This is a genomic window from Williamsia herbipolensis, assembly GCF_000964005.1.
Lineage (GTDB): Bacteria > Actinomycetota > Actinomycetes > Mycobacteriales > Mycobacteriaceae > Williamsia_A > Williamsia_A herbipolensis.
Window position 1 is genome coordinate 227,114 of sequence record NZ_JXYP01000011.1, and the last position, 50,755, is coordinate 277,868.

Genomic DNA, 50,755 nt, shown 5'->3' on the forward strand with positions numbered 1-50,755 from the left:
CCATCGGCTCGAGGTCCAGGCGTCCGGTGCGCACGAGTTCGAGTGCGCGCTCGTACTGGCCGCGACCACCGTTGCCGCCGACGCCGAACACGGTGAGCGTCTTGGCCATGATCGGGATCACCGGCAGCGGCGGCAGGTCGTTGGCCCAGCCGATGTGCGCGACCTTGCCCTCCTTGCGCACCAGATCGAGCACCATCTCGCACGACGCCGGGAACCCCGACGTCTCGATGACGATGTCCGCGCCGACGCCTCCGGTGAGTTCGAGGATCCGCTCCCTCGCGTCGACCTTCGTGACGTCGAGGCAGTCGCTGGCGCCGTAGGCCCGCGACACCGCGAACGGCGCCTCCCGGGCGTCGGTCACGATGAGCCGTCCCGCGCCCGAGAGCGCGCAGAGCCGCGTCAGCGCCAGGCCGATCGGGCCCTGACCGAGCACGACGACGGTCTCGCCCAACAGGATCCGCAGCCGGTCGACGGTGTTCAGTCCCACGGCGATCGGCTCCAGCAGCGACGCCTGCCAGGCCTGCACCTCGTCGGGACGGGGGATGAGGTTGACCACCGGTACGGCGATGCGTTCGGTGAGGCACCCGTCCGACCACAGGCCGATCAGCTTCTTCTTCTTGCAGTCGAACGGCTTGTCCTGCGCACACTCGAGGCAGTCGCCGCACGGCAGCGATGGCTTCACCGCCACCGCCTGATCGATCCAGGTCGGGTCGACGCCGTCGCCGATCGCGACGACCCGGCCGGAGAAGTCGTGGCCGGGCACCCGCGGGAACGGGGTGTCGATGCGGCCGTCGTACTGGTGGGAGTCGGTGCCGCACAACGACGCCGACTCCACCTGCACCACGGCCCATCCGGGCCGGGTCTCCGGTTCGGGGCGTTCCTGCAGTTCGACCTGCTCGATGCCGACGAGCACCGCCGCCTTCACGCGACCACTCCGACGGCCAGTTCGCGGTCGCGCATGATCTCGAAGGCCTGGTCGGTGTGACCGGCGGCGTGGCCGATGATCAGCGGCGACCACTCCTCGATGGTCATCGTGCCGAGGTCGGGGATGGTGACGGTGCGCGCGAGCACCTCGGGGGCGACGGCGCCGGCGGCGGTGGCCATGGTGCGGCGCGTGCTGGCGAGCTGGCGGCGGGCCAGCTCGACGGTCGGCTGCGGGTAGCCGAGCAGGTCGTGGCCGACCTCCTCCCGGAAGATGAAGTCGAGGTCGGGGTCGTTCTCCACCCGCTTGAGGTCGCCGAGCCACAGGATCGTGCACATCGAGATGTGCGAGACCACCTGCGCCACCGTCCAGCCGCCGTCACGGTGCGCGCGGTGCAGGTCGCCGTCGCTCAGCGCGGCCAGCGCCTCGTCCAGTTGCCCGAATCTCTCGTCGGCCTCGGTCAACGCCGTGGCGATCGCCTCCGGCACCTGTTGCTCACTCATCCCTTGCGCTCCTTCGCGTGTCACATGCGTATCCCGACAGTGCTGGCCGTCGCAGCGCAGCGCTATCCCGCGGCTGCGAGGTGGTGTCCGATCCGCGCGAGGTCGTCGGACGCGGGTTCCCGGTCGGGCCGTGTCGGTCCGCCGTACGATCGGCCCATGTCGCAGATACGCGTGAACGGTTCCGATGCCCTCCACGACGGTGGGTTCTCCTACAGCGCGGTCGCAGCCCCGGGGTCGACGGTGTTCACGGCCGGGATCGCACCGCTCGACGCCGACGGCGCCACCATCGCGCCCGGCGACGTCCAGGCGCAGGCGCGTGCGTGCGTGGACAACCTGACCACCGTGTTGACCGAGGCCGGTGCGTCGCTCGCCGACGTGGCGAAGGTGACCGTCTTCGTCGCCGAGGGACTGCAGGCCGACCTCTCGGTCGCGTGGGACGCCGTCGTCGCGGCGTTCGGTGACCACAAGCCGGCCGCCTCGCTGCTCGGCGTCACCGTCCTCGCCCACGACGACCAGCTCGTCGAGATCGAGGCCGTCGCGGTCGTCGCCGCACACTGACGTCGTCGCCGATCGACCGATGAGCGCCCGGCCCCGCATCGACGACGCGCAGCGTCGCGCCCGCCTGCAGCGGCGCCACCTGCTCACCGACGATGTGCCACAGGCGTTCTCGGTGACCGATGCGGTCTCGTCGATCGTCGGGTTGCACGCCACGTGCCCGCCCACGATGTACCTGTCGCTGTGGGCCCGCCTCCCGGGTTTCGTGCGCGAGCAGCTCGACACCGCGCTCTATGACGAGCGTTCGCTGGTCAAACAGCTCGCGATGCGGCGGACCATGTTCGTCCTCGACCGCGCCGGCCTCGCCGACGCCGTCGGTGCGGTGGGTCCGCGCGTCGCCGCGTCCGAACGCACCAACATGCTGCGGGACCTCCGACGCAGCAACGACTTCGACGACCCCGAGGGGTGGATCGACACCGCGCGGGCCGCCGTCGTCGACGCGCTGGCCGATGGTTCGGTGGCGTCATCGACCGAGCTGCGCAAGCGACTGCCCGAACTCGACGGACACGTGCAGATCGCCCCCGACCGGTCGTGGGGCGGTACCGCGCCGATGGGTCCGCGCGTGCTGAACATGATGAGCGCGGCCGGCGACATCGTCCGCGGCCCCAACGCCGCGGGGTGGCATCTGTCCCGTCCGCAGTGGTCGTCGATGCAGCGTTGGCTCGGCGAGGCCCTCCCGCAGCTGTCGGTCGCAGAGGGCCACCGGGCGATGGTCGCGCGATGGCTGCGCACCTTCGGGCCGGGCACCGAGACCGACATCGTGTGGTGGCTCGGGTCGACGAAGGCGTCGGTGCGGGCCGCGCTGGCCGATCTCGCCGCCGTGGAGGTCGATCTCGACGGGGGAGGTGTCGGGTACGTACTCCCCGACGATCTCGACGATGTCGAACCCGTGGCGCCGCGCGGATTCCTGCTCCCCGAGCTCGACCCGGCGACGATGGGGTGGAAGGACCGTGGCTGGTATCTCGGCGACCACGGCGAGCACATGTTCGACCGCAACGGCAACGGGGGACAGACGATCTGGTGGGACGGCCGCATCGTCGGCGGATGGTTCCACCGACCCGACGGCAGCGTCGGACTGCACCCGCTGGAGAAGCTTCCGCGCGCCGCGACGACCCAGTTGTCGGCCCGCGCCGACGAGCTCTCCGCCTGGCTCGGCGACGCACGCCCGAAACCGGGGTACCCGGCGCCGTTCATGAAGGCCGTGCGGTGACCTCGACGCGGCGGTTCGCGTTGTTCGACACCGCACTCGGGGTGTGCGGGGTGTGCTGGGACCCCGCCGGCGCCATCGTCGCGGTGGCACTCCCGGAGGACGACCGAGCCGACATCGAGCGATATCTCGCCTCGTTCGACGCCGCGCCCGGAGACCCCGATCCCGATGTGGCCGACACGATCGAGCTGATCCGGGGATTGATGGCCGGCGACGACGTCGACCTGTCGGCGGTGGCCGTCGACATCGACGCCCTGCCCGACTTCGACCGCCGCGTCTACGCGATCACCCGCGACATCCCCCGCGGCCGGGTCCTGACCTACGGAGCGGTCGCATCCCGACTCGGTCAACCCGGCGCCGCGCAGGCGGTCGGCCGCGCACTGGGCCGCAACCCGATCCCGGTGATCATCCCGTGCCACCGCGTCGTCGGCGCCGGAACCGAGGTGGGTGGGTTCTCCGCGCCCGGCGGTGCGGCCACGAAGAGTCGTATCCTCGCGGCGGAGAGGGTGGCGGGGTTCGGCGAACCCACCCTGTTCTGACCGCTCGCGCCGTTGCGACCTGCGACGATCCCCGTCGTGAGAGGGTGGGATCGGCTCACAGGAACCTGCCAGGGTTCTGCCAGCCCCATGTCAGCGCGTACACGGAAGGTGGGCACCATGACTGATCCCGGTGCCCGCGTGCTCGTCGTCGACGACGAGCCGAACATCCTCGAACTGTTGTCGGTGTCGCTGAAGTTCCAGAACTTCGACGTCGCGACGGCCGCCAACGGTCCCGCCGCCCTCGACAAGGCACGCACCTTCCGCCCCGACGCCCTCGTGCTCGACGTGATGATGCCCGGCATGGACGGCTTCGGACTGCTGCGTCGGCTGCGCGCCGACGGGATCGAGGCCCCCGCACTGTTCCTCACCGCGCGGGATTCGATGGAGGACAAGATCAACGGGCTCACCATCGGCGGCGACGACTACGTCACCAAGCCGTTCAGCCTCGAGGAGGTCGTCGCCCGACTGCGGGTGATCCTGCGTCGTAACGGCTTCGGGGAGAAGCCCGCCGAGCCGACGCGGATCTCGTTCGCCGACATCGAACTCGACGACGACACCCACGAGGTGTGGAAGGACGGCGAGCTGGTGTCGCTGTCGCCCACCGAGTTCACCCTGCTGCGCTACTTCATGATCAACGCGGGGACCGTGCTGTCGAAGCCGCGGATCCTCGACCACGTGTGGAACTACGACTTCGGTGGTGAGGTCAACGTCGTCGAGTCCTACGTGTCGTATCTGCGTCGCAAGGTCGACACCGGCGACAAACGCCTCATCCACACCCTGCGGGGCGTCGGGTACGTGATGCGCGAACCTCGATGACCGCCCCCGCGCCGGAGGCGCCCCGTCCTACAACCCCGCCGGTCGCGCCCGAGTCGCCGATCCCGCGCCGTAAACGCGGTGTCCCGCTCCGGGTCTCGCTGGTCGGGCTGATGCTGGTGCTGGTCGCGCTCGGCCTCGTGGTGTCGGGGGTGTCGGTCACGTCGGCGTTGGAGAACCGCCTGATCGACCGCACCGACAACGGTCTGCGCGGTGCCGCCGAGGGGTGGGCCCGTCCGCGTGACGGCGACGACCGCGGGCCGTTCGGTCCCTTCGGCCAGAGCGGACAGAGCGGCAGCCCTACCACCGAACGTCGGCCGCCCTCGCCCTACTACGTGATGCTGATCCGTTCCGACGGGACGACGTTCACCGTCAACGACGTCGGCGGCAGCCCCGACCTGTCCGACCTCTCACGCTTCTCCACCGACCCGGTCACCGTCGACAGCGCGACCGGATCCGACGTGCGCTGGCGCGTGGTGAAGGTGACCGCGACCAATCCGTCGGGCGTGTCCATCACCTCGGTCGTCGCGATCAAGCTCAACGACGTCGACGACACCGTCACCCGCCTCATCTGGCTGCAACTCGGTGTCGGGCTCGGTGTGGTGGTCGTCGTGGGCGGCCTCGGGTACCTCCTGGTGCGGACCAGTCTGCGACCCCTGCGGCGCGTCGAGGAGACCGCGGAGAAGATCGCCGGCGGGGACCTCGACCAGCGCGTCCCGACGTCGCCGCCGAACACCGAGGTCGGCAGGCTCGCCACCTCACTGAACGTGATGCTGCACCAGATCCAGAACGCCTTCGCCGCCACGGCCGCGTCGGAGGAGCAGGCGCGCAGCTCCGAGGACAAGATGCGGCGCTTCATCGCCGACGCGAGCCACGAACTGCGCACCCCGCTGACCTCGATCCGCGGGTTCTCCGAGCTCTACCGCCAGGGCGCGATGACCGACACCGGGCAGTTGATGGCGCGGATCGAGACCGAGGCCGGCCGGATGGGACTGCTCGTGGAGGAGCTGTTGATGCTCGCGCGGCTCGACGCCCAGCGGCCCCTCGAGCGCGCACAGGTCGACCTGTTGTCGCTGGCGTCGGACTCGGTGCACAGCGCCCGCGCGATGGCGCCCGAGCGGGAGATCGCGCTGCAGGTACTCGACGGCCCCGGCATCCCCGCGGTTATGGGCGACGCGGCGCGGTTGTCGCAGGTGCTGAGCAACCTGATCACCAACGCGATCCGACACACCCCCGACGACGCGACGATCACCGTGCAGATCGGCACCGACGACCGCGACGCGATCATCTCCGTCGTCGACACCGGTCCCGGCCTGGCCCCGGCCGACCGCGCCCGCGTCTTCGAGCGTTTCTTCCGCGGAGACTCGTCACGACACCGGGACGGCGGCGTCGGGGGCAGTGGTCTCGGGTTGTCGATCGTGGCCGCGCTGGTCGACGCCCACGGCGGCACCGTCGGCGTCGACGACACCCCCGGCGGCGGCGCCACCTTCCGCGTCCGCATCCCCCGCGCGGAGTAGCTGCCGAGATCGTCCCCGTGACGGGTGTCCGACGGCGATCTGCCCTCGGGTGGCGCCCAGGGGGACGATCTCAGCAGCCGATGGCCGGGCCTACGATCGAGCCATGGCAACCGTGTTCAGCATGATCATCAACGGCGACATCCCCGGACGCTTCGTCTGGAAGGACGACACGGCCGTCGCGTTCCTCACCATCAACCCCGTCACCCCGGGCCACGTGCTGGTGGTGCCGCGGGAGGAGATCGACCACTGGGAGCAGGTCGATCCGAGTGTGTTCGCGCATCTCACGGCGGTGTCGCAGACCATCGGCACGGCCACCCGCGACGCGTTCGACGCCCCGCGCATGGGTCTGCTGATCGCCGGCCTCGAGGTGCCGCACCTGCACATCCATGTCTTCCCCGCGCACTCACTCGAGACCTTCGATCTCGCGCTGGCCGAGAAGGACCCCGATCCGGCCGCCCTCGACGACGCCGCGGCGAGGATCCGTGCCGCGCTGCGGTCGGCGGGGCACACCGAGCACGTCGCCGACTGACGTGGCGCACGCGGTCGACGCCAGGCGTCGCGGAGCCGGCGGCTCGGCCCCGATGTGGGCGGCCGTCGCGGCAGCGGCGGGTGTGGGTTTCGTCGTCGCCCCGAGCATCGTGGTGGGCGACCCGTATGGCGCCGGGATCACCGGTGGGCGCCGGCTCGCGGTCGCGGCGACCGGTGCTGTCGACGGGTTCCTCGGGCGCCACGCGGCGACCGTGTCCGGCCCGCTCGCGGACCTCACCGACTACTGGTCGCAGTACCACTGGGTGAAGGTCGTCTTCGCGATCGCCGCGGTTGTGGCTCTGGTGGCGCTGGGCCGCCGACTCGTCGCCACGGCCGCACCCACCTCGACCCGTGCCGCACGAGTGTGGTGGGCGGTGGTCGGCGGGGCGCTCAGCCTCGCCGTGGTCGCCGCCTCGTTGCTCGCCGTCGCCAACGTGCAGGGCGCTCTCGCACCGCTGTCCTCGGCACTGAGCCTGCTGCCCGACGAGTCGACCCGAGCCGCTGCCGGCGGTGTGATGTCGCGCGGGGCCACCGATCCCGCGGTGGCGACCCTCATCAGCGACTTCGGTCGGTACCACGCGGTTCTCGCGGTGAGCCTCGGTGTGGTGGTCGCCGCGTTCGCGGCGGTCGCCGTCGTGGCCACCCGACGCGCCCGGAGGGCCGACCGCGGCGGACGGCGGCGTCCGATGGTGGGCGCGTCGGCCGTGGTGTTCGCGGTGGCCACACTCGCACTCGGTGTGGTGGTCGCGGCCAACATCGGAACCGCGGTGGACCCCGAACCGGCGTTGCGCCTGTTCTTCACCGGCTGATCGGGAAACCCCTCGCTCACAGGAAGCTGACAGGTCGGCCGCAGAATCGAGCCAGCCGACTCGATCAGAGTCTCCTGTATGACAGCAGACACCATCGATCGGTCGGGCGACGCGACGTCTCCCGAGCCGACTCGCGCTCCCGAGATGACCGTCGTGGTCGACCGGACCCACCCGACCCCCGAGCTCGACGTGGTGGTGCCGGTCTACAACGAGGAAGCCGACCTCGAGACCTGCATCGTGCGGCTCGCCGAGCACCTGCGGACCCGGGTGCCGTACTCCGCGCGGATCACGATCGCCGACAACGCCAGCACCGACTCGACCCTGGCCGTCGGTGTGGAGCTCGCGCAGACGATGGAGAACGTCCGGATCGTCCACCTCGACGCGAAGGGGCGCGGCCGGGCACTGAACGCGGTGTGGAGCGAGAGCGACGCGGCCGTCGTCGCCTACTGCGACGTCGACCTGTCGACCGACCTCAACGCGCTGATGCCGTTGGTGGCGCCACTGCTGTCGGGTCATTCCGACGTCGCCATCGGGTCACGGCTGTCGCGGTCGTCGCGGGTGGTCCGCGGCGCGAAGCGCGAGTTCATCTCGCGCAGTTACAACCTCATCCTGCGGACCACCATGGGCGCGAAGTTCTCCGACGCCCAGTGCGGGTTCAAGGCCATGCGGGCCGACGTCGCGCGGGCGGTCCTGCCCTACGTCGCCGACACCGGCTGGTTCTTCGACACCGAGCTGCTGGTGCTGGCCGAGCGCATCGGGCTCCGCATCGCCGAGGTGCCCGTCGACTGGATCGACGACCCCAACTCGAAGGTCGACATCGTCAAGACCGCGACCGAGGACCTCAAGGGTTGCTGGCGGGTCGGTCGCGCGCTGGCGAACGGTGATCTGCCGGTGGTCGAGCTCCGACGCAGTCTGGGGCGCAACCGTTTCGACGACCCGCAGGTGACCGGTGTGCCGCGAGGCATGGTCGGTCAGTTGGTCCGCTTCGCGGTGATCGGCGTGATCTCGACCGTCGCCTACGCCGTTCTGTATCTCATGCTGCACTCGCTGATCGGCGCACAGGCGGCCAACTTCACCGCCCTGCTGATCACCGCGGTGTTCAACACCGCCGCCAATCGCGCGTTCACCTTCGGCATCAAGGGACGCGACGGCGCCGCACGACACCACATGCAGGGCATCGCGGTGTTCGTGTTCGGGTGGGCACTCACCGCCGGATCGCTGTGGGCGCTGCACGCGTTCGCCCCCGACGCCGGCAAGCACATCGAGTTGCTCGTCCTCATCGTCGCCAATCTCGTTGCCACCCTGACCCGTTTCGTCGCGTTGCGCTGGGTGTTCCGCTCCGCGCACCCGACCACCGAACTCGAGAGTGCAGCCACCGCATGAGCACACTGTCCGACATCCCCTCGGCCCACGCCGACGACGTCACCGACGCCCCCCGCACCGACGGGGGGCGTCGGCCCACGTCGGTGGTGCGCGACCGTATCGGTCTCGCCGTACTGCTCGTCGGCACGGCCGTGCTGTACCTGTCGAACCTGGCCGCCAACGGCTACGCCAACTCCTTCTACTCCGCCGCCATCCAGGCCGGGTCGGTGTCGTGGAAGGCGTGGTTCTTCGGGTCGTCCGACGCCGCGAACTCCATCACCGTCGACAAACCGCCCATGTCGCTGTGGATCCCGGGTATCGCGGTCCGGATCTTCGGCCTGAACTCGTGGTCCATCCTGGTGCCCGAGGTCCTCATGGGGGTGGCCTCGGTGGCCCTGCTGTACCTGATCGTGAAGAAATACGTGGGCGCCACGGCCGGCCTCCTCGCCGGTGCCACCCTGGCGCTGACACCCGTTGCAGCCCTGATGTTCCGCTTCAACAACCCCGACGCACTTCTGGTGCTGCTGATGATCGCCGCGGTGTGGGCGACGCTCAAGGCCATCGAGGACGGCCGCATCCGCTGGATGATCCTCACCGGTGTGTTCGTCGGATTCGGGTTCCTCACCAAGCAGCTGCAGGTGTTCCTGGTGATCCCGCCGCTGGCCCTGACCTACCTCGCGTTCGGACAGCACACGTGGATCAAGCGACTCGGCCACCTGGTCGCCGCACTGGCCGCAATGGCTGTCAGTGCCGGCTGGTGGGTTCTCGCGGTCACCCTGTGGCCGAAGGACTCGCGGCCCTACATCGGTGGCTCGCAACACAATTCGATCCTCGAGCTGACGTTCGGGTACAACGGCTTCGGCCGACTCACCGGCAACGAGACCGGCTCCACCGGCGGCGGCGGCGCACGGCGCGCGACGTCGGAGGCCGCCCAGGGTGCGTTCGGTGCCGGGTTCCCCGGCGGCGCGGGCGGCCCGGGTGGCCGCGGCGGCATCTGGGGCGAGACCGGGTTCTTCCGCATGTTCCAGCCCGAACAGGGTGGACAGATCGGGTGGCTGATCCCCACCGCGCTGATCCTCGGTGTCGCCGCCCTCGTGCTGGCGGGACGCGCGGCGCGCACGAACACCACGCGGGCCCTGGTGGCGGTCATGCTGCTCTGGCTGCTCACGACGGCGGTCACGTTCAGCTACATGTCGGGCATCTTCCACGCGTACTACACGGTCGCTCTGGCCCCGGCGATCGCCGGACTCATCGGCGCCGGGGGAGTGCTCTGCTGGCGTGAACGCGACCGACTCTGGGTGCGACTGGTGCTCGCGGCCGCACTCGTCGTCACCGGCGTCATGTCCTTCGTCCTGCTCAACCGCTCGTCGGACTTCGTGCCGTGGCTCAAGGTCGTCGTGGTGGTTCTCGCGGTGCTCGCCGCGCTCGGGGTGCTCGTCACGCGCATCCCGCGGATCGCGGCGGTGGTCGCCGCGGTGGCGATCGTCATGGGTCTCGCGGGACCGACGGCGTACGCGATCGACACCGTCGCGACCGCGAAGAGCGGCTCCATCATCAGTGCCGGCCCGCAGGTCAAGGGCGGGTTCGGGCCGGGCGGCATGGGCGGACGTCGCGGCGGCCAACGCGGCGCATTCGGCCCCGGCGCCTTCGGTGGCTTCGGTGGTCAGGGCCAGGGCCCCGGCGGTCAGACTCCGGGAGGTCAGGTGCGGGGTGGTCAGACGCCGCCCGGCATGACCCCCGGCGGGGCGAACCAGGGCGGCGGCACGGCCGCGCGCGCCGAGGCCTTCGGCGGCATGGGCATGGGCGGTCCCGGTGGCGGTCTGCTCGAGGGCTCGAAGCCGACGGCCGAGATGGTCGACCTGCTCGAGAACCACGCCTCGGACTACACCTGGGTCGCGGCGGCCATCGGGTCCAACTCCGCGTCGGGGTATCAGCTCGCCACGCAGAAGCCTGTCATGCCGATCGGCGGGTTCAACGGCAGCGATCCGTCGCCCACGCTCGCGCAGTTCCAGCAGTACGTGCGCGACGGGAAGATCCACTACTTCATCGGTGGTGGCCGGATGGGTGGCGGCATGAACGCCGAGGGGACGGCCACGGCCATCAGCGAGTGGGTCACCGCGCACTACACCGCGAAGACGGTCGGCTCGGTGACGCTCTACGACCTCACCGCACCGAAGGGCTGACCAGTGTCGAACGCGGGTCGAGCAGGCCGACGCGGGTGCCCCGGCACCTGCGTCCGCCCACTCGGCCCGCGTCGGCGGTACCGAAATCCCGTTGCCCGGTCGTCGGGCCTCGCATACGGTGCCTCTCCGTGGAACCCGTGACCGACTCCGACATCCGTGCCTCGTTCGTCAACGCGACGAAGGGCGAGATGAAGCGGATCGTGCTGCCCCGCGATCTGTCCGAGACCCGCTGGGATGACATCGATTTCCTCGGCTGGGTCGATCCGACGTACGTCGGACGCTCGTATGTGGTGACCCCCGGCGACGACGGCCTGGTCGGGGTGGCGCTGCGGTACGAGACCGGGGGCTCGCGCAAGGCGCAGATGTGCAAGATATGCCTGACCACCCATCCCTCGGGTGGGGTGTCGCTGATGACCGCGCGCAAGGCCGGCGAGGCCGGACGCAAGGGCAACACCGTGGGCACCTACATCTGCAGCGACCTCGACTGCTCGCTCTACGCGCGCGGCAAGAAGACGCCGGCACTGGGTAAGCAGTACCGCGAGGATCTCGACGTCGAGTCGAAGATCGACCGCGTCCGTCAGAACCTGGCGGCGTTCGTGGCGCGCGTCTCCGACTGAGCCGCGCCCGACCTCACATCGAGGCGAACCGGTCGAGCGCCTCCACGAGGTGTCGGCCCAACTGCTCCGAGCCGGTGTGGCCGCCGTCGTCGACGACGTGCAGCACGCATCCCGGCCACGCCGCGGCGAGGTCGTAGGCGGTGTCGACGGGGCTCCCCAGATCGTGACGGCCGTGCACCAGCACGCCGGGGATCCCGGCGAGCTTCCCGGCGTCACGGATCAGGGCACCCTCGGCCAGCCAGCCGTAGTGGGAGAAGAAATGCGCGCAGATCCGCACCAGAGCGATCCGGGCATCCGACGGCCTGCCGCGGAACCGATTGCCGGAGCTGTTCGGTTCGAGTGAGAGGACGGTGTCCTCCCAGCGACACCATGCGTCGACGGCCGCGAGGCGCACGCTCTCGTCGGGGTCGTTGACGAGGCGGGCGTAGATCGGGACGAGATCGGCTCGCGCGGTGCCGGGTTCGCGTGCCGGCCCCCCCGCCGACGCGCGGAAGCGATCCCATTCCTCGGGGAAATAGCGCGCGACACCGCCGTAGAGCCAGTCGATCTCGCGCTTGCGGGTGGTCGTGACCGCCGGGATCACGATCTGCGTGACGCGATCGGGATGGGTCTGCGCGTACGCGAGGATCAGCGTCGACCCCCACGATCCGCCGTGCAGCAGCCACCGTTCGATACCGAGATGCACACGCACGCGCTCCATGTCGGCGACCAGATGCCAGGTGGTGTTGGTCTCCAACGACGTCGACGGGTCGCTCGCGTGCGGCCGACTCCGGCCGCAGCCGCGCTGATCGACGTTGATGATCCGGTACCTCGACGGGTCGAGACTGCGCCCGGCCCCCGGTGCGGAGCCCGACCCCGGCCCACCGTGGACCGTCAGCGCCGGCTTGCCGTCGGGGTTGCCGCAGCTCTCCCAGTAGACGAGCTGGCCGTCGCCGACGTCGAGCATGCCGTGGTCGTGGGGAACGGTCGGCGGGTACGCAGGCATGAAAGCCAACCTAACGGTCCCTCGACGTCGCGCACGGCGAATGGCCGGTACGTACCATTCCACCCGTCTCGTCCCCGATCGCGCGAAGAGGTCGCCATGACTGCCACCGACGCGGGCTCGTCCGCGCGCAACCCGCTGGCCCATCGGGTCACGCGCATGACCGGCCGCTCCCACGACGAGGAAGGCCGCACCGCCACCAACCTCGAGCTGTTCTTCGACCTCACGTTCGTCGTCGCGTTCTCGCTGGCCGGCACCGAACTTGCCCACTATCTCGCCGAGGGCGACTACACGACCGCCCTCATCGGATTCCTGTTCGCGACCTTCGCCAGCATCTGGGCGTGGATCAACTTCACCTGGTTCGCCTCGGCCTTCGACACCGACGACTGGGTGTTCCGCGTGGTCACGATGCTGCAGATGGGTGGCGTCCTCATCCTCGCCCTCGGCATCGAGCCGGTGTTCACCTCGGTCGCCGAGGGGCGGACCATCGACAACCGGGTGGCCGTCCTCGGCTATGTCGTGATGCGCGTCGCCATGATGTTCCAGTGGGTCCGGGCGGCGCTGCAGAGCCCGCAGTACCGGCGGACATGCCTCACCTACGCCGCGGCGATCCTCATCGCGCAGATCGGTTGGGTGCTGGTGATCGTGCTCGAGATGACCCTGGTCCCGACGCTGATCGCCACCGTGGGCCTCGTCGCCCTGGAACTCGCGGGGCCGTTCGTCGCCGAGACCCGCAACTCCGAGCCGGCCACCCCGTGGCACCCCCACCACATCGCCGAGCGTTACGGCCTGCTGGCGATCATCACCCTCGGCGAGGGCATCGTCGGCACGGTCGTCGCGCTGCAGGCGGTGGTCCACGCGCACGGCTGGGATGTCGAGACCGCGGTGCTCGGTCTGGCCGGTGTCGCCACCACCTTCGCCATGTGGTGGATCTACTTCGTGGTGCCGACCGGGGACGCGCTGGAACTGCGGCGCAGCAAGTGTTTCGGCTGGGGCTACTCGCACATCGTCGTCTTCATGGCCATCGCGGCCGTCGGCGCCGGTCTGCACGTGGCGGCGCTCTATCTCGAACACGAGGCCACCGTGTCGGCCGCCGTCGTGGTCGCGTGCGTGGCGGTCCCGCTGGGTGTCTACCTCGCGGGCATCGCCGCCACGTACTCCTATCTCGTCGAGTTCGACGTCCTCAACGTGCTGCTCGCGATCGGGGCGGTCGCGGTCCTCGGAGGCTCGGTCGCGCTGGCCGCGGCCGGTGTCGAGGTGGTCTACGCACTGATCGTCACCGCGATCGCCCCGGTGGGCGTGGTCGTGCTCGACGAGCTGATCGGCACCCGCCATCGTGCGGAGGCCCTCGACCGGCTGCGTGCCCGCCTGGCCGGGTGAGCGCGTACCGGACGCGTCGGCCCGGGGCCCTGCCGCGGTGCGGCCGGTAGAGTCACCGCTCGTGCGAGTACTGGTGATCGGATCCGGCGGCCGCGAACACGCGCTTCTGGTGGGACTCTCGGCCGACCCGTCGGTGACGTCGTTGCACGTGGCACCCGGTAACGCCGGGACCGCGGCACTCGCCACCAACCACGCGGTCGATGTCGCCTCGAGCGAGGCCGTGGTCTCCCTCGCCGCGGAGGTCGACGCCGAACTGGTGGTCATCGGACCCGAGGTGCCGCTGGTCATGGGGGTCGCCGATGCGCTGCGTACCGCCGGCTTCGCGACGTTCGGTCCCTCGGCTGCCGCCGCGCAGATCGAGGGCTCGAAGGCGTTCGCGAAGGACGTCATGGCGGCGGCCGGGGTACGCACCGCCTACAGCGAGATCGTCGACACCCCCGCCCACCTCGATGCCGCGCTCGACCGCTTCGGTCCCACCTGGGTGGTCAAGGACGACGGTCTCGCCGCCGGCAAGGGCGTCGTCGTCTCGCCCGACCGCGATGCCGCCCGCGCCCACGCCGCCGATCTCCTCGAACTCGGCCACCCGGTGCTGCTCGAATCGTTCCTCGACGGCCCCGAGGTGTCGCTGTTCTGTCTCGTCGACGGCACCGACGTGGTGCCGCTGCTGCCCGCGCAGGACCACAAGCGCGTCGGCGACGGCGACCGCGGCCCCAACACCGGGGGGATGGGTGCCTACACCCCGCTGCCGTGGTTGCCCGACGGCGTGGTGGAGCAGATCGTCGACGAGGTGGTCCGGCCTGTGGCGGCCGAGATGGCCACGCGGGGAACGCCGTTCAGCGGGCTGCTCTACGCGGGCCTCGCGATCGGGCCCGACGGTCCCGCCGTCGTCGAGTTCAACTGTCGCTTCGGCGATCCCGAGACCCAGGCCGTCCTCGCGCTGCTCGATTCGCCGCTGGGTGAGGCCCTGCACGCGACCGCGACGGGTGCGCTGGCCTCACTCGCGCCCCTGGGGTGGCGCGACGGTGCGGCGGTGACCGTGGTCGTCGCCGCCGAGCACTACCCTGCGTCGCCGCGCACCGGCGACCCGATCACCGGCAGCGACGCCGAAGGAGTCCTCCACGCGGGCACCGCGTTCGGCGCCGACGGTGCGGTGATCTCCAGCGGCGGACGTGTGCTGAGCGTGGTGGGCACCGGCGCCGACCTCGGTGAGGCGCGCAAGCAGGCCTATGAACGACTCGCGGGTGTGAAACTGGCCGGGGCACATCACCGTTCCGACATCGGGCTGGCGGCGCTCGAGGGTCGCATCACCATCCCCACCTGAACCTCCGGGGATCAGGCCGCGAGGTTGCGGCCGAGGAACGCCAACTGGTCGGGGAGGACACTGCGCCAGAAGCGATTGTTGTGCCCGCCGGGCGCGGTGGTGAACGCCGCAGGCGGGTGGAGGCCGGCCATCCACTGGCGTGTGTAGAGGTAGAACTGGTCGCTCGCGCCGATGTCGATGAGCAACGGGATCTTCGCGAACGCGTTCTGCGCACCGAACATCGAGTTCGCCTGGTAGTCCTGCGGGCTGTCGAACGCACGTGGCGGGAACGTGCGCGGATCACCCCACAGCGCAGGCGAACTCGCGGCGATCGCGGCCACCCGCTGCGGGCCGAGGATGGCGCCGATCCGCAGTGCGCCGTAGCCACCCATCGACCATCCGTAGAGGCCGATCCGGTCGGTGCGCAGGCCCAGCGAGGTGTCGGAGGTGAGCATCGGGAGGAACTCGTCGATGATCATCGCCGCGGAATCGGCCCCGTCGAGGCGAGGGTGGTAGTAGTTGCGCCCGGTGTCGGGAGCGGCCAGCGCGAACGGCGCCGTCCCCGCCGCCACCGACTGCGCGAGATAGCGGTGCATCTGCAGACTCGAGTCGAACGCGGTGCGCTCGTCGGTGTTGAGCGCGTGCAGCACCAGCACCACCGGCAACAGACCGGTGACGCCGGGCGGCCGCGCCACCACCCAGCGCGTGTCGCGGCCGGCCATCTTCACCGACCGGAAACTGCCGGTGATCAGCGTCGGATCGTTCGGGGCGACCGATGTCGGCACCGTCGACTCCGGTGAGACCTCGTCCTCCCGTTGCGGTTGGGCCGCGCGACGCGGGTCCATCCGGCCACGGTCGTCGTCGGCGCAGGCCGCGAGCACCGGAGCACCACCGACGGCCAACGCCGACATCCCCAGCGCGGCACGCAGCACCGTACGACGATCGAGTGCGGTCATGAACCCGGTCGTCCCCTTCTGCTCTACCTCTGGTCTGTCTCGGCCCCCGCGCCGACATCGTGGTGTCGGCGAACGACTCCACAGGCTACCGGTGAACCCGCGCGACGTTAGTGTCGAGCCATGTCCGCACCAGGCAGTTCTCGAGCGGGGAGTGCGCGAGCCGGGGGTTCGCAGCGCTCCGACATCGCCATGTTCCACGTGATGGACGTCCTCGCCGCCAGCGCCGCCCGTCGCGCGGCAGGACTCGAGGTGGTGTCGCTGGCGGCAGGACAGCCGTCCACACCCGCCCCCGCGCCGGTGCTGCGGGCGGTGCGCTCGGCGCTGGCCACCGACGTGCTCGGCTACACCGAGTCGGCCGGCATCGCGCCGCTGCGCACCGCCATCGCCGGGCACTACCGGACGAGGTACGGCCTCGAGGTCGACCCGGCCGACGTCGTCGTCACCACCGGCTCGTCGGGTGCCTTCACGCTGATCTTCCTGGCCGCGTTCGATGTCGGGGACCGCGTCGCGATGGCCCGCCCGGGATACCCGGCCTACCGCAACACCCTGCGGGCGCTCGGGTGCGAGGTCGTCGAACTCGACTGCGGTGCCGCGACCGGATTCGTGCCCACCGTCGAGATGCTCGACGCCCTCGACTCCCCACCTGCGGGACTCATCGTGGCCAGCCCCGCCAACCCGACCGGCACCGTCATCACCCCGCACGATCTGGCCGCGCTGGCCACCTGGTGCGCCGACCACGGCACCCTGCTGATCTCCGACGAGATCTATCACGGCATCGAGTACGCCGGCCCCACGTCCTGCGCCTGGACCACGTCGCGGGAGTCGGTGGTGATGGGGTCGGTGTCGAAGTACTTCTCGATGACCGGATGGCGCCTGGGGTGGATGCTGGTGCCGCAGCGCTATCGACGCGGGGTCGAACGCCTCACCGCGAACCTCACCATCTGCCCGCCGGCGGTGTCGCAGGCGGCGGCCGTCGCCGCCTTCGACCCGGAGTCGATCGCCGAATGCGACTCGCACGTCGAGAGATACGCCGCCAACCGTGCGGTCCTGCTCGACGGTCTCGCCACCCTCGGCGTCACCGACATCGCCCCACCCGACGGCGCGTTCTACGTCTACGCCGACATCGGCGACGTCACCGACGACTCCCTGTCGTGGTGCGCGCGGGTGCTCGCCGACACCGGCGTCGCGATGGCGCCCGGCGCCGACTTCGACACCCGCTCGGGCAACCGGACGGTGCGGCTGAGCTTCGCCGGCACCACCGCCGAGATCGAACGTGGCCTGGAGTTGCTCACCCCGGTGTTCGAGACCTCGCGCCTGCACGCGGGCTGATCGCAGCACCGCCCGGGGGTAGGGCCGTTTCGGCCAAAACACGGTGACGTGCACCACACATTTGGCAGCATGATCGGATGACGTCGGCAGCCACGCCCAAGGGAATGCGACGGCGTGCCCGATTGATCTCCGCCGCAGCAGAACTCCTGCTCGAGGGCGGCTTCGACGCGGTGCGCCATCGCGCCGTCGCCGACCGTGCGGGGCTGCCGCTGGCGTCGACGACGTACTACTTCGAGTCCCTCGAAGACCTCATCGTGGAGGCCGTCACGTTCGCCTGTCACCACGACGAGGAGGCGATCCGGCTGCGGTCGGAGATGCTGACCCGCCGCCGGCGCGGACACGAGGCGACCGCCGAGGCGCTGGCCGACGTGTTCGTCGGCGACGGCACCACCCGCGACGAGCTGACGACGCGATACGAGATGATCGTGCTCTGCGCGCGGTTCCCGCGGCTGCGGCCGGTGCTCGCCAACCGCCGCAAACTCCTCGCCGGCCTGCACTGCGAGGTGCTCGAGAAGTCCGGCCGGGTGGGCAGTCCCGAGCGGGTCCACCAGCTGATGGCCGTGGTCGACGGCGCCGTCGTGGGGGCGCTCGCCGATTCGGTCGACGACGTCATGGAGGTCACGCGCATCGCGCTGTGCGACGTCGTCGACGTGTTGGCGCCGGTCCACGCCGACGACCGTCGACTGAACAGTCGGTGAACACGACCCCCGCCGTTCGGTGAACGCCGCCGGCCGGCCCTACCGTGAGGTCCCGTGATGACCTCTCGACGCCGCAGACTGCGCCCCCTCGCCGCCGCCCTCGCCCTCGCTGCCGTCGCCGCGGTCGGTCTGGCCGGGTGCGGGTCGGATTCCCCCGACGCCTCGTCGGCGTCGTCGTCATCGGCCTCGAGTGCCGCGCGGACGGTCGACCTGCAGGCACATCGGGGTGGTCGCGGCGAGCACACCGAGGAGTCGCTGTACGGCTTCGAGCAGTCGATCAAGCTCGGTGTGACCACCCTCGAGCTCGACATCGTCCTCACCAAGGACCTCGCGCCGATCATCTGGCACGACCCCACCATCGACGCCACCAAGTGTTCGGACACGGCGCCGGTGACCGCGGGCGACGCGCAGTTCCCCTATGTCGGGAAGGTCGTCCACGATCTCACCTACGCCCAGATCGAGACGCTCGACTGCGGCAAGAAGCTGGCTGCCTACCCCGACGCGAAGGTGGTCGAGGGCAATAAGATCGCCACGCTGCCACAGCTGTTCGCACTCGCCGACAAGTACGGCGCCGGTGTCCGCTACAACGTGGAGACCAAGATCGAGGGCGAGAAGCGCACCGAGTCGGCCACCCCGCAGCAGTACGTGGACGTGATCCTCGGCGCGGTGAAGGCGGCGAACAAGACCGACAAGGTCGAGATCCAGAGCTTCGACTGGCGCACCCTGCCGCTGGTGAAGCAGGCCGCACCGTCGATCCCGCTGGTCGCGTTGTGGGACGAGACGACCTGGAAGCCGAACTCGATGTGGACCGGATCGGTCGACTACGCCTCGGTGGGCGGTGACGTGATCGCCGGCGCGCAGAAGCTGGGTGTGCAGGTGCTCTCGCCGGGCTACTCGGTGCCCTACGGCCAGACCACGAAGGACAAGGACTTCGCGTTGGTCGCCGACAAGGCATTCGTGGAGCGCGCGCACGCGATGGGCTTCACGGTGGTGCCGTGGACTATCGACGACGTCGACGTGATGAACGCCCAGATCGACGCCGGCGCCGACGGCATCATCACCGACTACCCGACGCGGTTGCGCCAGGTCCTCGCCGACCGCGGCCTGCCGCTGCCGAAGGCCTACTCCTGACCCCACCCGCTGACGCCCGCAGTTGGGCACGTAACGCCCGCAGTTGGGCAGGTAACGCCCGCAGTTGGGCAGGTGACGACCGCAGTTGGGCAGGTGACGACCGCGGTTGGGCGGCCACGCCGGTCAGGGCACAATGAGCGCCGTGTCGGAAAAGCCTCGGATCTCCAATGTCCTCGCCGGTCGGTACGCATCGGCCGATCTGGTGGCGCTGTGGTCGCCGGAACACAAGATCGCCCTCGAGCGGCAACTGTGGATCGCGGTCCTCTCGTCGCAGCGTGATCTGGGTGTCGACGTCCCCGACGGCGTCATCGACGACTACACCCGCGTGATCGACCGGATCGACCTGTCGTCCATAGCCGATCGCGAGCGCGTCACCCGTCACGACGTGAAGGCCCGCATCGAGGAGTTCAACGCCCTCGCCGGCCACGAGCACATCCACAAGGGGATGACGAGCCGCGATCTCACCGAGAACGTCGAGCAGCTGCAGATCCTGCGTTCGCTCCAGCACGTGCACGCCCACGGGGTCGCGGTCGCGGCACGGCTGGCCGATCGCGCCGCGGAGTACTCGTCGATCGTGATGGCCGGGCGCAGCCACAACGTCGCCGCGCAGGCCACCACGCTGGGCAAGCGATTCGCCTCGGCCGCAGACGAACTCCTCGTGGCGTTGACCCGACTGCGGGAGCTGATCGACCGATACCCGTTGCGCGGCATCAAAGGCCCGATGGGCACCTCGCAGGACATGCTCGACCTCCTCGGCGGCGACGCCGCCAAGCTCTCCGAGCTGGAGTCGAAGATCGCTGCACACCTGGGTTTCTCGCACTCACTCACTTCGGTCGGCCAGGTGTACCCGCGGTCACTCGACCACGACGTCGTCTCCGCGCTGGTGCAGGTGGCGGCCGGCCCGTCGTCGCTGGCGCACACCATCCGACTGATGGCGGGCCACGAACTGGTGACCGAGGGCTTCCAACCTGGCCAGGTCGGTAGTTCGGCGATGCCGCACAAGATGAACACCCGCAGCTGCGAACGGGTCAACGGGCTCACCGTGATCCTGCGGGGATACGGATCGATGGCCGCCGAGCTCGCAGGCGCGCAATGGAACGAGGGCGACGTGTTCTGTTCGGTGGTGCGCCGCGTCGCGCTGCCGGACGCGTTTTTCGCCATCGACGGTCTGATGGAGACCTTCCTGACCGTGCTCGCCGAGTTCGGCGCGTACCCGGCGGTGATCGAGAAGGAACTCGCTCGCTATCTGCCGTTCCTCGCGACGACGAAGGTCCTTATCGCCGCCGTGCGTGCGGGCGTCGGACGCGAGACCGCTCACGCGGCGATCAAGGAGAACGCGGTCGCCGTCGCACTGGCCATGCGCGAGGAGGGCCGCGAACCCGACCTGCTCGACCGCCTCGCCGCCGACGACCGTCTTCCGCTCGACCGTGCGGCGCTCGACGCCGCCCTCGCCGACAAGCACGCGTTCATCGGCGCCGCCGAGGCACAGGTCGCCGTCGTCGTCGCCGCGGTCGGCCGTCTCGTCGAGCAGTACCCCGACGCCGCCGCGTACGCGCCGGCGCCGATCCTCTGACCGACTGCCGACCGCCGCTCAGCCGCCGGAGGCGATGACGGCCTCGATGTTGCGCTCGGCGAGGGCGGTGATCGTCAACGACGGGTTCGCCGTCCCGGTGGAACCCGGGATGAGCGCGCCGTCGACGACGTACAGGTCGCGATAGCCGTCGACACGACCATGGGTGTCGGTGGCGCGGCCGAGCACGACACCGCCGAGCGGGTGGGCGGTGAAGCGGGTGTTCACGTCCTTCGCCAACGGCCCTGCGCCGACACCGATCCCGCTGCGTTCGGCGATGCGGGAGTGCACCGCACGCAACGCGTTCTCGACGTCGCGGTTGCCACCCCGCGGCCACCGCAGGTCGACCTGTCCCGTGGAGCGGTCGAGCACGAATCGCCCACGGGTGCCGTCGAGCACCATGCCGAGTGAGCCGATCAGCGACAGGTCGACCGGGTTCCCGGGTACGTACCAGTTCTCCAGCGACACAGCGGTTCCGGTGGATTCGTCGACGATCCGCGTGGCCGACGGTGACGCCTGGACGAGACCGTTCGCGCGGAGATCGGGCCCGCGCACCAGGGCGGCGTCGCCGTTGGTGCCCCAGCCCTCGCCGACCGCGCCGCTCAGGTCCGGCAGGGTGCCGGTGTCGCGGGCGCGGACCAGAAGGGCCGAGGTCCCCATCGATCCGGCGCCGAGGAACTGGCGCCGACAGCCGATGGTGCGGTGACGGATCACGGTGCCGTCGGGTGCGAGTTCGGCGACGGTGATGACGAATCCGGTTGCGTCGCGACCGATGTCGATGGCCTCGTGGCGGGGGTGGATGCGTACCCGTCCGGTGGCCTCGGCCTGTCGGAGGTAGGTCGATCGGAGGTCGTTCTTGCTGCCGTCGGCGTTGCCGAGGTTCGATTCACCGATGATCGCCGAAGGCCGCACGGCGCCGCGGAGTTCGGCGCGCACGATGTCCCAGTTCCAGATGCCGTCGATGCGCTGCAGAGCGTGTCCGGCGCGACGGGCCTCGGCGTCCCACACCCGCGCGTGTGTGAAGGGTCCCGATGCCAGCACGTCGCCGGGCATCGGCGATCCGCCCAGACCTCGAAGCGCCCGGGCGTAGTACGGGGTCATCGCGTCGTGATCCAGGGTGGAGCCGAACACCGCCTCGAAGAAGCGACGTTCCGGGCGTACGAGGGCGCCGGTGAACACGAGTGATCCGCCGCCGACGCCCGCACCCCGCCACACCTCGAGGTCGCCGTGCTCGGTGGCCTCGAGCACTCCGCCGAAGGAGTCGACGGGGACCTGGGGCAGTCCGGTGAGCGGGACGGGGTTGACGGTGCGGCGCCAGTAGCCGCGCCCGTCGGGCAGCACGTCGTTGGCGAAGATCGCGCGGTGCGGGTCGATCGGCCAGCGGGAGCCGCGTTCCAGCACGGTGACGTCGAGTCCGGCCTGTCCCAGACGTGATGCGGTGACGGCGGCCCCGAACCCGGTGCCCACCACGATGGTGTCGCTGAACGCGGGCGCCGGCGGCACCCGGCGGTAGATCTCGGGGACCAGCGCACGGTAGGCGGGCTCGCCGATGGGCGAGGCGACGGCTCGGGCAGCCACCGAACCCACGGCTGCGGTGGCAGCGACACCGGCGGCGGCCCGCGTCGCCCCGTGATGAACGCACGTCTGTCGAGCACTGATGGACCCCCCGGCCGCTGATGGGTGCGGCGGTTCCGCACTCGTGTCCGCGGCCGCCACGGCGGGGCTCGTCACCTCCGGTGTGACCGCGTGGACACATCCTCACCATGAATCTGACATGCCGCCAATTCAGATGGGTCGAAGTGACGAGTCGGTGGTCGGGGCGCGGATGTGACGCCGGTCGGTCGGCATCGGTGAGTGTGGTCGGCGTCTACCCCGCGACCCCAGCGCGATCGGCGACGCCGGCGATGAACTGGGCCTGTCCGATGTGCAGCGTGATGTCGTTGACGACGCTCACCAGTCGGACCCCGGCGGTGACCGGCGGGTCCCAGTTCTCGTCGACGACCCGCTCGATCTCGTCGGCATCGACCCCGCGGACGTAGTCCAGCGTGGCGGAGTGCACGGCATGGAAGTACCCGGCCAACGTGGCGCCGTCGCCGGGCACCGCGGCGACCTCGTCGCTGGACTGTCCGTAGCCGGTGGCCCAGTCGTCGAAGGGGAGGTCGAACCGGTCGCGCCACTGCGGCCATACCTGATCGCGGCCCGACAGCCCGGTGATGTGGTCGTCGACGACCCGCGCCGAGTGCCAGATGAGCCAGGCGATGGTGTTCGCGTCGGCGTCGATCCGGTGTGTGAGCACCGCGGGATCGGCGTCGTCGGTCAGGGAGGAGACGGCGTCGTCGACACGGGTGAACGCGTCGACGAGGATGTCGTGCAGGGCGGTGGCGTCGTCGGCCATGGTGGCTCCTCAGGGGTCGGTGTCATGGTCGGGCGATCAGTGCAACGCGCTGCCGGCGCCCCGCCATCCCCGGCGCGAGCGACCGACCACGGCGCGGCCACTAGCCTGAGGGCATGCGTCCCACCCTCGAGTCGTACCGCCACGTGGCGTCGGGCAAGGTCCGCGAGCTCTACGAGATCGACGACGACACGCTGCTGATGGTGTCGTCGGACCGGATCTCCGCCTTTGACCACATCCTCACCACGCCCATCCCCGACAAGGGGCGGGTGCTGACCGCGATGTCGTTCTTCTGGTTCGACACCCTCGGCGTGCCCAACCACCTGGCCGGCAACGCCACCGACGAACGCATCCCGCGATCGGTCCTCGGGCGCTCGATGGTGGTGCGCAGGCTGCCGATGCTGCCCGTCGAATGCGTTGCCCGCGGGTACCTCACCGGATCGGGACTCCTCGACTACCGGGCGACCGGCGCGGTCTGCGGCATCGCACTGCCCACCGGCCTCGACGAGGCGTCGCAACTGCCCGAACCGATCTTCACGCCCGCGAGCAAGGCCGACCTCGGCGACCACGACGAGAACATCGACTTCGACGCCGTCGTCGGCAAGGTCGGGCCCGACGTGGCCCGGGCGGCCCGGGCGCTGACCCTCGACATCTACACGCGCGGCGTCGAACTGGCACGCGAGCGCGGGATCATCCTGGCCGACACCAAATTCGAGTTCGGCACCGACACCGACGGCGGTCTCGTGCTCGCCGACGAGGTGATGACCCCGGACAGTTCCCGCTACTGGGACGCACAGACCTACACCCCGGGACAGGTGCAGCCGAGTTTCGACAAGCAGATCGTGCGCAATTGGCTCACCGGCCCCGATTCCGGGTGGGACAAGGCCGCCGACGGTCCGCCACCGCCCCTGCCCGACGATGTCGCCGAGCGCACCCGTCGCCGGTACATCGATGCCTACGAACGTATCTCGGGTCTGTCGTTCGACGACTGGCCGAAGGAGGAGCAATGACCACCGCACCACAGGTTCCCGCCGCAAAGAAGGTCCCGGTCACCCGCGTCCACCACGGCGACGAGGTGGTCGACGCCTACGAGTGGCTGCGCGAGAAGGACGATCCCGAGGTCATCGCCTTCCTCGAGGCGCAGAACGCGCTCACCGAGGCCGACACCGCCGAGCTGGCCGATCTGCGCACGGCGATCTACGGCGAGATCAAGGCGCGCACACAGGAAACCGACATGTCGGTGCCGTCGCGCCGGGGGAAATACTGGTACTACGCGCGGACGGTCGAGGGCAAGCAGTACCCACTGCGGTGTCGTGCGCCGATCGCCGGCGACGACGACTGGGACCCGCCGACGGTGTCGGGCGATGACCCGCTCCCCGGTGAACAGGTTCTGCTCGACTCCAACCTCGACGCCGAGGGAACCGATTTCTACAGTCTCGGCGCGTTCTCGGTGACCGACGACGGCGATCTGCTGGCCTACAGCGTCGACGTCAAGGGCGACGAGCGGTACACGTTGCGGTTCAAAGATCTTCGCACCGGTGAGATGCTGGCCGAGACGGTCGAGAACACCGCGCCCGGGGCGACGTGGTCGCACGACGGCAGGCACATCTTCTACCTCACCGTCGACGACGCCTGGCGTCCCGACACCGTGTGGCGCCACGATCTCGGCGCCGGTACCGACGATGTGAAGGTCTTCCACGAGCCCGACGAACGGTTCTGGGTCGGCATCGGCGGCACCCGGAGCGACAAGTACCTGATGATCGGGCTGGGCTCGAAGATCACCTCCGAGGTGCACGTCCTCTCGGCCGACGACCCGACCGGCGAGTTCCGGGTGGTGTGGCCGCGTCGCGACGGCGTCGAATACGACGTCGAGCACGCCGTCATCGGAGGCGAGGACCGGTTCCTCATCACCCACAACGAGAACGCCGAGAACTTCGAGCTGCTCGACGCCCCGGCCGACGACCCCACCGACACCCGCGTCCTCGTCCCGCACGCCGACGAGATGCGCATCGAGGGTGTCGACGTATTCGCCGACCAGCTGGTGCTCAGCTACCGACGCGGCGCGACCCCGCGGATCTCCATCGCCGACATCCGCGACGTCTCGAGCGCGACCGAGGTGTCGTTCGAGGAGCTCACCTTCGACGAGCCGCTGTCGACGGCGGGCCTCGCCGGCAACCCCGAGTGGGCGGCGCCGCGCCTGCGCATCGGGTACTCCAGCTTCATCGAGCCCAGCGAGGTCATCGACCTCGACGTGCGCACCGGCGAGCGGATCCTGCTCAAACGGCAAGTGGTGCTGGGGGAGTACGACGCCGGTGATTACGAGCAGCGACGCGAATGGGTCACCGCCGCCGACGGCACGCAGATCCCGTTGTCGATCGTGAGCCGCAAGGATGTGTCGCGGCCGGCGCCCACCCTGCTCTACGGGTACGGCTCCTACGAGGCGAGCATGGATCCCGGCTTCTCGATCGCCCGGCTGTCGCTGCTCGACCGCGGTGTCGTGTTCGTCATCGCCCACGTCCGCGGCGGCGGCGAGATGGGGCGGCACTGGTATGAGAACGGCAAGACGCTCACCAAGAAGAACACCTTCACCGACTTCGTCGACGCCGCGCGGCATCTCGTCGACACCGGCGCCACGACGCCGTCGCAGCTGGTGGGGGAGGGCGGCTCGGCCGGTGGCCTGCTCATCGGCGCCGTCGCCAACCTCGCTCCCGAGCTGTTCAGCGGCATCCTTGCCGTCGTCCCGTTCGTGGACCCGTTGACGTCGATCCTCGATCCGTCGTTGCCGCTGACCGTCATCGAGTGGGACGAGTGGGGCAACCCGCTCGAGAACGCCGAGGTCTACGAGTACATGAAGTCGTACTCGCCGTACGAGAACGTCGCGGCCGTGGCGTACCCCTCGATCCTGGCGATCACCTCGCTCAACGATACCCGCGTGATGTACACCGAGGCCGCGAAATGGGTTGCGCGTCTGCAGGACACCACCACGTCCGACAACCCGATCCTGTTGAAGACGGAGATGAGCGCCGGACACGGGGGCGTCAGCGGTCGCTACAAGCAATGGGAAGAAGTCGCCTTCGAACACGCCTGGGTCCTCCGCCAGACCCGAGCCATCTGACCCCCCACCCCCACCCCGCCAGTTGGGCATGTAACGACCGCAGTTGGGCACGTGACGACGGTCACGCGGGTCGCGCCGCACGGGTCGATGATTCGTATCCCCGGATCGCGAGCTCTTCGGCGATCCGATCGGTGACCCCGTGGGGGTCGGCAGACATGCGCTCGCCGGTCACTCGCAAGGGTTCCCAGCCCAGATCGCGCGTTTTCATGTCGCGCCGCGAGTCGCGTGCGCGGTCTGCCGGGGACGTGTGGAAATCGACGCCGTCGTAGTCGATGCCGATCTTGTAGCGACGGTAGCCCAGGTCGAATCGTGCGATCTCGTGGCCGCGGTGATCAGTGATCACGATCTGCGACTCCGGGCGGGGGAGGCCGTGGCGGATCATCAAGAGGCGAAGCCAACTCTCCCCGGGTGACTCCGCCTTCGGGTCGATCAGGGCGGACAGCTCTCGCAGCTGACGTATTCCTTTGGTTCGTGGATGATCTCGCGCGTATGTCCACAGCTGTCGGAGGTCGAGATCGGTCTGCCTGGCGAGGTCGTCGAGGCGGCCGAGGGCACGCCAATCCGGGGTGCGACGCCCCAGGTCGTACGCGGTTCGGACGGGATTGGTGACCGCCAGACCGTCGATCATCATGACGTCGGCCGAATCGAGCTGGTCGGTACGGGTGACGCGGACGGAGTCGAACCTTCGGCCCTGTCCGTTCAGATCGCGGATCAACTCGATGTCGGGATCATGATCCACGTAGGTCACCCCGTGGAGAATGGCCGCACTGATCCCGGCGACCACGGCTCCCGGTCCGGCTCGTAATGCTGCGGCCCTGATCAGGTCCTTCGCGCCGACCGCCACGGTCGGGTCAACGTAGACGCCGCGTTGGAGCCTGCGGAATTCACGTCGGACCGCCTTTGCGGCGGAGTCGGTGCGGATCAATGCGGATTCTGTTCCCCAGAAAGGGTGCTGCGTGCGTTCCATGGGTTGTTGGACGTCGGCGGGCGCGAGGTGGTTTCACCGATCTCGACGACGAGTCCGACGCGTCGAGTCCCCAACTGGGTCGCCAAGTGCCCAACCGCGGTCGTTACGTGCCCAACTGCGGTCGTTACGTGCCCAATCGCGGTCGTTACGTGCCCAACTGCGGTCGTTACGTGCCCAATCGCGGTCGTTAGTGCCCAACTGCGGTCGTTACGTGCCCAACTGGCGGGGTGGGCGGTCGGTGGAGCGGGGCGGTTGGGGCGGTCGGGTACCGGGGGCAGAGATGACACGAGCCCCGCCGGTGTGCGGCGGGGCTCGTGGGTCGAACGGGTCGGGCGATCAGTGCATCATCACCGGGGCGGCCTTGACGGGCTCGCCGTTCTCGTCGACCGGGGTGGCGACGGCGATCTTCTTGCGGGGCAGGAAGAACGCCGGGACCAGACAGATCACGATGAGCACCACGGCGACGACGAAGGTGTCGCCGAACGCGCCGGCCGAGGCGCTCGGTGTCGGTGCGGCCAGGCCCTTGAGGTTGGTCGCGAGGATCACCGAGATGACCGCGGTGCCGATGGAGGCGGCGGTCTGCTGGACGACGTTGACCAGGGTCGAGCCGTCGGCGACGCTCTCGGCCTTCAGCGTGGCCAGTGCGGCCGACATCATCGGCATCATCGACATGCCCATGCCGAGACCCTGCACGAACAGCGCTCCGCCGAGCAGCCAGTACGAGGTGCCCGCTCCGAGGAACATGAACACGCCGAGACCGATCGCGATGAGCACGATGCCGGTGAGCACGAACTTGCCGGGGCCGATCTTGTCGGTCATGCGACCGGCGATCGGCATCGTCAGCATCGCGCCGAGACCCTGCGGCGCGACCAGCAGGCCGGCCATCAGCGTCGACTCGCCCCGCACGCCGATGAAGTACTGCGGGAACAGCAGCGACGCACCGAAGAACGCGATCAGGAAGAACGTGAACGTGACGACGGTGATGCTCAGCGTGCGGTTGCGGAACAACCTGAGATCGAGCAGCGGGGTCTTGCCGCGCAGGGCGTGGACCACGAACGAGACGATCAGCACCGCACCGATCACCATCGGGATCAACACCTTCGCCGACATGAACGTGCCCTCGGAGTTCGACGACGAGACGCCGTAGAGGAACACCGCGAGGCCGGGGGACAGCAGCAGCAGTCCGACGAAGTCGAACGGGGGCTTGGACTTCTCCTCCTCGCCGTCGAGGATCCACGCCGAGTACGCGATGGCGAGGATGCCGATCGGGACGTTGATGAGGAAGATCCAGTGCCACGACACGAACTCGATGAGCACGCCGCCGAGGATCGGGCCGGCGATGGGTCCGAGCAGCATGGGGATACCGAGAACGGCCATGATCGAGCCGACGCGCTCGGGACCCGCTGCGCGCGTGAGGATCATCATGCCGACGGGCATCAGCATGCCGCCGCCGGCGCCCTGCAGCATGCGGAACGCGACGAGCGATCCGATGTTCCATGCGAAGGCACAGAGGATGGAACCGAGCACGAACAGCACCAGCGAGGTGAGGTAGACGTTCTTGGTGCCGAAACGTGCTGTGGCCCAGCTCGAGAGCGGGATCACCGCGGCGAGCGCGAGGGTGTAGCCGGTGGCCGTCCAGGCGGCGTTGGCGGCGGAGGTGTTGAACACGTCCTGGAAGGTGTTCTGCGCCACGGCCACGACCGTGGTGTCGAGGATCGACATGATCGCGCCGAGCACGACCACGGCGGCGACCTTCAGGGTCCGGGCGTCGAGCCCCGATCCCTGATCGGTCGATGGTGTCGAGGAGGTCATCAGTCCACTTTCTGATGGTGCCGGTGAACGAACACCGGATCGGATTCGGACAGGTAGTCGCCGCTGACTATCGAGTGCAGAGCGTCGTACAGGTTGGTGCGCAGTTCGGCGGGCAGCCGGCCGACGAAGTGCCGGAACTGCTCCTCCTTGCTGTCGAGATGGGCGTTGACGACGGTGTGGCCCTCGTCGGTGAGGGACACCCGCTTGATGCGGCGGTCGTGGCTGTCCTCGCGTCGATCGACGAGTCCCAGGCCCACGAGCTTGTCCACGTTGCGACCGGTGGCCGCGACGGACAGGTGCAACGCCTCACCGAGTTCGTTCACCGACAACGCCCGCCCGCGGCCCGCGAGGACCATGAGGGTGCGGAAGTGCGAGAACGAGATCTCGGTGTTGAACAGGCTGTCGAGCGCATCGACCTCGGCCGTGGTCATGAGGCGCCCGAGGAACTCGACGAGGACGTCGAACGTCTGTTCCGTGGACGCCGCGGTGTCCACGGAGGCGTCGGGGTCGGTGATGGTCACCGGAAAAAGGTAATGCCCGCGCAACTATTGCCGCCACCGCAATTGTTGTGACATGGCGCACGTCGGCCGGAAATCGCATGTGAGACGCGTCACGGACGTCGGGAGAGCCCCGTGACTACGCTCGTCCCATGACCTCCATCAAGTCCATCCCGCTCACCACCCTCCAGGGTTCCGACACCAGCCTCGCGGAGTTCGACGGTCCCGTCCTCGTCGTCAACGTGGCCAGCAAATGCGGCCTCACGCCGCAGTACACCGGGCTGGAGAAGATCGCCGAGGACTACCGCGATCGCGGGCTCACCGTCGTCGGCGTGCCCTGCAACCAGTTCATGGGTCAGGAACCCGGAACCGCGGAGGAGATCGAGACGTTCTGCTCGACCACCTACGGCGTGACCTTCCCGCTGCTGGAGAAGGTCGACGTCAACGGCGACAACCGCCATCCGCTCTACGCCGAGCTCACCCAGGCGTCCGATGATTCCGGCGAGGCCGGCGACGTGCAATGGAATTTCGAGAAGTTCCTCCTCGACGCCGACGGCACCGTGGTGAAGCGTTTCCGCCCGCGCACCGAGCCCGACGCCCCCGAGGTCATCGAGGCCATCGAATCCGTTCTCTCCTGAGAGTTGGCACGCCGTACACGGCGACATAACCGACGGCTCACCTGCCGAACGGACACTCGGGGACATGGCAGGACAGTTGTATGTGTCGGTCTCGGGGATCCGTGCCGACACCCTCACCGACACGCAGGCCTTCGTCGACGACCTCGCCCGCCGCGAGGTGCCCACCTCGCTGCTGGTGTCACCGCGGCTCAAGCACGGTTATCGCCTGGGCGACGACGCCGAGACCGTCGACTGGCTGCGCGAGCGCCGATCGGGTGACGACGCGATCGTGCTGCACGGCTACGACCAGGCGGCGACGAAGCGACGTCGCGCCGAGTTCGCGGTGATCGACACCCACGAGGCCGCGCTGCGCCTCGCCGCCGCCGACCGGGTGCTCGAGGCGGCCGGTCTGCGGACACGCCTGTTCGCCGCGCCCCGGTGGACGGCGTCGGCGGGCGCGACGGCCGCGCTTCCGGCCGCCGGGTTCCGGGTGAACCTGGGTTTCACGGGGTGGGACGACCTGGTCACCGGCCAGTTCACCCGCGCCCGCGTCCTCGGCTTCGGCGACGGCTTCCGCGCCGACGCGTGGTGGGCGCGGATGGTCGTGGTCTCGACCAACCGGACGGCCCGACGCGGCGGGGTGGTGCGGCTGTCGATCGCCGCCAAGCACCTGCAGACCCCGATCGCGCGGCAGACGCTCCTCGACTGCGTAGACCTGTCGCGTCACCACGGGTTGACGCCGGTCACCTACCGCCGTCTCACCGGGGTCGCCGCCGGGCGCGGCGCCGCCTGACCGGTAAAGTCGTCTCGACCGAGAACCCTCAGGATCGAGTACCGGCCGATCGGAATCAGGAGCGCACTCTCATGGCACGTGTGGTGGTCGATGTGATGCCCAAGACGGAGATCCTCGACCCGCAGGGTCAGGCCATCGTGGGGGCACTGGGACGGCTGGGCTTCTCCGGCATCTCCGATGTCCGCCAGGGCAAGCGGTTCGAACTCGAGGTCGACGGCACCGTCGACGACGTCGCACTCGACCGCATCGCGGCGGAGTTGCTGGCCAATACCGTGATCGAGAACTTCACCGTCTCCCGGGCCGAGCAGTGACCGCACGCATCGGCGTCATCACCTTCCCGGGCACCCTCGACGACGTCGACGCCTCGCGGGCGGTCCGGCTCGCCGGTGCCACCCCGGTCGAGTTGTGGCACGCCGACACCGACCTGCAGGGGGTCGACGCAGTCGTCGTACCCGGCGGGTTCTCCTACGGCGACTACCTGCGTGCCGGCGCCATCGCGCGGTTCGCGCCCATGATGGGTTCGGTCGTGGAGGCCGCCACCCGTGGCGTCCCGATCCTGGGTATCTGCAACGGTTTCCAGGTGCTGTGCGAGGCCGGTCTGCTGCCCGGCGCGCTCACCCGCAACATCGGTCTGCACTTCGTGTGCCGTGACCAGTGGCTCGAGGTCGCCTCCACCACCTCTGCGTGGAGCAGCCGCTTCGAGCCCGGCGCCGAGATCCTGGTGCCGCTCAAATCCGGTGAGGGACGCTACGTCGCGTCCGAGGAGGTCCTCGACGAACTCGAGGGCGAGGGCCGCGTCGTGTTCCGCTACGCCGGGGACAACCCGAACGGTTCTATGCGCTCGATCGCCGGCATCTCCAGCGCCGACGGCCGCGTCGTCGGGCTCATGCCGCATCCCGAACACGCCACCGAGCCGCTCACCGGACCCAGCGACGACGGGCTCGGGTTGTTCTACTCGGCACTCGACGCCGTGCTGGCCACCGCCTGATCCCCATGGCCGACACCGCGATCACCACCACGGCGACCGCGCAGGGGCTGTGCGATTTCGTCGACGCCTCCCCGTCGCCGTTCCATGTGTGTGCCACGGCGGCAACGCATCTGCGCGACGCCGGCTTCACCGAACTCCACGAGGCGCACGCCTGGCCCACCGAACCCGGTGCGCACTTCGTGATCCGCGGCGGGTCGCTGATCGCCTGGGACGCCCGCGACGCCGGCCCCGCGTTCCGCATCATCGGAGGTCACACCGACAGCCCCAACCTGCGCCTCAAGCAGCACCCCGAACTGCGCTCGGCGGGCCTGCGGATGGTCGGTCTCGAGCCCTACGGCGGGGCGTGGCTGAACTCCTGGCTCGACCGCGACCTGGGTCTGTCCGGGCGCGTGGCGATCCGCCGCGGCAGCACGATCGAGCAGCGACTCATCCGCGTCGACGACCCGATCCTGCGGGTGCCGCAGCTCGCCATCCACCTGTCCGAGGACCGCAAAGGCGTCACCCTCGACCCGCAGCGACACGTCAACGCGGTGTGGGGCGTCGACACCGGCGACAGCCGCACGTTCCTCGAGACCGTCTGTGCGCGAGCCGATGTCGATGCCGCCGAGGTCCTCGGCTGGGAGTTGATGACCCACGATCTGGCGCCGGGCGCGGTCGTCGGCGCCGACGGTGACCTGATCAGTGCCCCCCGATTGGACAACCAGGGCACCTGCTACGCCGGTCTGCGCGCCCTGCTCGACGGCGCGACCGGTGCGGCCCACACCCGCGTTCTCGCGCTGTTCGACCACGAGGAGGTCGGCAGCGCGTCGGATCGCGGGGCGGCATCGGACCTCCTGATCTCGACGCTGGAACGGGTCGTGGCCGGGCGCGGCGGCGACCGTTCGGAGTTCCTCCGCACGATGGCCTCGAGCGTGTGTGTCTCCGGCGACATGGCCCACGCCACGCATCCGAACTACCCCGACCGTCACGAGCCCGCCCACCGCATCGCGGTCAACGGTGGCCCCGTGCTGAAGGTGAACCAGAACCTGCGCTACGCCAGTGACGCCGGCGGCGAGGCCCTGTTCGCGCTGGCGTGTGAGCAGGCCGGTGTGCCGCTGCAGCGGTACGTGCACCGCGCCGACCTGCCGTGCGGATCGACGATCGGGCCGATCACCGCGACGCGGACCGGTCTGTCGACCGTCGACGTCGGCGCCCCGCAGCTCGCCATGCACAGCGCGCGTGAACTCATGGGTGCCGCCGACATCACCTTGTATTCGGCTGCGCTGCAGGCGTTCCTGTCACCCGTTTGACGCGTCGATCCCGCGGAGCTCGCCGCCGATCAGGGCCTGCTCGGCGCGGCTGAACAGCCACGCGAGGGCATCGGGATCGTCGGGGAGGGTGATCTGCTCGTAGCCGATGAGCAGGTACAACGACCACTTCGCGAACATGTCCGCGCCACGGCGGTCGCCGAGGATGTCGAACGCGGCGTCCGACAGGGCGGCGATGCGCTGCGCGTCGACCTCCTGCTGCACGGCCTTCACCTCGGGGTCGAGGCTGCTCCACGTGCGGATCGCGGCCTCCGCGCGGTACGGCAGCGACAGTCCGATCGCCCGCAGCGCATCGATCCGCGCGCGTGGATCCGACTGGGCGCGAACACCTTCCACCAGCAGCGTGGTGCTCTCGGTGTGCCAGTGCGTGATGAGCTCGCCGGTGTAGGTGCCCCAGTTGGCGAAGAAGTGATAGAAGCTGCCCGAGGTCACCCCGAGGCGGCGACAGACCTCGGCGAGCTTGAGTCCGCCGTAGCCCTGGTCGGCCAGGACCCCCAATCCGGTCTCCAGGTACGCCTGGCGCGAGGTCGTCGATACCACCCACTCAGCCTAGACGCCATAAGTTGACTTATGTTAGTGTGACCCACGCCACCACAATCAACCGGAGGTCGACGTGAGTTTCCGCAGTTCCGACGAGGTCGCCACCTACATCGGGGGCATCTTCGAGACCGCCTTCGCCGACGCCGAGCTGGGCCCCAAGCTGGCCGAGACCGGCATCGTGCTCGAGTTCGACTTTAGCGAGCCCGAGACGCATCTGGTCATCGACACCACCACGGGATCGGTCCACAACGGCCGAGACGGCGCCCCGCAACCGGTCGCGACGATGTCGATGACCGCCGACGTCGGCAACGCCTACTGGCAGGGGAAGGTGAACCTCCCGATGGCCATGGCGAAGAAGAAGATCAAGGTCGAGGGCAACGTCGCGTCGCTGCTGGAGATCGCACCGCTGTCGAAGAAGTTGTTCCCCACCTACATCGAGCGCCTCACCGCCGACGGCCGCGACGATCTGCTCGTCTGACCCCACCCCCAGCACTCTCCAGAAAGACCACCATGAGCGCACCCACCGCCGATCGCACCTTCCATCCCGACACCATCTCGCCGCTGTCGTTCTGGGCCGGCACCGCCGCCGACCGCGAGGCGACCTTTGCCCGCCTGCGCGCCGAGGCGCCCGTGAGCTGGCATCCGCCGGTCGAGGGTGCGCTCATCCCACCCGAGCAGCCGGGTATCTGGGCGGTCGCGCGTCACGCCGACATCGCCTACGTGTCCAAGCACCCCGAACTGTTCACCTCCGGACAGGGCGTGATGGTCGAGGAGGTGCCCGAGGAGATGCTCGAGGCGGCGATGTCGTTCCTCGCCATGGACGGCAAGCGACATTCGCTGCTGCGGCGGCTGGTGAGTGCGGCGTTCACCCCTCGTCGTGTCGCGGCGATCACCGAGCAGATCGAGAACCAGGCCCGCACCATCGTCGACGATCTCCTGGCCACCGACTCGGGTGACTTCGTGGCCCAGGTGTCCAAGCGACTGCCGATGTGGACCATCTACGAGATGATGGGCCTGCCCGCCGAGCACCGCGAGGAGGCCGCGCACCACGCCGACGGCATGGTCTCGTGGAACGATCCCGACGTCGCCGCGGGCCGCGAACCCGGCGAGGTCCTCAACGAGTCGCTGGTGGCCCTCCTCGGCCTGGCCCTCGATCTCGCCGAGGCGCGCCGCGCCGATCCCCGCGACGACCTGATGACCAACCTGGTGGAGGCCGAGGTCGACGGCGAGCACCTCACCGACGAGGAGATCGCGGCGTTCTTCGTGCTCCTGTCGGTCGCCGGCAACGACACCACCCGCAACACCATCAGCCTCGTGGCCCGCGCGCTGCAGGACAATCCGGACCAACGTGCACTGCTGGCCGACGACTTCGAGGGCACCGCCGCCACCGCGCTCGAGGAGTTCGTCCGGTATGCGACCCCGGTGATGACGTTCCGGCGCACCGCCGTCGTCGACACCGAACTCGGAGGGCAGCAGATCAAGGCCGGCGAGTGGCTGCTGCTGCTCTACCCCTCCGGCAACCGCGACGACGAGGTCTTCGACTCCCCGGACTCGTTCGACCTCACACGGTCGCCCAACCCGCATCTCGGGTTCGGCGGTGGTGGACCGCACTACTGCATGGGTGCCTTCCTGGCGAAGACGCAGCTGCGAGAACTGTTCGGCCAGTTGCTGTCCCGTGCACCCGGGCTCACCCTCGGCGACCCCGAGTACCTCGTGGGCAACTTCGTCCACGCCGTCCGATCCCTGCCCTACACCCTGGAGAAGTGATCGTGATCGACCTGGCCGGAAAGAGTTTCGTCGTCACCGGGACGGCGTCGGGCATCGGTCACGTGGTGGCCACCAAGCTCCTCGACGCGGGCGCGCTCGTGCACAGTCTCGACCGCAACACCCCCACCGCGGCGGTCACCTCGCACATCGAGGTCGATCTCGCGAACCCGCGCAGCATCGACGCCGCGGTCGAACAGCTCGACGGCGAGTTCGACGGTCTGATCAACGTCGCGGGCATCCCCGGCACCGCACCGAGCGACCTCGTCCTCGCGGTGAACGCACTCGCGGTGCGGCACCTCACCGAGGCGATGTTCGAGCGTCTGCGGTCGGGCGGCTCCATCGTGGTGGTCTCGTCGATCGCCGGGTCGAACTGGCCGCTCCGACTCGAGGCCGTGCGTGACCTTCTGGCCACCGACACCTTCGACGAGGGCGCCGCCTGGTTCAAGGCCCACCCGCAGGAGGGCAACGCCTACAACTTCTCCAAGGAGGTCGCCACGGTCTACGCGATGTCGATGTCGTTGGCCCTGGTGGAGATGGGGCTGCGCATCAACGCGGTACTGCCCGGACCTGTGGAAACGCCGATTCTGCCCGACTTCGAGGAGTCGATGGGCAAAGATAATCTCGACGGCGTCCGGGGTCTGCTGGGCCGACACGCCCAGCCCGACGACATCGCCGACGCGATCATCTTCCTGGTCACCGACTCCGCACGCTGGATCAACGGCCACGGGTTGGTCGTCGACGGCGGTCTCAGCGGGGGCATCCTGACCGGCGTCGTACCGGCACCCGAGATCTGAGAAGGACCCACCATGGCTGCACCCACCCTCCCCACCACACCCGTCGTCGAACCGGTCGACCCGACGGTGCTCTCCGAGCTACGCCGGTACCACGCCTCCGGGGTGACCCGAGACATCGGTTGGCGCACAGGACAGTTGGAAGCCCTCGAGCGGATGCTCGACGAGTGTGAATCCGACATCGTCGCCGCGCTGGACGCCGACCTCGGTCGCGCCGGGTTCGACGCGTGGCTCGGCGACATCGCCTCGACCAAGGGCGAGGCCACCTACGCCCGCAAGAACCTGAAGAAGTGGATGAAGCGACAGAAGCAGTCGCTGCCCCTGGCGCAGCTGCCCGCGAGGGGCTGGGTGCAGTACGAGCCGCTCGGCGTGGTGCTCGTGATCGGCCCGTGGAACTACCCCGTGTACCTCACCCTCGGCCCCCTGGTCGCGGCGATCGCGGCCGGCAACTGTGCGGTGCTCAAGCCCTCGGAGATGGCGCCCGCGTCGTCAGAGCTGCTGGCGCGCATCGTGCCGCAGTACCTCGACACGAAGGCCCTCCGGGTGATCGAGGGTGATGCGTCGACCACACAGGACCTCCTCGCCATGGGCTTCGACCACGCCGTGTTCACCGGTGGCACCGAGGTCGGCAAGAAGATCATGGCCGCCGCGGCCCCCACGCTCACCCCGGTGACCCTCGAACTCGGCGGCAAGAGCCCCGTCTACGTCGCCGCCGATGCCGACCTCGACGTCACCGCTCGCCGGATCGCCTGGACCAAGCTGCTGAACTCCGGCCAGACCTGCATCGCGCCGGACTACGTGCTGGCCGACCGATCGGTGGTCGACGAACTGGTGCGCAAGATCGGCGAGACCATCGCCGAGTTCCGTGCCGACAAGACCGAGCCGACGGTCAAGATCGTCAACGCCCGCCAATTCGACCGGCTGTCGGCCTATCTCGACGCCACGACGGGTCGCATCGCGCTCGGTGGCGGCGTCGACCGCGAGAACCTCCGCATCGAGCCGACCGTGGTCGTCGACCCCGACCCCGACGACGCCGTGATGGAGAACGAGATCTTCGGGCCCATCCTGCCAATCCTCACCGTCGACTCACCCGACGCTGCGATCGCCTTCGTCAACGCACGCCCGAAGCCGCTCGCGAGCTACGTCTTCACGTCGTCGAAGGCGCTGGGGCAGAAGATGATCGACGCCATCCCGTCGGGTGGCGCGGTGGTCAACCACATCGCGATGCACTGCCTGATCCCCAGTCTCCCGTTCGGCGGCGTCGGCGCGAGCGGCATGGGCGCCTACCACGGCCGATGGGGTTTCGAGGCGCTCAGTCACCGCAAGGCGGTGCTGGCCAAGCCGACGAAACCCGATCTGTCGCTCATCTATCCGCCGTACAGCGACCGCGCGGTCAAGCTGCTGCGCCGGATGCTCTGAGAGGGGAACGGTCGTGCACGTGACGGTCGATCGGGACATCTGCTGTGCGTCGGGCAACTGCGAGATGGCGGCGCCGGCGGTGTTCGAGCTCGCGGATTCCGGCGAGGTGCAGGTCGACGACGCCGCTGTCGAGGCGAACGTCGACAGCGTGCGCCGGGCGATCAGCGAATGCCCCACCCAGGCGTTGACCTTGATCGAGTGATCCGCCACCGCGGCGGCGCGGTCTCGTATCCTGCCGACATGAACCTCGCCGGCGCGGTGATCTACGTGTCCGATCTGGACGGTATGCAGCGGTTCTACGCCGACTGCCTGGGCTGGACCGACGTCGACCACGGCGAGGGCTACCGCGGTATGGCGTCGTCGGCGGGTCTCGTCACGCTTGTCCGTTCACCTGATGCGACACCGTCCGCCGTGCCCGCCCCGCGTCGCAGCGAGACGGCGATCAAGCTGACCGTCGAGGTGGACTCCCTCGTCACGGCACGCGAGCGCATCACCGCCGCGGGCGGCACGGTCGCGCCCGCGTCGACCCAGTGGTCGTTCCGTGGGGCCACGCACTGCGACGCGGTGGATCCCGAGGGCAACGTGATCGGGTTGATCGAACCCGACTAGTACTGCCCCATGTAGAACCGCACGCCCTGATCGTCGCGGCATTCCGCGACGGTCGCGTACGGCATCCGCTCGGGTTCCGAGATCACCTCGCCACCGGCCTGTCGGACGCGGGCGACGGCACCGTCGATGTCGTCGACCGCCCACATCGCGACGGCCGCGTGCGTCCGTGCACCTCCCGCGATCCCGATCTGCGGTCGGGCGTCGTCGACCTCCCAGCCGTCGTCGATGCGACCCGCGGTGAACTCCCACCCGAGGACCGACCCGTAGAAATCGCGGAGCACACCGCTGTCGGGGGTCTCGACGGTGAGGTAGGTGAGCTCGCCGTGTCCCGACGGGTGCAGCGCGCCCCGCGGCTCGTCGACGTCGGGGACGTACACCGCGAACCGGGTGCCCTGATCGTCGACGGCGTCGAGCGACCCGGGGTGCCCGCCGGGCTCGGTGACATCGCGGCCCCCGGCCGCGACGATCGCCGCACGGGTGGTGTCGAGATCGTCGACGGCGTACACGCAGAACACGGTGCGCAGGTCACCCAGGCTCGAGATGCCCAGCCGGTGACGAAGGTTCGTGACCTGACGGGTCTCGGGGTCGTACCGCCAGCCGAGCACCGCGCCGTAGAAGCGCACCGCGGCCTCGACGTCGGGCACGCACAGCGACGGGTAGATCAGGTCGCCGCGGCGCGCCCGCGAGACGGCCTGCGATCGTGTCGGGCCCGTGAGCATCCACCGATGTCCGAACGGGTCGATGATCGCTCCGGTGCGGGATCCGTGGCCCTCGTAGGGTTCCCGCTGCACCGTCGCCCCACCCGCCCGGGCCGCGGCGACCGCCCGATCGGTGTCGGGCACCGCGAGCATCAGGCTCACCGACACCGCTCCCGGCGCCGGCGCGGCCAACCCGAGATCGGGGGAGGTCTCGGCGAGATACACCACGCCACCGCCGATCTCGATCTCGGCGTGGCCCACCGACCCGTCGTCCATCGTGATCGGCTCTCCGCGCAGGCGACCACCGAGGACGCCAGTGTACCACTCGATCGCGGCACGTCCGTCACCGACGGTGAGGTACGGCAGCGCGCCCGGTCGCTCCACGACAGGGGAACCGGCTGTGGCCGAGGGGGTCTCGTCGAGGGTGATGGACATGTCGATTCCTTCCGGGAGGGCGGCGCCCTGTTCGAGGCGGCTTCGCAACCGGCGGCGGAAGTCCGTCGACGGGTCGAGCGGTGTGTCGTCGGCGCGCAGGACGGCGAACGGATCACGGCCCTCGAAATGGGTGGTCACGACACGCCTCCTCTCGCGGTCGGGGCGCCCGGATAGTGGGCGCGGAAGTCGCGCTTCGCGCGGGTCAGCAGGGCCTCGGTCGCCGACACGGTCCGGCCCAGGTGCTCGGCGCAGTCGGCGACGGTCAGGTCGTCGACGTAGCGCAGGGTGAGCACCGCCCGGTGCAGCGGCGTGAGCCGGGCGAGCACGTGTTCGGCGACCAGACGGTCGAGTTCGGCGTCCCAGCCGTCGTGGACGGTCTCGGGTACGTCGGCGACCGGTGTCGCGGTCCGCGCGGAGCGACGCCAGTGATCGGCGAGCTTGTGGCGGGCGACGCCGACCAACCACGCGGTGCCCGCCGACGGCATCGCACCCCTTCGCGCGGCGTCCATCGCGGCGAGGAACGTCTCCGAGGTGAGGTCCTCGGCCACGGCGGTGTCACGACACCGCCGCAGGAGGTATCCGTAGACGACCGGCACCGCGTCGTCGTAGATCTCGAGGAGCGCGCCCGCGCCCGATCCGACACTCACATCCCCATAGTCGTCGGGCGGCGCGGAAATCCGGCGGAATCGGAGGCGACCCGTAATCTGGGCCGCGTGGCGCACGGTCCGTTGATCCGACTGCTCGGCGACGCGATGACCATCCCACTGCGGGTCGGCGGGCTGCTCACGCGTTCCACCGACGACGTCGGCGTGCTGGCCCCCGATCAGGAGATCGACAACCCGGCGCCGCCGAACAGCGCCCACGAGCGGCAGAAGATCGCCTACAACTTCTTCTCGGGCATCGGCCCCGAGATCGCCAACCCCGGCGGCGCGCTGCCGGGAGCGAACCGGTGGGACGAGGCCGTCGACCCCGCCCACCCGAGCCCGGTGATCCTCGTCCACGGCACCGGCGGGGGCGGCCAGACCAACTGGGGCACCTATGTCCCCCTCCTCACCGCCGAGCGCTATGCGGTGTTCACCCTCACCTACGGCGCGCTACCCCATCTGCCGTGGCCGCTGTCGGCGATGGGTGGGATGACGGCGATGGAGGACAGCGCCGCCGAACTCGGTGACTTCATCGACCGGGTGCTGGCCTCGACCGGTGCCGACAAGGTCGACATCGTCGGTCACTCGCAGGGCACGCTCGTGCCGAACCACTACGCGAAGTTCCTCGGCGGGGCCGACAAGATCGACAGGTATGTGTCACTCGCACCGCTGTGGGAGGGCACGAGTGCCTTCGGGGCCGGTCTGCTGCACACGGTCGACCTGCGTCTGGGCATCGAGCCGCTCAAGGTGTTGCCGTGCCGCGCGGTGTCGCAGATGACGATCGGGTCGGCCTTCCTGGCCCACATGAACGCCGACGGCGGGCCCTACGTCCCGGGGATCCGCTACACCAACATCTCGACACGCTTCGACGAGTTCGTCCGCCCGTACACCAGCGGCCAGCTGCCGGCGACGGCCGACGACCAGGACGTCACCAACATCGTGGTCCAGAGCAACTGCACCCAGGATTTCTGCGACCATCTCGGCATATGCGGGTCGCCCCGGTCGGCGCGACACGTCCTCAACGCACTCGATCCCGACCACACCGAGGAGGTGCCATGCGTGTTCGTCCCGCCGTTCTTCGGCTGACCGCTCTCGCGACACTGCTGATCGCCCTCGCAGGCGTCGCGACACCGGCGACCGCCGCCCCACTCCCGGTCACCTACGACTTCTTCGCCGGTGCCCGCGCGGAACTCGCGAACCCCGGCGGCTCGTTGCCCGGTACCAACGACTTCGGCTGTCGGCCGACTGCGGCGCACCCCGAACCGGTGATCCTGGTGCACGGCACCGGCGGCAACCGCCAGACCAACTGGGCGACGCTCGGGCCGGTGCTGCACAACGCCGGATATTGCGTGTTCGCGCTGACCTACGGTGCGCTGCCGGGCACGCCCTATCCGCTGAACCAGTTGGGCGGGCTCACCAGCATGATCCCCAGCGCGCGGCAGCTCGCCTCGTTCGTCGACCGGGTGCGGTCGGCCACCGGTGCGGCGAAAATCGACCTCGTCGGTCACTCCGAGGGAACGCTCATGCCCGAGTGGTACGTGCGGTACCTCGGTGGCGCGCAGTTCGTGAACCGATACGTCTCGCTCGCCCCGTACTGGAAGGGTCAGGACCAGACGCCCTACCTGCATCTCGAATCGGCAACGCGCGCACTGGGACTGAACCCGAAGACGGTCCTGCCGTGCCCGGAGTGCGCCGAGGAGCAGTACGGCAGCCCGTTCATGCGACAGATCAACGCCGGCGGCACCCCGTACGCGCCGGGGGTCACCTACACCAACATCATGACCCGCCTCGACGGCATCGTGGAGCCCTGGACCGACGGCTTCGTCCCCGGACCGCGCACCACCAACATCGTGGTGCAGGACACCTGCGCCGCCGACCACTCCGACCATCTGTCGCTGGTGTCGTCGCCGCGGACCGCGGCCCTCGTGCGCACCGCGCTCGATCCCGCCCATCCGGTGCCCGTCCCGTGCGTGCCGGTGGCCCCGGGCCTGCCCGGTTGACCGATGAGTTCGGCCCGCCCGCCGAGTCAGTACCGGTATGGCCACAGCAACGATCTCCAGCGCACTGCTCTCCAGCGACGATCCCGCCCGACTCCGTGACTGGTACGCGTCGGTGTTCGACGCCGCGATCGAGCACGTCGGGGACGAACCCGGATATGACCCCGGTGAACCGGTCGTCTACTCCGTCGATCTGGACGGCTTCTACCTGATGATCGACGCCCGCGACGACGTCACCGGCCCGGCGCGCGAACCCGCGCGCCTCATCCTCAATCTCGAGGTCGACGACATCCACGCGACGGCGGCCCGCGTCGACGAGCTCGGCCACGGGTGGCTCGCCCCCGTCGAGGACCGGAACGGCAGCTGGTTCGGGACCGCGACCGACCCCGACGGCAACCTCGTCCAGATCATCGCGCTGAGCGAGGCCATGGTGCGCGACGCGCAGGAGGCGTCGATGACGCCCTTCAGCGGGTTCGCCGTCCGCGACGTCGACGCGGCCGCGGTGTTCTACGGCGACGTCCTCGGGCTCCGTGTGGCGCGATCGGACTCCGGGATGCTGACGCTGCACCTCGACCGCCGCACACGCGTGCTGGTGTACCCGAGCGACGATCACCGTCCCGCCTCGCACACCGTGCTGAACATCCCGGTGGCCGACATCGATTCCGCCGTCGACGATCTCGTGGGCCGCGGCGTCGCCATCCTGCGCTACCCGGGCATGCCGTGCGACGACAAGGGCATCATGCGCGGTCGGCAGGTGGGCATGGGCCCCGACATCGTGTGGTTCGCCGACCCCTCCGGCAACGTGGTGTCGATGCTGCACTGAGCGGAGGTCGACCCCGTGTTCGCTATCCTCGGCGTCCGTGACGGTCGCAGCGATGGAGCGGTTCCAGATCCCGCTCTATCTCGCCGCACTCGCCTGCGGCGCGGTGGTGGGCCTGGCCGTCCCCGGCGTCGGCCCGGTGGCGGGTCACGCCGTGACCCCGGTGCTGATCGTCCTGCTCTACGCCACGTTCCTCGCCGTCCCGTTCGGACGGATCGGCGCCGCGGTCCGCGACGGCCGCTTCCTGCTCGGGGTGGTCGTCCTCAACTTCGTGGTGGTTCCCGCGGTCGTGTTCGCGCTGACCCGCGTGGTGGCCGACGACCGACCGGTCCTGATCGGCGCGCTGCTGGTGCTGCTCACGCCGTGCATCGACTACGTGATCGTCTTCAGCGGGCTGGCCGGCGGCGCGTCCGACCGTCTGCTCGCCGCGGCACCGCTGCTGATGCTGCTCCAGCTGTTGCTGTTGCCGCTGTACCTCTGGGCCTTCGTCGGGTCCGACATCGTCGACGTGATCGACATCGCCCCGTTCGCCGAGGCGTTCGTGCTGCTCATCGTGGTGCCGCTGGTGCTCGCCGGCATCACCCAGTCGGTCGCCCGCAGACGGCGGGCGGGTCGGGTCGTCACATCGGCGATGGCGGCGGCGATGGTGCCGATCATGATGGTCACCCTCGCGGTCGTGGTCGTCTCCCAGATCGATGAAGTCGCCGACCGGTGGTCGTCGCTGGTGCCTGCGGCGCTGCTGTTCGTCGCCTTCCTGATCGTGATGCCGTTCCTCGGCGCCGGTGTCGCCCGGATCGCCCGATACGACGTGGCCGCGAGCCGTGCGCTGGTGTTCTCGGGAGCGACCCGCAACTCGCTGGTGGTCCTGCCGCTCGCCGTCGCGTTGCCGGCCGACCTCGATCTGACGCCTGCGGTCGTGGTCACCCAGACACTCGTGGAACTGCTCGGGATGGTGATCTACGTGCGGATCGTCCCTCTGCTGATCGGCGGCTCGGCGAAGCACGCTGCCGTCATCGGCGCATGAGAAGATGTTCCGCGTTCGTGGTGTGGACGCCCGGTCCTCCGGGTGCGGGAGAAGGTGGAGGGGACATCGACGTGGGTCCGGGAACGCGACGGCGCTGGCTGCGCACAGCGGCCTCGCTGACGGCGATCGTCGGGGTGGCCGCGCTGGTGGCGACCGCGGTCGGATGGTCGACGTCGGATTCGACGACCGACGACGAGGCGATGTCGCCGATGCCGCGCAGCGTCACCGCCGAGGGCCCGCTGCGCTACGTCGCCCTGGGAAGCTCCTATGCCGCGGGACCCGACGTCGGCGACCTGATCGACGCCCGCTGCCTGCGCAGCCGCGACGACTACCCGCACCGGGTCGCCGCCGATTGGCGCGCCGACCTGACCGACGTGACGTGCTCCGGTTCGACCATCCCCGACATCCTCGATCGAGCGCAGCCCGGCCGGGCGTCGGAGCCGCAGATCGACGCCGTGCACCCCGACACCGAGCTGGTCACCATCACCACCGGCGGCAACGACCTGCGCTACATCGGACGTCTCACCGAGATCAGCTGCACGAACGCGCTGGCCGAGCCGGTCAAGCTCGACGGCAAGAGGTGTCGGCCCGGACGGCCGGCGCCACCACCGACGCCCGGCGACTACGACCGCCTGCGCGCGTCGATGATCCGACTGGTCGACGCCGTGCGGGCCCGTGCCCCGCGCGCGGTGATCATGATCGTCGACTATCTGCCGGTGCTCGACGCGCAGGCGACGACATGCCCGGTGATCCCCCTCGACCCGCTGCAGGCGCGCCAGACCGCCGACACCTTCGCCGCCCTGACCGCGACGACGCGTGCCGCTGCGGAGGCGTCGGGTGCGACCCTCGTCAACGCCGCGGCCGCCGGCGCCGATCACACGGCGTGTTCGGCGTCGCCCTGGGTGTACGGCTTCCGCCTGCCCCTGCCGTACCACCCGAACGCCGAGGGACGCGAGGCGATGGCCTCGCTGGTTCTCGACGCGCTCGAGACCTCGGGGCTCCGTCGCGCCACGATGCCGAGTTGACCGATCGCGGTCAGGCCGCGGCAGGGATGTCGTCCGAGCGGCGCTGCTTGAGCAGCACCCACGCCGACGACGCCGTGAGCAGCAGGCCGGTCCCGAACAGGGCCGACCCCGCCAGCGGCGAGAAGGTGCAGTGCACGGCGAGGCCCGCGGCCATCGTCAGCACGCCCACCGGCAGTGATTTGGCCGGCGTCTGGGTGCGCCAGTCGAGGGTGCTGCGCCCGGTGGTGATGAGGCTGATCGGACTGCGACGCAACACCTCGACGATGGCGATCGTCATCGCGACGACCGCGGCGTAGGCCAGCACGATCTCGAGGCCCGTGGGTGCGTGGATGTCCTCGAGCACCGTCGGCTGCACCACGCTCAACGCCACCGCGTGGGCGAGATAGATGCCGAACGAGCGGTCGGCGGCGGTGCGCATGAACCGCGCCGCGATCGACCCTGCCCGGCGTCGTTCCTGCCAGATGGTTCCGATGCAATAGAGCATCGCGATGATCGCGATGTAGGCGAACGTGTTGTGCAGCATGAACACGTTGGTCGCGCGGAACATCGACTCGCCGCGGTCGATCAGCTCCAGGAAGTAGATCAGCGTGGCCGCGATGACGATCGCGCCGACGCCGAGCACCGCCCACCGGAACCGCTTCGTGAATCGGCTGAACGCCTCGAAGTGCATCGCGGCGAGAGCGCCCGAGAGGATGAAGAACTGGTAGGGGAGCAGGGTGATCTCGAGGTGCCGCCACAGCACACCGACGGGTCCCTCGACCAGGAAACCGTGCTGCGGTCGCACCATCAGGTAGAGCAGCACCGAGTGGAACGCGAAGCTCGCGACCAGGAGGTAGCGGTGGTAGCCCCAGGTCTTGCGCATCACCCACAGCAGCGCCGGGAAGATCGCGTAGATCTGCATGCTCACCGACAGGAAGTACAGGTGGTACCAGGCGCTGCCGGTGATGAGGTCGTAGACGAGGCTCTTGGCCGCCAGCCGGGCCGCGTCGAGCGATGCCACGGTGTCGGCGATCCCGGTGAGCCCGCCGCCGAGGTAGTGGCCATAAAGCCAGTACAGAAGGCTCCACACCAGGAACGGCAGGCCGATCAGCTTGTAGCGCCGACGCCAGAACGGCCACGCGTTCAGTTCGCGATTGCGGTACTGGTAGGTCAGCACGAAGCCGGTGAGCGCGAAGAAGCCGTAGCGGGTGTAGCGGAGCAGCGTCTCGATGGCTCCGGCCGCGACGTTGGCCGGTGCCGCGACGCCGAGCATGACGTGGTCGAGGATGACGCCACCGAAGGTGACCAGGCGGACCAGGTCGATCTGATGCAGGTGCTTGTCCCGCGTGACCGGCGGTGCCGCGACCTCCACCGGTTCGGCGGGGTCGGCGGCGGTTGTCGGGTCCGGGTCGGTGGTGTCCGTGTCGGGGGGTGTGCGACCCGACGGGACGTCAGTGGGAGAAGCCATGATGAACCGAGACGATACTGCGCGATCCTGTGTGTGCCGGGCGAGCCACGCCTCAGGAGCTCAGGTGTCGCCGGAACTCCCGCGGGCTGACGCCCCGCTGCCGGGTGAACGCGGTGCTCAGCGCGAACGCGCTCCCGTACCCGATCTCGTGGGCCACCGACTCGTGCGTCCGCGTGGGATCGGCGAACAGATCGGCGGCCAGCGTGAGTCGCCACTGCGTCACATAGGTCATCGGTGCGGTCCCGACGAGCTCGGTGAACCGGCGCGAGAACGCCGACCGCGACATCCCGGCCGTGGCGGCGAGGGTCGTCACGGTCCACGGGTGTGCGACGTTGTGGGCGATCAGCCGTAACGCCACTCCCACAACGGGATCGGACTGCGCGGCGTACCACCGAGGGGTCGGTGCGTCGGGCCGGTCGAACCACGATCGCGGTCCCGTCACCAGCACGAGATCGAGCAGCCGGTTGAGCACCGCTTCCTGGCCGGGTGCCTCGCGGCCCATCTCGTCGTCGAGGACCGCGGTCAGCGGGTTGTCGGCGCCCGGGATCACCGTCGCGCGGTCGACCGCATCGAGCAGACGCGCGCTGACCTCGCCCTCCACGGCGTAGGTGCCGATGAGCATCTCGGCGTCGGGGTGGTGCCCGGGTTGTGCATTTCCCCACGTCCGGACACCCAGGGACATGTGATCGGGCAGGGTGGCGCCGTTCTCGGTACGGCAGACGCCGTCGGGATGGATCACCGCGGTCAGGGCGGTGCGGTCGCTGTCGGTGTGGTCGGCGAACACGTACGGATCCGGTCCACGCAGGATCACGATGTCGCCGGCGCTCGCCCGCAGTCGCGTCCCGTCGTCGTAGGTGATGGTCACCGCGCCGGTGGTCAGCACCACGACCGTCAGGGGCGCCTCGTCGCGCACCCGCAGCGACCACGGCGAGGTCATCACCACCCGCAGCAGGAACGCGCTCTGGGTGCGCGGGCCGTCCAGCAGCCCCGACATCGAGTCCATGAGGACGATTGAACATGTTCACGGCTCGTCTGACCATGTTCTGTGCCATCCGGGTCGGGTGGAATCGTTGCCATGGCAACCACAGCACGCATCACCGACGCACTCCTCGTCCTCGGCGTCACGACCTCCGGGCTCGTCCGGCCTGTTCTGCGCCTTCGCCTACGCGGTGATGCCCGGTCTGCACCGCACCGACGACCGCACCCTGGTGGCGGCGATGCAGAAGATCAACGTCGCGATCGTCAACCCGGTGTTCCTGCTGCTCTTCTTCGGGGGACTGGTGGTCGCCGCAGCCGCGGCGTGGCTGAGTCGTGGGCAGTCGATCGGACCCTGGGCGATCGCCGCGGCGGCGCTCTACCTGGCGGGGATGATCGTCACCCTCGCCGCGAACATCCCGCTCAACGACCGGTTGGCGGCGGCGTCCGGTGTCGACGCCGACAGCGCGCGGGCGGCCTTCGAGACGGCCTGGGTGCGATGGAACACGCTGCGCGCGGTGCTCCACACCGCGGGGTTCGTCGTGCTCGCAACAGGACTGGTGGCCGGCCGGGCATAGTGGGGTCATGCCCACCGAACAGATCAGGGCCGGAGTCCTCGATGTCGCCTACGAACGGCACGGTGCCCCCGGAGGCCGCGCAGTCGTTCTCGCCCATGGCTTCCCGTACAGCCCGCGCAGCTTCGACGATGTGATCGAACGCCTCACCGACGTCGGCGCCGATGTCGTGGTGCCCTACCTGCGGGGATACGGCCCCACGCGATTCGTGTCGCCGGACGTCGTCCGCTCGGGACAGCAGGCGGCGCTGGCCCACGATCTGCGCGACCTCATCGGCGCCCTCGAGCTGGAGCGGCCGCTGGTCGCGGGCTACGACTGGGGAGGACGCGCCGCATGTCTGGTGTCGCTGCTGTGGCCCGAGTCGGTGTCAGGGTTGATCACGGTCGGCGGCTATAACGTCCAGGACATCGCGACCGCCTCGACGACCCCGGCGCCGCCTGCTCTCGAGCGCCGCGCCTGGTACCAGTACTACCTGCACTCCGAACGCGGTCGGGCAGGGCTCGCCGAGTACCGCTCGGAGATCGCGCAACTGCTGTGGACCGAGTGGTCGCCGACGTGGCGGTTCGGCGACTCCGAATTCGCCTCATCTGCTGAGGCTTTCGACAATCCCGACTTCGTCGACGTCGTGGTGCACTCCTACCGCCATCGCTACGGCCTCGTCGACGGTGATCCCGCCTACGACGCCACCGAGGCCGAGATCGCCCGTCCGGGAACGATCGACGTACCGACCGTCGTCGTCGAGGCCACCGAGGATCCCATCGAGGCCCTTTCCGCCTCCTCCCGCGACCACGCCGCGCATTTCACCGACCTCCGCGACGTCCGCCGCCTCGACTGCGGACACAACCCACCCCAGGAACTGCCCAGCCTCTTCGCCGATGCGGTGCGCGTCCTGCTGTGACCGGGATGTCGGCAGACGAGGGTGGTGGACCAGATGACAAGCACGCCGAACTGATTGTGGATAAACGGTATTCGTGTTTTTCGGTTGTCCACAGACGTCGGGCGGCGGTGGCCGTTGTCGGTGGCGGCCGGTAGTATCGAACACATGAGCGACGGGGATGGGGAAGCGACAACAGCTGTGCTGCAATCCTTCCTGTCCTCGCTGTCTGACCTCCCCGCTGCCGGTGACGAGACAGAATCGATCGATCGCATCGCCGTTCTCGAGGCGATCAAGGCGGGATGTGCTGCAGCGCAGGCGGTCGAGACGATGCGACTGGAAGAACTTCGCCGCGAGGCCGAGTCCGCAGCGGGTGTGCCGGTGGCGCGGCAGGGTCGAGGACTGGCGGCCGAGGTGGCGTTGGCACGTAAGGCGTCGGGGTCTGCCGGTGGTCGATATCTCGGGTTGGCGCGAGCGCTGATGCGCGAGATGCCGCACACGCGTGCGGCGTTGGCGGCTGGTGCGCTCACCGAGTGGCGGGCGACCATTCTCGTGCGGGAGACCGCACACCTCACCCCGCGTGATCGCGGCGAGATCGACCGCCGGTTGTGTGCCGACGTGTCGGTGTTCGAGGGTGTCGGGGATCGGGCGTTGGACGCCGAGGTGAAGCGGCTTGCCTACGAACTCGACCCGCAGGCCGTCGTCGACCGGCACGCCCAGGCAGCGAAGGATCGCCGCGTGTCGACCCGGCCGGCACCGGACGGGATGGTGCGGCTGTCGGCGCTGCTGCCGCTGGTATCCGGGATCTCGGTGTACGCGTCACTGAAGAAACACGCCGACGCCACCGTCGGTGCCGATGACCGCACGCACGCGCAGGTGATGGCCGATGCCCTCGTCGAACGGGTGACCGGTGCGGCGACGGTCGATGCGCTGCCGGTGGCGGTGAGCGTCGTGATGTCCGATGAGGTGCTCCTCGGAAGCAACGGTGCGGCTGCCCATGTGACCGGGTACGGCCCGATCCCCGCCGACACCGCCCGCGACATGGTGGCCACCAGTCTCGACGCTGACGCGGCCACCACACTGCGGCGCCTGTACAAGGCTCCGTCGAGTGGCGCGCTGGTCGCGATGGACTCCACCGCGCGCCTGTTCCCGACCGGGCTGAAACTGTTCCTCGACCTGCGTGACGAATCGTGTCGGATTCCCTATTGTGATGCCCCGATCGCCGAATACGACCACGCCGACCCACACTCACGAGGTGGTGACACCTCAGCCGCCAACGGCGGCGGGATGTGCCTGGCCCATAACCGGGCCAAACAGAATCCCGGTTGGCAAATGACCACCGCAGATCACACCGACACCACTCGCCACACCTCGACCGTCACCACACCCACCGGGCACAGCCACCTCTCCCGTGCGCCCGCACCACCGGGCCACCACGATCAACCCGTCAGCCTCATCGAACAACAGCTCCGAGCGCTACTCGACGCTGCTTAGCCCGGATTGTTCACGAGAGTTGAGGTCGTTCGGCGTGTGAAATGACGGAAGTGCCTGTCCAGCAGGGATAATGGTGATTGCTGAAGTCAACATTTTTCCGAACTGGGAGGCACTCCGTAGGTGAAGAGTACATCGTGGTCATCGGGCTTGTCGGTCACATCTGGTGGGCGTGGCGTGATTGGGCATGCGGGAACCGTGCTGATCCGATCGATCGCTGATCGAATGGGCCTGA

Annotated in this window: 51 protein-coding genes (1 of these 51 only partly in view); 37 read left to right on the forward strand and 14 right to left on the reverse strand. The window is 69.4% G+C overall.

The window, feature by feature from the left end:
* Positions 1–925, reverse strand: the 5' portion of a protein-coding gene (locus TU34_RS05125) for a zinc-dependent alcohol dehydrogenase (RefSeq protein WP_045821751.1). It extends 95 nt beyond the left edge of the window; only the first 925 of its 1,020 coding nucleotides appear in the window; it begins with the start codon at positions 923–925; its stop codon lies beyond the left edge, outside the window.
* The gene (locus tag TU34_RS05130) at positions 922–1,425 is read right to left on the reverse strand and encodes a DinB family protein (protein WP_045821752.1); all 504 of its coding nucleotides are present in this window, start codon (positions 1,423–1,425) and stop codon (positions 922–924) included. Before TU34_RS05130 ends, TU34_RS05125 begins: the two co-directional genes overlap by 4 nt.
* A 156-nt stretch (positions 1,426–1,581) precedes the next feature.
* On the opposite strand from TU34_RS05130, the gene TU34_RS05135 reads away from it, so the two are divergent.
* From TU34_RS05135 to TU34_RS05180, 10 genes are all read left to right on the forward strand, one after another.
* Positions 1,582–1,983: a RidA family protein gene (locus TU34_RS05135; protein ID WP_045821753.1), complete on the forward strand. Its 402-nt coding sequence runs from the start codon at positions 1,582–1,584 to the stop codon at positions 1,981–1,983.
* A 19-nt stretch (positions 1,984–2,002) separates the two neighbouring features.
* Complete coding sequence (locus tag TU34_RS05140; RefSeq protein WP_045821754.1) at positions 2,003–3,190, forward strand: winged helix DNA-binding domain-containing protein; 1,188 nt, start codon at positions 2,003–2,005, stop codon at positions 3,188–3,190.
* Positions 3,187–3,726: a methylated-DNA--[protein]-cysteine S-methyltransferase gene (locus TU34_RS05145; protein ID WP_045821755.1), complete on the forward strand. Its 540-nt coding sequence runs from the start codon at positions 3,187–3,189 to the stop codon at positions 3,724–3,726. The genes TU34_RS05140 and TU34_RS05145 overlap by 4 nt, the downstream gene beginning before the upstream one ends.
* Before the next feature lie 117 nt (positions 3,727–3,843).
* Positions 3,844–4,542: a response regulator transcription factor gene (locus TU34_RS05150; protein ID WP_045821838.1), complete on the forward strand. Its 699-nt coding sequence runs from the start codon at positions 3,844–3,846 to the stop codon at positions 4,540–4,542.
* A complete protein-coding gene (locus TU34_RS05155) occupies positions 4,539–6,056 on the forward strand; it encodes a sensor histidine kinase (RefSeq protein WP_045821756.1) in 1,518 nt (505 codons plus the stop codon). Before TU34_RS05150 ends, TU34_RS05155 begins: the two co-directional genes overlap by 4 nt.
* Before the next feature lie 103 nt (positions 6,057–6,159).
* Positions 6,160–6,585, forward strand: coding sequence for an HIT family protein (locus TU34_RS05160; RefSeq protein WP_045821757.1), 426 nt, complete (start codon positions 6,160–6,162; stop codon positions 6,583–6,585).
* Position 6,586: 1 nt separating this feature from the next.
* Entirely contained in the window at positions 6,587–7,393 is an 807-nt protein-coding gene (locus TU34_RS05165; protein ID WP_045821758.1) for a hypothetical protein, read from the forward strand.
* A gap of 78 nt (positions 7,394–7,471) precedes the next feature.
* Complete coding sequence (locus TU34_RS05170) at positions 7,472–8,776, forward strand: bifunctional glycosyltransferase family 2/GtrA family protein (protein ID WP_082079872.1); 1,305 nt, start codon at positions 7,472–7,474, stop codon at positions 8,774–8,776.
* Complete coding sequence (locus tag TU34_RS05175; RefSeq protein WP_045821759.1) at positions 8,773–10,938, forward strand: ArnT family glycosyltransferase; 2,166 nt, start codon at positions 8,773–8,775, stop codon at positions 10,936–10,938. The genes TU34_RS05170 and TU34_RS05175 overlap by 4 nt, the downstream gene beginning before the upstream one ends.
* A gap of 128 nt (positions 10,939–11,066) precedes the next feature.
* On the forward strand, positions 11,067–11,555 hold the full coding sequence (locus TU34_RS05180; protein WP_045821760.1) for an FBP domain-containing protein: 489 nt from the start codon (positions 11,067–11,069) through the stop codon (positions 11,553–11,555).
* A gap of 13 nt (positions 11,556–11,568) precedes the next feature.
* On the opposite strand, the gene pip is transcribed toward TU34_RS05180, so the two are convergent.
* Positions 11,569–12,540, reverse strand: a complete 972-nt coding sequence (gene pip, locus TU34_RS05185; RefSeq protein WP_045821761.1) for a prolyl aminopeptidase — start codon at positions 12,538–12,540, stop codon at positions 11,569–11,571.
* A 96-nt stretch (positions 12,541–12,636) separates the two neighbouring features.
* Between pip and TU34_RS05190 the strand changes: the two genes are divergently transcribed.
* Together TU34_RS05190 and purD are read left to right on the forward strand one after the other, a co-directional pair.
* Positions 12,637–13,917 carry a low temperature requirement protein A gene (locus tag TU34_RS05190; protein WP_045821762.1) on the forward strand — a complete coding sequence of 427 codons (1,281 nt, stop codon included), beginning with the start codon at positions 12,637–12,639 and terminating at the stop codon, positions 13,915–13,917.
* Between the two features lie 61 nt (positions 13,918–13,978).
* Positions 13,979–15,238 carry a phosphoribosylamine--glycine ligase gene (purD, locus tag TU34_RS05195; protein ID WP_045821840.1) on the forward strand — a complete coding sequence of 420 codons (1,260 nt, stop codon included), beginning with the start codon at positions 13,979–13,981 and terminating at the stop codon, positions 15,236–15,238.
* Between the two features lie 11 nt (positions 15,239–15,249).
* Here the strand turns inward: purD and TU34_RS05200 are convergent, their stop codons facing one another.
* Entirely contained in the window at positions 15,250–16,173 is a 924-nt protein-coding gene (locus TU34_RS05200) for an alpha/beta hydrolase (protein WP_045821763.1), read from the reverse strand.
* A 120-nt stretch (positions 16,174–16,293) separates the two neighbouring features.
* Between TU34_RS05200 and TU34_RS05205 the strand changes: the two genes are divergently transcribed.
* The 4 genes from TU34_RS05205 to purB all read left to right on the forward strand — a co-directional run bounded on the left by TU34_RS05205 (position 16,294) and on the right by purB (position 20,904).
* Positions 16,294–17,502, forward strand: a complete 1,209-nt coding sequence (locus TU34_RS05205) for an aminotransferase class I/II-fold pyridoxal phosphate-dependent enzyme (RefSeq protein WP_045821764.1) — start codon at positions 16,294–16,296, stop codon at positions 17,500–17,502.
* A 77-nt stretch (positions 17,503–17,579) separates the two neighbouring features.
* Positions 17,580–18,200, forward strand: a complete 621-nt coding sequence (locus TU34_RS05210) for a TetR/AcrR family transcriptional regulator (protein WP_045821765.1) — start codon at positions 17,580–17,582, stop codon at positions 18,198–18,200.
* Between the two features lie 78 nt (positions 18,201–18,278).
* Positions 18,279–19,331, forward strand: a complete 1,053-nt coding sequence (locus tag TU34_RS05215; protein WP_420835160.1) for a glycerophosphodiester phosphodiesterase family protein — start codon at positions 18,279–18,281, stop codon at positions 19,329–19,331.
* Positions 19,332–19,473: 142 nt separating this feature from the next.
* Positions 19,474–20,904, forward strand: coding sequence for an adenylosuccinate lyase (gene purB, locus TU34_RS05220; protein WP_420835158.1), 1,431 nt, complete (start codon positions 19,474–19,476; stop codon positions 20,902–20,904).
* A gap of 18 nt (positions 20,905–20,922) precedes the next feature.
* Here the strand turns inward: purB and TU34_RS05225 are convergent, their stop codons facing one another.
* Both TU34_RS05225 and TU34_RS05230 read right to left on the reverse strand, forming a co-directional pair.
* A complete protein-coding gene (locus tag TU34_RS05225) occupies positions 20,923–22,479 on the reverse strand; it encodes a GMC oxidoreductase (RefSeq protein WP_238981169.1) in 1,557 nt (518 codons plus the stop codon).
* A 289-nt stretch (positions 22,480–22,768) separates the two neighbouring features.
* A complete protein-coding gene (locus TU34_RS05230) occupies positions 22,769–23,296 on the reverse strand; it encodes a mycothiol transferase (RefSeq protein WP_045821767.1) in 528 nt (175 codons plus the stop codon).
* A 113-nt stretch (positions 23,297–23,409) separates the two neighbouring features.
* Between TU34_RS05230 and TU34_RS05235 the strand changes: the two genes are divergently transcribed.
* Positions 23,410–24,303: a phosphoribosylaminoimidazolesuccinocarboxamide synthase gene (locus tag TU34_RS05235; RefSeq protein WP_045821768.1), complete on the forward strand. Its 894-nt coding sequence runs from the start codon at positions 23,410–23,412 to the stop codon at positions 24,301–24,303.
* A complete protein-coding gene (locus tag TU34_RS05240; protein WP_045821769.1) occupies positions 24,300–26,408 on the forward strand; it encodes a S9 family peptidase in 2,109 nt (702 codons plus the stop codon). Before TU34_RS05235 ends, TU34_RS05240 begins: the two co-directional genes overlap by 4 nt.
* Before the next feature lie 61 nt (positions 26,409–26,469).
* On the opposite strand, the gene TU34_RS05245 is transcribed toward TU34_RS05240, so the two are convergent.
* From TU34_RS05245 to TU34_RS05255, 3 genes are all read right to left on the reverse strand, one after another.
* Positions 26,470–27,375: a hypothetical protein gene (locus TU34_RS05245; protein ID WP_065973505.1), complete on the reverse strand. Its 906-nt coding sequence runs from the start codon at positions 27,373–27,375 to the stop codon at positions 26,470–26,472.
* A 336-nt stretch (positions 27,376–27,711) separates the two neighbouring features.
* Positions 27,712–29,187 (reverse strand): DHA2 family efflux MFS transporter permease subunit, encoded by a 1,476-nt coding sequence (locus TU34_RS05250; protein ID WP_045821770.1) that lies wholly within the window; start codon positions 29,185–29,187, stop codon positions 27,712–27,714.
* Entirely contained in the window at positions 29,187–29,708 is a 522-nt protein-coding gene (locus tag TU34_RS05255) for a MarR family winged helix-turn-helix transcriptional regulator (RefSeq protein WP_238981170.1), read from the reverse strand. Before TU34_RS05255 ends, TU34_RS05250 begins: the two co-directional genes overlap by 1 nt.
* 128 nt (positions 29,709–29,836) lie before the next feature.
* Here TU34_RS05255 and TU34_RS05260 point away from each other — a divergent pair, with 128 nt between their 5' ends.
* The 5 genes from TU34_RS05260 to TU34_RS05280 all read left to right on the forward strand — a co-directional run bounded on the left by TU34_RS05260 (position 29,837) and on the right by TU34_RS05280 (position 33,371).
* Positions 29,837–30,322, forward strand: a complete 486-nt coding sequence (locus tag TU34_RS05260) for a glutathione peroxidase (protein ID WP_045821771.1) — start codon at positions 29,837–29,839, stop codon at positions 30,320–30,322.
* Positions 30,323–30,386: 64 nt separating this feature from the next.
* Complete coding sequence (locus TU34_RS05265; protein WP_045821772.1) at positions 30,387–31,094, forward strand: DUF2334 domain-containing protein; 708 nt, start codon at positions 30,387–30,389, stop codon at positions 31,092–31,094.
* A gap of 71 nt (positions 31,095–31,165) precedes the next feature.
* Positions 31,166–31,405, forward strand: a complete 240-nt coding sequence (gene purS, locus TU34_RS05270; RefSeq protein WP_045821773.1) for a phosphoribosylformylglycinamidine synthase subunit PurS — start codon at positions 31,166–31,168, stop codon at positions 31,403–31,405.
* Positions 31,402–32,082 carry a phosphoribosylformylglycinamidine synthase subunit PurQ gene (purQ, locus tag TU34_RS05275; protein WP_045821774.1) on the forward strand — a complete coding sequence of 227 codons (681 nt, stop codon included), beginning with the start codon at positions 31,402–31,404 and terminating at the stop codon, positions 32,080–32,082. Before purS ends, purQ begins: the two co-directional genes overlap by 4 nt.
* 5 nt (positions 32,083–32,087) lie before the next feature.
* Positions 32,088–33,371, forward strand: coding sequence for a M18 family aminopeptidase (locus tag TU34_RS05280; RefSeq protein ID WP_045821775.1), 1,284 nt, complete (start codon positions 32,088–32,090; stop codon positions 33,369–33,371).
* On the opposite strand, the gene TU34_RS05285 is transcribed toward TU34_RS05280, so the two are convergent.
* Positions 33,360–33,929, reverse strand: a complete 570-nt coding sequence (locus tag TU34_RS05285) for a TetR/AcrR family transcriptional regulator (protein WP_045821776.1) — start codon at positions 33,927–33,929, stop codon at positions 33,360–33,362. The genes TU34_RS05280 and TU34_RS05285 overlap by 12 nt on opposite strands.
* Before the next feature lie 73 nt (positions 33,930–34,002).
* On the opposite strand from TU34_RS05285, the gene TU34_RS05290 reads away from it, so the two are divergent.
* Genes TU34_RS05290 through TU34_RS22260 form a run of 6 tightly spaced genes read left to right on the forward strand, consistent with a single transcriptional unit; the run spans position 34,003 to position 38,515 of the window.
* Positions 34,003–34,407, forward strand: coding sequence for an SCP2 sterol-binding domain-containing protein (locus TU34_RS05290; RefSeq protein WP_045821777.1), 405 nt, complete (start codon positions 34,003–34,005; stop codon positions 34,405–34,407).
* 32 nt (positions 34,408–34,439) lie between these two features.
* A complete protein-coding gene (locus TU34_RS05295) occupies positions 34,440–35,696 on the forward strand; it encodes a cytochrome P450 (RefSeq protein WP_045821778.1) in 1,257 nt (418 codons plus the stop codon).
* A 2-nt stretch (positions 35,697–35,698) separates the two neighbouring features.
* Positions 35,699–36,490: a coniferyl-alcohol dehydrogenase gene (locus tag TU34_RS05300; protein ID WP_045821845.1), complete on the forward strand. Its 792-nt coding sequence runs from the start codon at positions 35,699–35,701 to the stop codon at positions 36,488–36,490.
* Positions 36,491–36,502: 12 nt separating this feature from the next.
* Positions 36,503–37,906 carry an aldehyde dehydrogenase family protein gene (locus tag TU34_RS05305; protein WP_045821779.1) on the forward strand — a complete coding sequence of 468 codons (1,404 nt, stop codon included), beginning with the start codon at positions 36,503–36,505 and terminating at the stop codon, positions 37,904–37,906.
* Between the two features lie 13 nt (positions 37,907–37,919).
* Positions 37,920–38,108: a ferredoxin gene (locus TU34_RS05310; RefSeq protein WP_045821780.1), complete on the forward strand. Its 189-nt coding sequence runs from the start codon at positions 37,920–37,922 to the stop codon at positions 38,106–38,108.
* Positions 38,109–38,146: 38 nt separating this feature from the next.
* The gene (locus tag TU34_RS22260) at positions 38,147–38,515 is read left to right on the forward strand and encodes a VOC family protein (protein WP_150116399.1); all 369 of its coding nucleotides are present in this window, start codon (positions 38,147–38,149) and stop codon (positions 38,513–38,515) included.
* On the opposite strand, the gene TU34_RS05320 is transcribed toward TU34_RS22260, so the two are convergent.
* Positions 38,512–39,786 carry a VOC family protein gene (locus TU34_RS05320; protein ID WP_045821781.1) on the reverse strand — a complete coding sequence of 425 codons (1,275 nt, stop codon included), beginning with the start codon at positions 39,784–39,786 and terminating at the stop codon, positions 38,512–38,514. The genes TU34_RS22260 and TU34_RS05320 overlap by 4 nt on opposite strands.
* On the reverse strand, positions 39,783–40,295 hold the full coding sequence (locus tag TU34_RS05325) for an RNA polymerase sigma factor (RefSeq protein ID WP_045821782.1): 513 nt from the start codon (positions 40,293–40,295) through the stop codon (positions 39,783–39,785). Before TU34_RS05325 ends, TU34_RS05320 begins: the two co-directional genes overlap by 4 nt.
* A gap of 66 nt (positions 40,296–40,361) precedes the next feature.
* Between TU34_RS05325 and TU34_RS05330 the strand changes: the two genes are divergently transcribed.
* The 5 genes from TU34_RS05330 to TU34_RS05350 all read left to right on the forward strand — a co-directional run bounded on the left by TU34_RS05330 (position 40,362) and on the right by TU34_RS05350 (position 45,158).
* Positions 40,362–41,378, forward strand: a complete 1,017-nt coding sequence (locus TU34_RS05330) for an esterase/lipase family protein (RefSeq protein WP_238981171.1) — start codon at positions 40,362–40,364, stop codon at positions 41,376–41,378.
* Positions 41,348–42,292, forward strand: coding sequence for an esterase/lipase family protein (locus tag TU34_RS05335; RefSeq protein ID WP_045821783.1), 945 nt, complete (start codon positions 41,348–41,350; stop codon positions 42,290–42,292). The genes TU34_RS05330 and TU34_RS05335 overlap by 31 nt, the downstream gene beginning before the upstream one ends.
* Positions 42,293–42,329: 37 nt before the next feature.
* Entirely contained in the window at positions 42,330–43,112 is a 783-nt protein-coding gene (locus TU34_RS05340) for a VOC family protein (protein ID WP_045821784.1), read from the forward strand.
* Positions 43,113–43,164: 52 nt separating this feature from the next.
* On the forward strand, positions 43,165–44,133 hold the full coding sequence (locus TU34_RS05345; protein ID WP_045821848.1) for an arsenic resistance protein: 969 nt from the start codon (positions 43,165–43,167) through the stop codon (positions 44,131–44,133).
* A 71-nt stretch (positions 44,134–44,204) separates the two neighbouring features.
* Complete coding sequence (locus tag TU34_RS05350; protein WP_045821785.1) at positions 44,205–45,158, forward strand: SGNH/GDSL hydrolase family protein; 954 nt, start codon at positions 44,205–44,207, stop codon at positions 45,156–45,158.
* A gap of 10 nt (positions 45,159–45,168) precedes the next feature.
* Here the strand turns inward: TU34_RS05350 and TU34_RS05355 are convergent, their stop codons facing one another.
* Positions 45,169–46,605, reverse strand: a complete 1,437-nt coding sequence (locus TU34_RS05355) for an acyltransferase (protein ID WP_045821786.1) — start codon at positions 46,603–46,605, stop codon at positions 45,169–45,171.
* Positions 46,606–46,657: 52 nt separating this feature from the next.
* A complete protein-coding gene (locus TU34_RS05360) occupies positions 46,658–47,608 on the reverse strand; it encodes an AraC family transcriptional regulator (protein ID WP_045821787.1) in 951 nt (316 codons plus the stop codon).
* A gap of 67 nt (positions 47,609–47,675) precedes the next feature.
* Between TU34_RS05360 and TU34_RS05365 the strand changes: the two genes are divergently transcribed.
* The 3 genes from TU34_RS05365 to TU34_RS05375 all read left to right on the forward strand — a co-directional run bounded on the left by TU34_RS05365 (position 47,676) and on the right by TU34_RS05375 (position 50,523).
* A complete protein-coding gene (locus tag TU34_RS05365) occupies positions 47,676–48,158 on the forward strand; it encodes an anthrone oxygenase family protein (protein ID WP_238981172.1) in 483 nt (160 codons plus the stop codon).
* A gap of 7 nt (positions 48,159–48,165) precedes the next feature.
* Entirely contained in the window at positions 48,166–49,053 is an 888-nt protein-coding gene (locus tag TU34_RS05370; RefSeq protein WP_045821788.1) for an alpha/beta fold hydrolase, read from the forward strand.
* A 144-nt stretch (positions 49,054–49,197) separates the two neighbouring features.
* Complete coding sequence (locus TU34_RS05375; RefSeq protein ID WP_082079876.1) at positions 49,198–50,523, forward strand: HNH endonuclease; 1,326 nt, start codon at positions 49,198–49,200, stop codon at positions 50,521–50,523.
* The last annotated feature ends 232 nt before the right edge of the window (positions 50,524–50,755 follow it).

Bases quoted from the DNA above. Each gene is read 5' to 3' on its own strand.
- TU34_RS05130 (WP_045821752.1), bottom strand. From the start codon at position 1,425: ATGAGTGAGCAACAGGTGCCGGAGGCGATCGCCACGGCGTTGACCGAG.
- TU34_RS05135 (WP_045821753.1), top strand. From the start codon at position 1,582: ATGTCGCAGATACGCGTGAACGGTTCCGATGCCCTCCACGACGGTGGG.
- TU34_RS05140 (WP_045821754.1), top strand. From the start codon at position 2,003: ATGAGCGCCCGGCCCCGCATCGACGACGCGCAGCGTCGCGCCCGCCTG.
- TU34_RS05150 (WP_045821838.1), top strand. From the start codon at position 3,844: ATGACTGATCCCGGTGCCCGCGTGCTCGTCGTCGACGACGAGCCGAAC.
- TU34_RS05155 (WP_045821756.1), top strand. From the start codon at position 4,539: ATGACCGCCCCCGCGCCGGAGGCGCCCCGTCCTACAACCCCGCCGGTC.
- TU34_RS05160 (WP_045821757.1), top strand. From the start codon at position 6,160: ATGGCAACCGTGTTCAGCATGATCATCAACGGCGACATCCCCGGACGC.
- TU34_RS05170 (WP_082079872.1), top strand. From the start codon at position 7,472: ATGACAGCAGACACCATCGATCGGTCGGGCGACGCGACGTCTCCCGAG.
- TU34_RS05175 (WP_045821759.1), top strand. From the start codon at position 8,773: ATGAGCACACTGTCCGACATCCCCTCGGCCCACGCCGACGACGTCACC.
- pip (WP_045821761.1), bottom strand. From the start codon at position 12,540: ATGCCTGCGTACCCGCCGACCGTTCCCCACGACCACGGCATGCTCGAC.
- TU34_RS05190 (WP_045821762.1), top strand. From the start codon at position 12,637: ATGACTGCCACCGACGCGGGCTCGTCCGCGCGCAACCCGCTGGCCCAT.
- TU34_RS05200 (WP_045821763.1), bottom strand. From the start codon at position 16,173: ATGACCGCACTCGATCGTCGTACGGTGCTGCGTGCCGCGCTGGGGATG.
- TU34_RS05205 (WP_045821764.1), top strand. From the start codon at position 16,294: ATGTCCGCACCAGGCAGTTCTCGAGCGGGGAGTGCGCGAGCCGGGGGT.
- TU34_RS05210 (WP_045821765.1), top strand. From the start codon at position 17,580: ATGACGTCGGCAGCCACGCCCAAGGGAATGCGACGGCGTGCCCGATTG.
- TU34_RS05230 (WP_045821767.1), bottom strand. From the start codon at position 23,296: ATGGCCGACGACGCCACCGCCCTGCACGACATCCTCGTCGACGCGTTC.
- TU34_RS05235 (WP_045821768.1), top strand. From the start codon at position 23,410: ATGCGTCCCACCCTCGAGTCGTACCGCCACGTGGCGTCGGGCAAGGTC.
- TU34_RS05240 (WP_045821769.1), top strand. From the start codon at position 24,300: ATGACCACCGCACCACAGGTTCCCGCCGCAAAGAAGGTCCCGGTCACC.
- TU34_RS05245 (WP_065973505.1), bottom strand. From the start codon at position 27,375: ATGGAACGCACGCAGCACCCTTTCTGGGGAACAGAATCCGCATTGATC.
- TU34_RS05250 (WP_045821770.1), bottom strand. From the start codon at position 29,187: ATGACCTCCTCGACACCATCGACCGATCAGGGATCGGGGCTCGACGCC.
- TU34_RS05260 (WP_045821771.1), top strand. From the start codon at position 29,837: ATGACCTCCATCAAGTCCATCCCGCTCACCACCCTCCAGGGTTCCGAC.
- TU34_RS05265 (WP_045821772.1), top strand. From the start codon at position 30,387: ATGGCAGGACAGTTGTATGTGTCGGTCTCGGGGATCCGTGCCGACACC.
- purS (WP_045821773.1), top strand. From the start codon at position 31,166: ATGGCACGTGTGGTGGTCGATGTGATGCCCAAGACGGAGATCCTCGAC.
- TU34_RS05280 (WP_045821775.1), top strand. From the start codon at position 32,088: ATGGCCGACACCGCGATCACCACCACGGCGACCGCGCAGGGGCTGTGC.
- TU34_RS05295 (WP_045821778.1), top strand. From the start codon at position 34,440: ATGAGCGCACCCACCGCCGATCGCACCTTCCATCCCGACACCATCTCG.
- TU34_RS05305 (WP_045821779.1), top strand. From the start codon at position 36,503: ATGGCTGCACCCACCCTCCCCACCACACCCGTCGTCGAACCGGTCGAC.
- TU34_RS22260 (WP_150116399.1), top strand. From the start codon at position 38,147: ATGAACCTCGCCGGCGCGGTGATCTACGTGTCCGATCTGGACGGTATG.
- TU34_RS05335 (WP_045821783.1), top strand. From the start codon at position 41,348: ATGCGTGTTCGTCCCGCCGTTCTTCGGCTGACCGCTCTCGCGACACTG.
- TU34_RS05340 (WP_045821784.1), top strand. From the start codon at position 42,330: ATGGCCACAGCAACGATCTCCAGCGCACTGCTCTCCAGCGACGATCCC.
- TU34_RS05345 (WP_045821848.1), top strand. From the start codon at position 43,165: ATGGAGCGGTTCCAGATCCCGCTCTATCTCGCCGCACTCGCCTGCGGC.
- TU34_RS05355 (WP_045821786.1), bottom strand. From the start codon at position 46,605: ATGGCTTCTCCCACTGACGTCCCGTCGGGTCGCACACCCCCCGACACG.
- TU34_RS05360 (WP_045821787.1), bottom strand. From the start codon at position 47,608: ATGGACTCGATGTCGGGGCTGCTGGACGGCCCGCGCACCCAGAGCGCG.
- TU34_RS05370 (WP_045821788.1), top strand. From the start codon at position 48,166: ATGCCCACCGAACAGATCAGGGCCGGAGTCCTCGATGTCGCCTACGAA.
- TU34_RS05375 (WP_082079876.1), top strand. From the start codon at position 49,198: ATGAGCGACGGGGATGGGGAAGCGACAACAGCTGTGCTGCAATCCTTC.